The organism is Candidatus Kaelpia aquatica (assembly GCA_030765335.1).
In the GTDB taxonomy this organism is placed as follows: domain Bacteria; phylum Omnitrophota; class Gorgyraeia; order Kaelpiales; family Kaelpiaceae; genus Kaelpia; species Kaelpia aquatica.
In genome coordinates this window covers 1-53,510 of sequence record JAVCCU010000022.1, presented here as the reverse complement: position 1 = coordinate 53,510, position 53,510 = coordinate 1, and the positions used below count along the sequence as shown (strand labels likewise).

Here is a 53,510-nt window from a genome sequence, read left to right as displayed (position 1 = left end):
TAAACAGTTCCGATATTAAAAAAGAATTTAAAATATTTAATTTCGGCTATCCAGGATATTCTTCTCTTCAAGGATTGCTTTTCCTAAAAAAATATATAGCACAACTTAAACCCGATTGCGTTATTGTCTGGTTTGGAGCTAACGACAGATGCTTTGCCCCTTTTTATAGTGATAAAGAATTTTATACCAGAAATAATAAAAATTTAAAGATAACCAAAATTCATAATTTTCTCTATAATAATCTAAAATTTTATCGTTTAGTGAGAAATATCAATTTAAATTACTTTAGAAAAATAGTGGATAAAAGTTTTAACAACCCTGCAGAAAGAAATTATACTAAAATAAGAGTATCTCGATCAGACTTTTTAAAAAATCTACAGGAAATAAAAGAAATGTGTTTAAAGAATAACAGCCGTGTAATTTTTATTGAATACTGTTGGTATATAAATGATAATCTAAACCGTTATGAAAGAAATAACCCAATTAAACCATATATTAAACTTTATGATGTCTATCAAGCTGGAGAAGATAAAATACACAATTACTTCTTAGACCAGGTTCATCCTTCAAAATTAGGACATCAACTAATCGCCCAAAAACTAAGCAAAGAAATAGAACAATTGATATTGCGAAAATAAAATACTTTAATTGACTTCTAAGGAAAAATCTACAATGGGCGCAGAATGAGTAATACGGCCAAGAGAGATTCTATCTATTCCTAAGCTTAATACTTTCTTTAGTTTATCAAAATCTATATTGCCTGAAATTTCAACCTCAAACAGCCTCTTCTTAAGCATCTTTAAAGCTGTCTCAATATCATCAGGCTTCCAATTATCTAACATTACAACATCAGGATTTACCTGCATTGCCTGTCTCCACTCCCCTAAAGTATGGACTTCAAGCACTAATGCTCTGTGAGGATATTTTTTCTTCAATCTCTTCACCATCTGAATAATATAATCATCTTTAAGATATTCTTTTTGAAAAATATTAATATGATTATCTTTAATCATCATAGAACCGGATAAATCAAAACGATGGTTATAACCTCCGCCTATTTTAACTGCATATTTCTCTAATCCTCTTAAGCCAGGAGTGGTCTTTCTGGTATCATAAATCTTTATCTTTCTTTGTTTAACAAGCTTAACAAATGTATTAGTAAATGTTGCGACGCCAGATAAGTGTGATAAAAAGTTAAGTGCAGCACGCTCAGCGGCTAAAATAGTTCCTGCCCTAGCTTCTAAATGTGTAATTTTATATCCTTTCTTAAAACACATACCGTCTTTAAACTCACTCGACCACTTTACCTCACCGCAAGCTTTAAATACCTCTTTAAATACATCAAACCCGCAAAGTATTCCATCTTGCTGAGTTAAAAGAGCAGCTTTTATTTTTAAATCTTTAACACCTAAACCAAAAGTAGTAAAGTCGTGCTTTACGCTGTCTTCTTGAAGCGCCTGCGCAATCAGAGTTTTAACATCAGGAGTAATCTTCATAAATTGTTCATTATTACAACAAGATCTTTAAGGTGGTCCTTTAAAGACTCTTCTTTCTGTTTCGTTTTTAAAACAACTTCCGGATTGGCCCTATTTAAAAAATCTTTATTTTCAAGTTTTTTCTGGACTTGATTTAATTCTATTTCTAACCCTTCCTCTCTCTTCTCTAACCTCTTCTTTTCTTTTTCCAAATCAATTACGCCCTCCAGCAGTACGTATATATTTAATCCGCCTGCTGTGCCAAATGCAGAATGAGCTGGGCGATCGATATCTTGATTAAAAATCTCTAAATTAGATACCTGCGCAAGAGGCGTAAGGTAATCACTGTGCTTTTTAAAATCGGCCAGCAATCTCTCTCTTCCTCCTGCAAGTACAAGAGTTGTCTTTTTAGACGGAGGAACATTCAGCTCCGAACGAATATTACGGATGCATTGAATGACTGCGATTATATCTTCCATTGCATCTTTGCTTTCCTTATCTTTAAATTGCTCAACCTCTTTAGACCAAGGCATAAGCATTAAACTATCTGCATTCTGAAACTCTAACCCCATCGCCTTATACGACTTGGTTAAATACGACTTTAATTTCTGCCAAATATCTTCGCTGATAAAAGGCATAAAAGGATGCAAGAGACGTAAGAAATTATCCAACACAAAAATTAGTACAACAGAAGCTCTGTTTTTAGCATCTCTGTTTTTAGCATAAAGATCTTTCTTCTCTAACTCAATATACCAATCGCAAAACTGATGCCAAAAAAACTCATACAACAAATTTGCCGCTTCATTAAAACTATACTCTTCTAAAGCCTTATCTATTTTTGATATTAAATCATTGAGGCTGTTAAGAATCCATTTATCAAAAAGAGAGTAATCTTCTATTTTAAAACCTTCATCTAAATCATCTAGATTTGATATTAAAAACCTTGCCGCATTCCAGATTTTATTGGTAAAATTGCGACCGAAAATAAATTTGTCTTTAGATAAAAATACATCCTGTCCAACTGAAGTAATCGAAATTAGGCTGAACCTCAAAGCGTCAGCCCCATATTCATCTATAATCTCTAAAGGATCAATTACATTACCTAAAGACTTGGACATCTTCCTACCCTTTTCATCTCTAACAGTACCGTGAATATAGACATCGGAAAATGGAGCCTGACCTACAAATTCAAGTCCCGCCATAACCATACGTGCAACCCAAAAAAACAGTATCTCTTGTGCTGTAACTAAAGTCGAGGTAGGATAGAAATAATCCAAATCACTTAAATCTCGACTTTTACCAGCCTGCTGTTCCCCTTCAGCAATATTTGGCCAGCCCATAGTAGAAAATGGCCAGAGCCAAGAAGAAAACCATGTATCTAAAACATCTTGATCTTGATAAATATCGCTACCGCTACATTCAGGGCAACTCTTAGGTTTATCCCGAGAAACAATTATACCTTTAATATTTTCGCTATCCTCAGAGCCTAAGCTGCTTAAAACCTCGGTCTGCTTATAGCAATCTCTGCAATAATATACAGGGATTCTATGTCCCCACCATATCTGACGGGATATACACCAGTCACGAATGCTCTCCATCCAATGAAGATAGACCTTCTCCCAACGAGGAGGAAAGAATTTAACCTCTTTATTTTTTACAACCTTGATGGCTTCTTTTGCCAAAGGCTTCATTTTAACAAACCACTGCCAAGATATATAGGGCTCTACCACAGTGTCACAACGATAACAGTGGCCTATTGAATTTATATAAGGCTCTATCTTTTCAACTAGATCCTGTTTTTCTAAATCTTCTATTATTTTCTCCCGAGCAGCAAATCTATCCATCCCCTTGTATTTGACTGCATTTTCATTCATTACACCGCCTTCATCCATAACAACAATGGGCTTAAGTCCATGCCTCATTGCGATCTCAAAATCATTTTCATCATGAGCAGGGGTAATTTTTACTGCCCCGGTACCGAACTCAGGATCTACAATATCATCCCAAACAAGCTCAAGCTCTCTATTTAAAATGGGCAGAACAACTCTCTTGCTCTTTAAGAATTCAAACCTTTCATCGCTTGGATGAACCGCTATAGCAACATCACCAAGCATTGTTTCAGGACGGGTTGTAGCAACTGTTACAAACTTGCCCTCTTCATCCAACACAGGATACTTTAAATAATAGAGAAATCCTTCCCGCTCTTGATGTTCCACCTCTTCATCGGAAAGTGCAGTCTTGCAACGCGGACACCAATTAATAATATAGCGACCGCGATAGACTAGACCTTTATCATAAAGCCTTATAAACGCTTCCAGTACAGCATCTGATAGGCCTTCATCCATCGTAAAGCGCTCTCTACTCCAATCGCAAGATGCTCCCAAACGCCTAAGCTGCTTTACTATGGTAGAACCATATTTTTGGCGCCATTTCCAAACACGATCCACAAAACCCTCTCTCCCTAAATCATCCCTGCTTAAATCTTCTTTTGCCAGTTGTTTCTCAACAACATTCTGAGTGGCTATTCCGGCATGATCAGTACCCGGGATCCAAAGAGAAGCATATCCCTGCATTCTTTTATATCTTATTAATATATCCTGAATGGTGCTATTGAGCGCATGCCCCATATGTAAGATACCAGTAACATTGGGAGGAGGAATTACAATCGAGTAGGGTTTTTTATTTCTATCAACTGAAGCCTTAAAGAAGCCACTGCTTTCCCAAAACTCATACCATTTCTGCTCTATCTCTTTAGAGTCATAGCGAGGCTCCATCAATTTATATCCTACCCCTCTTACGTTCTTTCATTAGCTTATACTCAACACTATCCAATAGAGCCTTCCAGCTAGCTTCAACAATATTCTCAGATACTCCTATTGTATTCCAGCTGCTCTCTCTATCTTGAGACTGTATTAAAACCCGGACTTTAGCAGCAGAACCGTCTTTTTCATCCAAAACTCTTACCTTAAAATCTGAGAGCCTCATCTCAGCCAATACAGGGTAGAACCGATTTAAAGCTTTCCTTAAGGCCGAATCCAATGCATTTACCGGGCCATCACCTTTTGCAACCGTATATTCTTTTTTACTATTAACCTTAAGCTTGATAGTCGCCTCTGAAACAATCTCATCTTTATTCTCTTGTTCAACTACGACTCGGAACCCCTCTAAAGTAAAGAACTTTTTGAATTTCTTAAGATGTTTATTCAAAAGCAGCTCAAAGGAGCCTTCAGCAGCTTCAAAATGATAACCTTCATGCTCCAAGCCCTGAAGGAGCTTATGCAGCTTTCCGGTAACATTCTTATCTTTTTGAAGCTCATATCCATACTCTTGAGCTTTTAAAACCAGCGAAGATTTACCTGATAATTCTGAGACCAAAAGCTCTCTTCTGTTGCCAACTAACTCCGGATCTACATGTTCATAAGTACTAGACTCTTTCATGACAGCATTGATATGGACCCCGCCTTTGTGAGCAAATGCACTAGAGCCAACATAGGGTTGATTTTCAAATTGCTTCATATTCGAGATATCAGATACAAAACGAGATATCTCTGTAAGGTGTTTAATTTTAGAATCTGGAATACAATTTAATTTTAATTTCAGTTTTATGTTTGGAATTAAAGAACAGATATCTGCATTGCCGCATCTCTCACCATAACCGTTTATAGTCCCCTGAACATTGGTAACACCCTCCTCAACTGCCACTATAGAGTTTGCTACTGCCATGCCAGAGTCATTATGTACATGAATACCTAAATCAATGTCTAGCTCACTCCTTACATCTATCACTATATCTCTAACCCAGCTTGGAATCATACCACCATTAGTGTCACAGAGAACCAAGCAGTCAGCTCCTGCTGATCTTGCTACTCTTAAACTCTCTAAAGCATAATCTCTATTAGCTCTATAGCCGTCAAAGAAATGCTCAGCATCAAAAAAAACAAAACAACCCTTCTTCTTTAAGAAAGACACAGAATCAAAAATCATATCCAAATTTTCATTTAAAGATACTTTAAAGACCTTGCTTACATGCAAGTCCCAGCTCTTACCAAAGATGGCTATATTTTTAACTTCTGACTTTAAAAGTGCCTTCAAATTATTATCAACGCTAGCTTTTATTTTAGCTCTTCTTGTAGAACCAAAAGCAACTAACTGGGAGTTCTTAATTTTTAACTTTTTAGCCTTTTTAAAATAATCTATATCCTTAGGGTTAGAGCCGGGCCAACCTCCCTCAATAAAATGAACACCTAAATCGTCTAACTTTTCAGTTATAGACAATTTGTCCTTTACAGCAAAAGAGACTCCTGGTGTCTGCGCACCATCCCGTAAAGTAGTATCGTATATCTTAACAACTCTTTTCTTCATCTTTAAATCACCTCTTTATATTATGCAATTTAAACACTCTATGTAATATTCTTACTGCCTCATCAGCATGCTTTACGTTTATAACACATGAAATCTTTATCTCCGAAGTAGATATCATCTCTATATTTATCTTATTATCTGCAAGAGCCTGAAACATCTCTGCGGCTATGCCGGCATGGGATCTCATACCCACCCCAATAACTGATATTTTTGCAATTTTATTATCTACTGTCACCCCTGTTGATTTGATCTCAGAAGCAACGAGCTTAGCAATATCCACTGTCTTGGTCAAGTCAGTCTTAGGCACAGTAAAAGAGAGGTCGGTATACCCTTTGCGGCTTATATTCTGTACAATCATATCAACGTTTATATTTTCACCAGATATCCTCGAAAATATTAAAGCAGCAATTCCAGGCTTATCTGGAACATCACATATAGTAACTTTTGCTTCTTTTTTATCTATCGCTACACCTGAAACATAGATATCTTCCATACCTTTTACCTCCCCCATGATCATTGTTCCTTCTCCCCTAGAAGAGCTGGAACGAACATGTATCTTAACGTTATTTTTTTTAGCAAATTCAATAGAGCGAGCCTGCATAACTTGAGCACCAAGCGATGCCATTTCAAGCATCTCATCATAGCATATCTTAGATATTTTTTTAGCCTCTTTAACTATTCTAGGATCTGCTGTGTAGACACCCTTAACGTCAGTATATATCTCGCATACGTCGGCATTAAGACTCTTAGTAAGAGCAACTGCAGTCAAATCGCTTCCTCCTCTGCCAAGAGTTGTGATATCCATATTAAGATTAACGCCTTGGAATCCCGCAACAACTACGATTTTGTCTTTCTTAAGCTCGCTTTTTATTCTATCAGCATTTATCTTTACAATCCTTGCTTTGGTAAACACACCATCGGTTATAATTCCAACCTGGAAACCAGTAAAAGATATAGCCTTAAAGCCCATATCATGTATGGCCATAGTAAGAAGAGCCGATGAAACCTGCTCTCCGGTTGAGATCAACATATCAAACTCCCTCTCTTGAGGGTGTTTTGTAATTTTAGCTGCAAGGCTTATCAGCTCATCTGTTGTATCACCTAAAGCAGAGACTACAGATACCACGCTAAACCCTCTCTTCTTATAGGCTACAATATTCCTAGCGACTCTTTTGATCTTTTCAACAGTAGCCACCGAAGAACCGCCGTATTTTTGCACAATAATCTCTTTTTTCTTACCCATATTTACACCGCTCTTTTTTTAAATATAAATCTCCCTTCCAATAAAACTAAACTTTCCAATAATACTAACATAATAGATATAATAGATAAAACAATATTTCTATCTCTTGCAAGCTAACTAAGCTTATAAAGCACAGCAAAGAGAGTTATTAGGAATACAGAGATAACCTAACATAGAAGCCGCAATTGAAACTGACAGCAATGTCAAACCGCTCATTTAAACAGGACCTCTCCTATTAACTTAGACCCTATATATTCAATAAGTGTTGCCTTGGAGTTTTTCTCATTAAAAGACTTTAACTTAATACCGCTCTTTATCCCCTTGCCGTAACAGATGAAAGCTACTGGTTCTTCAGTATGAGTGCGCAGATCAACAGGAGTAGCATGATCCGAAGATATCAAAATCCTGTAATCTCCACCCTTCTTAAGATAGTTATATATCGGACCAACAATATGACGGTCAAAAGACTCAATTGCCTTTATCTTCTCTCTTAAATCTCCGTTATGACCTGCCTCGTCTGTTGCTTCAAGGTGAACGCAGCAAAAATCATATCTCTTGAGATTCTCTATTGCATACTCTCCCTTGCCCGCATAATTTGTATCATAATACCCTGTCGCACCAGGAACCTTTACAACCTCTAGGCCCATCGATCTTGCCATGCCATTTACCAGATCAACCGCAGAAATAACAAAACCATTTACTCCATATTTTTTCTCAAAGCTCGGAAAACTAGGGCGCCTGCCCTGACCCCATAACCATATCATATTTGCAGGATTCTCGCCCAAATCCAGGCGAACTCTATTAACATCGTGAGAAGCTAAAAAATCCTGAGACTCCAGCATCATATCTCTTATAAGCTCCGAGTCTAATCCGCTAGGTAAAAATTTAGCAATCTCCTCTCCAATTATATCGTGAGGAGGTATCGTCTTAACCTCATCACCTATGCCTTCAGAGATTAAAAGATTTCTATAGCTTATACCGGTATAAAACTTGAATTTTTTACTACCGAATTTCTTATTTAAACCTTCTATCAAAACTTCTGTCTCTCTGTTGCTTATGTGAGAAGAAGAATAATCAATCATCTTCCCTTCTGCAACCGTTACAAAGTTAGATCTAAAAACAACTTGATTATCAGTGAGTTTCAACCCTAGATTTGCAGCCTCAAGCGGACCGCGGCCCGTATAGTATGATTTAGGATCATATCCAAGCATAGACATTATTGCTATATCACTGCCAGGTTTAAAACCACGCGGAACATTTCTAACCACACCGATTAAAGCCCCTCTCTGGGCCATATTATCAATATTGGGCGTATGTGCAACCTCTAAAGGCGTAGCTCCATCAAGCTCTTTTACAGGCCTATCATTCATCCCATCAGCAATAAGAAGTGCGTATTTCATGATTCTCTCCTAAATTTAAAACTATTCAAATCTACCATATTTAAAGATTGAAGTCAATTTTACCCCCAAATAGATTAAATTTAAATTAAATACTGCTTTAGTTACTTCCCAATGCAAACTCTATAGTTATGCTGAAGGTTATAATATTATTCTTAAGCTCCGGAGGAAAAGGAGGAAAAGGAGCAGCATGTTTTACGCTATCTAAAGCAGCGGCTCTCAAGGTCTTTTGGTTAGTTGACCTAATATCATCAATGGCCAATTTTTTAAGTAGACCCTTTGAATCAATTCCAAAGAGCACTGTGACAGCACCTCTACCCTTATTAGGCTTATAATAGAAGGCTTTCTTTTTAATCTCTTCTCTTATGGAACTATAGTATTCAATAAGAACAGCCGGGACCTCGCGGCCATCCATCTTCCCTGAAAGGCTTACGACTTCATCCTCTTCAATTAAATAAGAAGCTTGCTCATGCTCCTCCTCTGGGACAACATCATCTTTAAAGTCTTCGGAAGACTCCCGCTCTAAGTCCTCAGCTTTAGTATTTTCATCTTTTTTTGGAACTTCAACCTTTTGAATTTCAACTTTCTCTCTATTGGATATCTCATAAGAGACTACCACAGGCTCTGCCCCTAATGTTCTATTCTCATTGGGCTTGATAGAAAATATACCTCTCCAAGGAATTAGGAACGCAAAATGAAGCATAAACGAAATAAAGAAAGACCTTTTGATAATATTATCTCTGATCATCTATATACAGGCTCAGAGTTTAACTCACTCCAGCTTTTAGAGGTAAAGGATATGTGGTACTCTAAAAACTTAGCAATAATGTTTTCCAAATCCATCCTGACTTTGGGAGTAAATAGAAATCTTTTTATATTTACATAAGGCTCGTCTTTTAAAAAATTAATAGACTTAATAACTCCAGAGCTTATAGGAATTAAACCTCTTCTCACGCTGCCACACTTCGAACAGTATAAAACCCCTTCAGAGATTGAGAAATAACCCTTATATTCTATCTTTTTAGCACAACTGATACACTCGTTTATTTGAGGGCTAAAACCAGAGAATTTCAGTAATTTTATCAAAAAAGTATAAAAAACAATATCTGTCCTATTTACAGATATCTCGCTTAACAGAAAATCTATCAAACCATATATATCCTTGTTATCTTCATAAGGCTGCATAATATGGTTCAACAGCTCTATGGCTGAACATAGAGTGGAAAATTTGTTGTAATCTCTAATGCTATCCCAGTAGGAGTCTAGGAGGTAAAACTGAACAAAGAGGGCAAATTTTGATTTACGAGGATAGAAAACCACTTCGTAATTGGAAAATAGATCCAAAATACCATCATAGCGACCATAATCCTCTATCTTTCTTACGCCTTTTACTATTCCCTCGATTTTACCAAAATCATAGCTATATAGAGTAAGAAGCAGGCTTGTGTCGCGATATACTCTTCTATTGATTATAAAGGCTTTTGTCTTTTCAATCATCGGAGGATACAATTGCAGTTCCTGCCGAAATAACTACTCTCATGCCCTCTTCAACAGTCATATCAAGATATTTAATCTTTTCCTTGGGATAGTAAATTAACATACCACTTGTAGGATTGGGGGTTGTAGGTATGAAGATGGCAATGAGCTCAGATCCAACTGCTTCATTTAAAATCTTCTCTGCTTTAGCGGTCATAAATCCTATACAGAACCTTCCGTCAGAGGGATACTCGACAAAGACTACTTTTTTAAACACATTCCTACCTTCACCCATAACAGCATCGCTTATCTGTTTAATAGATTTATAAATCTTACCTACTATAGGGAATTTAAGAAAAAGATTTTCAAAAAAATTCAAAAATCTTCTGAAGAATAAAAAACTAACCAAAAATCCAAGAAAAGAGAGCAATAATACCAAGACTAGCACCAAGACCACCTTGACGATTATATCTATACCAGGGTAACTGAAATAATTTTGAACATAATTAAGAAACGGATCTAATAAAAGGCTATCGACAATTTCAAATAACCAAGTTAAAAACCAGAAGGTTACTATTAATGGCAAGACTGTAGCAATACCAGTCAAAAAATATTTTCTTACTCTTTTAGGCATCATTAGCCGCTAAATATCTGGAATATGGTTAGTGTCACTAAAAACCCTACCAAACCTCCAAGTGTTATCTCCCACAATGAGTGAATACCCTCTTTAACCCTACTGGATGCAATTATCACTGCCATGACAAATATCAATATTGAGAGTAATGCATTTGCCTCAAGCAATGTTACGATAGTCCAGATAGAGAAAGACATAGCAGCATGACCTGATGGAATACCGCCCCGAAGCGGAGTGCCTTTCTGGAAGAAAGTTTTACTTATTATGACTATAGCGCCTACTATAGCGAGAGTTAAAAATGTAATATACCAACTAGCCCCTCTTAGCCTATCAAAACCTCTAGGCATAGAAGTTTCCAAGTAAGGACTAATCAAGAGATAGATTACAAAAAACGATACTAGGCCCATAAACAGGACCGTACCTGCAAGCATATCTTTAATCTTACCCAACTTCTTATCATAATTCGGATGCACAAAATCAAGCACCATCTCAATGCAAGAATTAATCATTTCAGCAAAAAGTATAAGCCCAAGAGCCATGGCAAGAAAGAGCAGCTCCACTCTGCCTAATCCAAGAAAAACACCTCCTGCAAAAACAAGACTACTTATAAGAAGATGTAAGCGTACAGTTCTATGATCCTTGAAAACACCTATCAATCCTTCAACCGCATTATTTAGCCGCGCAGTAAAAGTTCTTTTTTTCATAGTATCTTCCCTAAAATATCGCTCTGCTTTTTAAACATTAAATCTTTTTGACCTTTCCTTATATCATTATATCCCAAAATATGCAATACCCCGTGAATTAAATAAGTTAAGAACTCCTCTTCGGGAGAGTTGTTATAGCAAGGAGCATTCTTAACAGCCATCTCTGAAGATATTACAATCTCTGCTTGAGGATCTCCGTTAGGATAAAAAAAGGCCAGCACGTCGGTAGTCTTATCTCTGTCTTTATAATTCTTGTTTAATATTCTCATATCTCTATCTGAGACTACCGCAATACTCCAAGAGAAACCCTTAGCTTCAGGCAAAACCTCTATTATTTTTTCAAAATAAGAAGCAATCTTATTCTTCTTTAAGGGTGCATCTATACTATGTACAACAATGTCAAAGTTCTTTTTTGCCATTAGGATATTCAATTCTCCCATGATGTACGCTAACACTTAGTCTAGTAAAAACATCCTCAATCTTATGCAGATCTTTAAAGGACAACTCACACTCATCAAGCTCACCCATAATAAATTTATTATTGATCACCTCTTTTACTAGGCCTTTTATGCGAGCAGAAGTCGGATCCTGGAGGCTTCTCGTCGCTGCTTCAGCAGTATCGGCTAAAGAGACTATTGCAACCTCTTTTGTTTGAGGCTTAGGACCCGGGTACCTAAACTGCTCTTCTTTTATATCCTGAGGAGATTTACCCTCCAAAGCCTTATGATAAAAATAATATACTAAAGAAGTCCCATGATGCTGTTCAATAAAATCCACTATTGCCGGAGGCAGCTTATATGACTGTGCAAGTTCTATACCTTTTTTAACATGGTTTATAATTATCAAACTACTCATAGAGGGAGAAAGCTTTTCATGTTTAGACTTATCTTTCTTCTCTAAAGATACATTCTCGGAGAAATATTCAGGTTTTTCCAACTTTCCAATATCATGAAAATAGGAACCGACTCTGGCTAAAAGAGGATTAGCTCCAACTGATTCCGCAGCCTGTTCAGCAAAGCTGCTCACAACAAGAGCATGATGGTATGTCCCAGGAGATTTTACTAAAAGTTCTTTTAATAATGGGTGATTTAAATCTGAGTACTCTAGAAGGCTTATGTTGGTTATGATTTTAAAGATGTGCTCCAAGATAGGCAATAATCCCAATGTAAAGAAAGCCGCCAAGATTCCGCTTGATACGGCCATCAAGCCTTCTCTCAAAAGAATATTATTATCCATACCAAAGGCTAGCCCCAGTCCAAATAGAGCAACAAACTGAGCACCCGAGACAACTATCCCAGCTTTAAGGAGCTGATGACGGTTACGGATATCCTTCATGGCCATAGTGCCGGCAAGGGAACCAATTAGAAAACATACCGCAGGTACTATATTATCCCCTATTATGATGCCGCTTATAATAGCGACAAAGATTGAGACTTTTACTGCAACAGGAAAAGAGACCAGAACAGCTATTAACATAGGCCCCATTGCAACAGGGATGATATAACTAGGCAACGGAGAGAGCACCACTCCTTTAGAGATAGCTACTGTAATCAAAATGACCAAGGAAACTAAAATTAATTGAGAAACATTTTGATAAAACTTGGGATTAAAGTACTTATAAGAGATGGTGATTAGAGAAAGAAAGAGCAGGGAGAATATAAAGACTCCTAAGGCTACGGGAAATTTTTTATCTTCGGACTTACTGCTAATCTCTCTGAGCTTAATCAGATCCTCTTTATTTATATGTCTGCCTTTTGAAAGAATGCTCTCATTCTTTTTAATATATTTACGTATATATACATCTTCTACGCTCTTCTCTGCTCTTTTTCTAAACACCTCTGTCTCTTCTTCAGAGAATACTATATTGGGCTCCAAGTTCCAAAATATTAGACCTATTACCAATTCTTTATTCTTAAACTTGAATACCCTATTAAACTCTGAAGAAAGAATATCTCTGGCCTTACTTAAAGTAACTATTTGCAAACTATCTCTGGGGAGCTGAGCATAATCACTTCCGGACTTTACATAGAGGTGCTTAGCTTCTGACAAAATAAATCTTGAAAAATCAGAGTCAGAAATAATATAGCTATTCTTGTAGAACTCTTCCAACTGTTCAGATATATCTTTTAAAACCAAATCTAGGTTATACTCTTTTAGAGCACGGAGATCTTTAAAATCTAGACCCTGAGGCATAAGAGGTATCAGCTCTTCAGGTAAGTATAAATTTTCTCCTTCGATAAAAACAGACGGCGTATAATCAAATATTTTTTTAATCTTATCTAAGACGACCAGAGACACGCCTTCATCAAGAGAATAGGCCTCTCCTAAATTTAACCTAGCCCTCTCTTTTGCTGCTTCTGTTTTATTCTTATCTATACCGACGCTGTAATTAAAGCTAAAGGGAGCAAATACATTTCTTAAGGCTATATCGCCCTCCCTTAGATTAAGCTGGGACACCTCTCCGCCCAGATGGTATATTACGGTGATTAAAAATGCAGTGCTAAGTATTATTAAAGGCCGAACAAAAAATTTTAAATTCAAGGAGTCTCTGGTTCCTTTTCGTTTACGAAGTCTCAGTATCTTCTTTCTCTCTCTTACTTTCATAAGCCTTTAATATCTAAGCCTAATTCTCTTAATCAATTTAACATTACCATCAAAACGACTGCCAAGAGTTTGGATAATCTTATCTTCAAGCTCTAAAAACTTCTCTTTCATTTTATATACTGGGCTCTACTCTCGTCCAAAACAGGTAGCTTCAATATCATTCCAGGTTTAAGGTATTTGCGGCCTTTTAAAACATCCTGATTATTATCAGATATAAGGTTCCATTTTGTTGCATCGCCATAGACTCTCTTTGCAATAATCCAAAGGCTGTCCCCTTCGACTACTGCATAATCCATATATTCGACTCTAGCAGGCTCCACAGGCTTCCAAGAACATGGATCAAGAGAACCTGCATCATCTTCACCCTCATATACCTCTTCTGGCTTTACAATAGGAAGGGGTTTCTTTTTCGGAGCAACATAAATACAAGGTATCTCGGTATCTCTCTTTTGAAAATACCCTTGATTACCCCATATGGTCTGATCGTAAGAAGATGCTGTTTCTTTCTGAAACAGATCTGGAATCTCTATCTCTACGTCGAAAATCTTTTTCTTTTTAATCTCTCTATCTCCATGCGTCGATAAAGGAGAACCCTCCATATAACCCTGATTACCTATCACCTCTTGATCAGGCATTATAATCTCTCTTGTTCCTACACTTATACAACCTAAAGAGAAACATAAAGCTGCCATTAAGATTAAAGATGGTATTTTTCTAGTCATCTCTCTCCTCCTTCAATGTTCTTATTTTTAATTCCAGCAACTGGTCAACATCAACATGCGAAGGGGCATCGGTTAAAAGGCAGATACCACGCTGAGTCTTAGGAAAAGCTATTACATCTCTGATGCTATTCTCCCCTAACATTAAAGCAAGCATTCTATCTAGCCCTAAAGCAAAACCTCCATGAGGTGGTGCCCCGGAATCCAAGGCTTTTAATAGAAAACCAAACTTACGCTCTGCATCTTCATCGTCTATGCCTATGGCTTTGAAAATCTTCTCCTGTAATTCTCTCTGATGTATTCTAATGCTGCCGCTGCCTAACTCAACACCATTGAGAACTAGGTCATACGACCTGGCCCTAACTTTGCCCATATCTTTACCTATAAGATCTATGTCTTCTGGATGAGGCGCAGTAAAAGGATGGTGCTCCATATCCCAGCTATCTTCTTCGACACTAAAATTGAATAATGGAAAATCTTTTAACCAGAGGAAGCAAAAATCATCTCCTTCTGTTCTTAAATCCGGCTTGTCTGAATTATGCTTTTCCATAGCTTCTCTATGAGATAGGCGCAGGAAGGGGGTCTTTAGTTCATAATTTAACACTTTCTTAAAAATGTAACTTAACAACCCCTCTATAAGATTAAAGATATCCTCTTCATCAATAAAGCTCATCTCTAAATCCAGCTGTGTAAACTCAGGCTGCCTATCAGCCCTTAAGTCTTCATCTCTAAAACATCTTGCTATCTGATAATACTTATCAAGGCCTGCAATCATTAAAATCTGCTTAAAAAGCTGAGGAGATTGAGGTAATGCATAGAAGCTCCCCGAACGCAAGCGAGCAGGAACCAGAAAATCTCTAGCCCCTTCAGGCGTAGACTTTGTAAGTATTGGCGTTTCTATATCTAAAAATCCTTCCTGATGAAAAAAGTCCCTGGTATATTTGGTAACCTTGTCTTTGAAGATAAAGTTTTTCTTTAACTCCTCTCTTCTTAAGTCTAAATACCTATACTTAAGGCGCAGATCCTCAGATACTTCTGTCTCCGATTCTATGTCAAAAGGAAGATCTTTGCATTTATTGAGCAGCCTAACATCTGACGCCAACAACTCAACTTCTCCAGTTGGAATATTTTTATTTATCGTACCTTGGGGCCTCTCATTAACAGTACCCTCAATATAGACAACATCCTCTTTAGTCAACTCTTTAACAACATTCGCGCTATCTTTTAAAATACTGGGAACACATACAATCTGGATAAGACCCTCCCGATCACGTAAATCAAGGAAAGTAACTTTACCGTGTTCTCTTATTCTATAAACCCACCCGGCCAAAACAACCTTTTTGTCTTTATCTTCTTTTCGAAGCTCTCCGCAATAATGAGTCCTTAGCAATTTAAACCTCCTTTAACGACATCTAAAATATCTGTCTTTTTTATTTTCTGCTGCTGATGTGCTTCCATATTTTTTAAAGAATAGAACCCTTGCTTATCTTCTTCTTCTCCTAATATTAAAACAAACTTAGAGTTTTTCTCATTAGCCAACCGCATCTGCGATTTTAATGACTTACCCTCATAATCCATATCTGCTGAGATACCATTATCCCTGAACTCAACAAGCTTAAGCAAGGCTTGATCTATTAAACTTCTATCTTGTAAAATAATAAAAACATCCAAATTATTAAAGTAACCGGCCTTCTCATCAAGCGTCATTATCAGCCTCTCTACCCCTAAAGCAAAACCAACAGCTCCAGTGGAAGAACCGCCCATATCTTCTACCAAATTGTCATACCGCCCCCCTGCAGCTATGGTGTTTTGAGCACCTAAGCCTGGATGAGATATCTCAAATACGGTGCGGGTATAATAGTCTAAGCCTCTGACCAGATACTTATTCTCTACATATTTAAGGCCTAAGAGGTTAAGCATGCCTTTTAAATCCTGATAATGCCTTATGCAATCTTCACATACAGCATTCTTAATATCAATATTTAACCTTGATATTTTTTCTCTACAAGCGGGGTTTTTACAATCTAGAACCCGGAAAATATTCCTATTGTACCTCTCTTGACAGCTGGAGCAGAGATCTTGAAGGCCGCCTTTAATCTCTTTCCTTAAATAGTCGGATATCTTTTTTTTATCCTCTCTACAGCCTAAAGTATTAAGCTCTATAATATAATCCTTAATGCCCAGAAGATCAAAAAACTTCTGAGCTAACAACATAACCTCTAGATCCATCTCAGGATATAGAGAACCTATAGCTTCAACGCCTAGCTGATGAAATTGCCTCTTTCGTCCTTTCTGAGGCCTCTCAGCCCTGAACATTGCCCCTGAATAATAAAATTTTGCCACTCCAGGCTTTTGGTAAAGGCTATTTTCAAGATAGGCTCTGACAATAGAAGCGGTAGCCTCTGGTCTTAGAGATATAAGTCTTTTAGAATTATCCTGAAATTGATAAATCTCTTTCTCTACAATATCGGTGGCTTCACCGATGCTGCGCTTAAATAATTCTGTGTACTCAATTAAAGGCGTTCTTATATCCTTATAACCGTAGAGCTTGAAAATATCCTCGGCAATAGCTTCAATCCTATGCCAGATCTCAACCTCTGGATCATATATATCTTCTGTGCCTCGCAACCTTCTATAATTCATATTTTACCCATTTTTAGTATAATACGATAGGTACAAGGATGCATTGAAAAAAAACAAAAAAAGTATTATTTTAAAACCCGCCTCTTTCAAAAAATAGAGAGAAGCGGGTTTATAATTTTGGTTTAGCTAACTTTTTTTACATTAGCAGCCTGAGGACCCTTAGGAGTTTCGACTATCTCAAACTCCACATCGTCGCCTTCTCCAAGCGTCCTATAGCCTTCGGTTTGAACTGCAGAAAAATGGACAAAGATATCCGCCCCTTCTTCTGGTGTTATAAAACCGAAGCCCTTCTGGTTCGAAAACCATTTGACCTTACCTCTGCTACTCATGCTTCACCTTCCTCTTCCTTCTCTCCATACAGCCAGGTTGATATGGTAAGAAGTAAACATTCTTCCCGATCAAATCGGTTCTATTTTAATCTTTCTTTCAATTCCAAGCCTGGCTTGAAAACCACAACACGCCTTTGGGGTACAGGAACTATCTCTCCTGTTCGCGGATTACGTCCCTGCCTAGGCTTCCTTGTCTTTACTTTAAAAACTCCAAAATTCCTCAATTCGATATTATTTCCACCCACAAGAGCAGAGGTCATTGTATCCAATATCAGCTGAACTGTATTTTTAACTTCAGTCTGTTTATAGCCTGTCTTCTCTACAATTTTACTGACAATATCTTTTTTAGTCATTGCATCCTCCTTTTTTATTTCTTATCAGAATTACGTTAGCATAAGAGCAAATTCATGTCAAGATAATTACTATAACTAAAATAGCTGCAAGAAGATAGCTAAAAAATGTCTCAAATTTTATACAATCATAATTTTACAATCTCAACATCACCGTAAAAGGCTATCTTTCCAGCTGCAACTATGATTAACCCTTTAATACCACTAATATCTTGAACATATTTTAAAGCAAAGTCTATATCAGAAGAAAATTTGATCATATTTGAAATAGAAGTGGCTAATGCATCAGCAATAGCAGTTGAATCAGATACCACAGTAACAGCATCGGCTTTACCAAAATTCAAAGAGTGCCCTACTGTAGCTGAAGAAGTGCAGACTCCAAGAGGCATAATATTTTGATCTAATTTTAAGCCTATTTCACCCGACATAGAAGAACTACCTGCATAGAGAGCAACCACACTGCTGCGGCAAGTATCTATGAAGATATCACCTCCATTTTCAACTATTATGTTCTCGCTTAGCTCGCGCAGCTCTCTTCCAACAATCTCTGCCATCGCACCGGCAACAGCCGCCATGGGCCCAACCCCGGCTATAGAAGCTGCCCTAGTCATCTCTTTTATAATTAAAGGTGCCTGAGGTTCGACTTCAATCGGCTCAAGCGAGGTGAGAAATGAACTATCTTTTTTTATATAATCCTTCAACAAGGCTCTCTGCCTTTTAACACAATCGAGAGCTTGATCTTTAATGTCACTATCTGCCGATATAAACAGATCCGTCTCTTCAATTTGGGCCTGAAAACTTATTCCTCCATAATTCTTGACCCAATCCCTATAAAACCTCTCTTGCATTAAAAATTAATTTCCATAGCTCTGGTAGGACAGACCTTGACACAGATCTCGCATCCAATACATTTATCTTTTTCAAAGATTATCTCCTGCGTTACTTTGTCGGTGTATAAAGCGCTTGTTGGGCAATAGACTACGCAGAGCCCGCAATGAGTACACTTAGGCTCATTTCTAACAACATCCTTGCTTAAAGGCTGAACTGTAACTTCGCTGCTCCTTAGGAGTTTAATTGCTTTATTAAGATCTTTAGCCGCCCCCGTAAGTTCTAAGACTAAGATCCCTTCTTCATCAGGTGTAACTGAAGCCCTAAGGATATTGAAATCTAGATTATGTTTTTTAACAGCATCACAGACAAGAGGACGGTCAACCAATTTTTTAGGAAAGTGCAGTACTATTTTTTTAGAACTCATATCTACCTCCAGAAATTAAAAGCTATCTATCTTTTAAAAGCTCAACTATCTTACAACCAAACCCCTCGCTGGAAGAAGGAGAACTTGCAGTTATAATATTAACATCAACCTCGATACCGGAACCACTATAAATTGCGCCTTTAGCTATAATCTGATCTTTAAACAAAGCTGACACAGTAGCGCCTCTACCCTCCAAAACTCCGGCATTGGCCAGAGTAACAGGAGCTATGCATATCGCAGCTAAAACAATCTCCTCTTTCATGGCATCCCTAGCTATAGAGAGTGCTCTATTGTCATGCCAATACTCTTTCGCTCCCACACCGCCTATAAATATTACAGCTTTATAATCTGCCACCTTGATATCATCTAAAGACATGGTGGCTTCGATATTATGCCCCAACATGCCAAAGCAATATCCTGGAGAACTAGAGGCTATATCTACTCCATAACCTGAGTGCTCAATAATCTCTTTAGAGACAAACAGCTCTTCATCCCGAAAATCTTTCTTAGGTACCACCATCAAAACCTTATCTTGACAATAGGCTCTCAATGTAAATAGTGACCCTAAAATAAAGGATAGGAGCACAAGCTTTTTCAAGCAACCCCCTTTTCAAGTAATTTATTTTTTGATTTTTCAACTATATCTTTTTCAGAATCATAACTCATACAGTCTAAAACATCATCTATTCCAACCCATCTTACCTCTTCAACTTCGGAATCATGATCCCCTAAATCACCATCTTTGTATGCCATAAGAAAAAAATATACTTTCTTATTTATCTTAACTTTATCCTCAGTATCATAAAACCAGTAATTGATATTACCTAAATCGCTCTCTATAATACCATTCATTCCTGTCTCTTCTCTGACCTCCCTCAGTGCAGTCTCTCTATGGCTTTCACCCTCTTCAACCTTGCCTTTGGGAATACACCAGACAGTTAGGCCATTTTTTCTTAACCTTTTAACTAAAGCAATCTGAAAACTATCTTCTACTCTTCTATATAGAATCCCGCCGCAAGACAATTCTCTCTTAACCATTTTTAAAAAGAGTTTTTAATAAATTGAGCCGCAAAAGCCGTAAAAAATATAACCGAGAAACTCTCCTCCGGCCAACGTAAAGAAAAATGTATTAAAGGTACACTCAATAGAGAGTAATTTATAACATTATCGGAAAGTGCAAAATGAACCCCCAGGTATTTAGCTAAAGGATAGATCGCTAAAGTTAAAATCAGCATCATATCTAAAGGCCTACTTAAGAGTCGAATCCTAGAAAACCTCTCCAGAAAAGATAATAGTGCAATATAAAGCAAACTTAATATGAGAGAGAAGCAGGCAATATCTTTTTGGAAAAAGTTGACTACAACAAATATAGCTCCCAGCATATAGAGAACGTTCAGCTGTTTCTCTCTAGTAATATTCTTAACTCTAGAATAGAGCTTGGATTTTATGAGGAGATTCAATATTCCAGAGTTAGACTCAGAGACTCTTAGAATTAGAAAATAAGAGAACAGCGCTGCTGCTACAGCTAAAGAGATTCTTTTCTCAAATAAAATATACGTCAGCGGGATTACCAAAAATACAAATTTAAAGAATATAACCATAATGCCTCCTATATTTACCTAGCTATTATACCAGAACATCTTGACTAATATAAGATAATATGCAATAATTAATACAGGAAATAATTAATGACATGAACTATTTATTAAATTAAATAAATAAAAAATGAATATTGAATATTTTGCCGAAGAAGTTGCAAGAATACTGCCTCATATAATAAGAGGTGCAGCTAAAAACCAAAATGACGCCTTAAAGAATGGGACTATTACCATGCCCCAGTACTTAGCACTCAACATATTATCTCTGCAAGGACCTCTGAAGATGAAAGATATTGCAGCTGAACTCAACATATCCCTGCCTGCTACAACGGGCCTAGTGGAGAGGCTCTGCTCTATAAAAACAGCAGAACGGAGATATGATAAAAAAGATAGGCGCGTCATCTATATAAAAATTACAGAGAAGGGTAAGAAAATAGTAAAAAATGTACGCCTAGAGAGAGAGAAAGGGATAATAAAACTATTCTCTAAATTAACAGAAAAAGAGAGAGAAGATTACCTAAATATTTTAAAGAAAATAAAAGCCGATCTATATCAAAATGAAAAACAATAAACATCAAATTTTATATAAAGCACTAGTTTTATCTTTAGCTATTATTATCATCATATTTAACAACAATAAAGCCTTATCTCTAAATGAAATAACCGCAGAAAAGATAGACCTTAAAGCTGAAGATATTGAACCTGCCGCAGTACTGCCCCTGTCAATTGAATCCGTAACAGATCTTGCACTTAAAAATTCACTAGAGATACAGATTGCAAAATATGATACCTACAGAAGCAGGACAAAACTTGAAAAAGAAGAGTCTATATTTGATACATTTTTAACTTTAGAAGCCAGCCACCGCGACAATAAACAGCAATTGTCCTCAACGACAGATAACTCTCGCACGCGCAGTAAATCATTTTCAATGGGCCTAGAGAAAACTCTGCCAACAGGATCAACTATAGAGCTTAAAGCAGAAGATGGGAGAACCTCTTCAAGTCTCTCAACAGTCACAATAAGCCCAAATTATGAAACATCTGGAACTCTGGCTTTAACCCAGCCTCTAGGTAAAAATTTCTTCGGACTTCAAGATCGAGGTGAAATCAAAATAACAAAGATAGACATAGAGAATGCTAAATACTCCTCTTTGGATTCCATAGAGAGCATTATATATAATGTCCAGACCGAATACTGGAACTTAGCTTTAAGAGATAGGATATTGAATATAAGAAATGATATGCTCAATAAATCCAAAGAATTATATGCAAAATATGAAGATAAATATTCACGAGGCTTAGCAGAAGAAGTAGATATATTTGCAGTTAAAGCAAGTCTTCAAAGCAGAAAGAATGAGCTCCTTATTGCAGAGCTAGAGAGAGAACTGGCTAAAAACAATCTGCTATTTCTATTAAACGAAGAAGACTCCTCTATTAACATAAAGACATTAGATGGTTTAAAAACAGAACTTCTAAGTAAAGATATAGATACGGAACTAGAGAGAGCAATAGAGGCTAGGCGTGACTATAAAATCATTAAAAACAAACTTAAATCTAAAGATATAGATATAAGCATGAAGAAAAACTCTCTATGGCCAGAGATAGACCTAGAAGCAAGCTTTACCAAAAATGGCATCAGAAGCAGTGAGAGCGATGCCTGGAGTGATCTATCAAGAGAGAATGATTCTCAAACCTATGTAGGAATAAGCTTCAATATTCCTCTAGAAAATAGAGCAGCCCGTTCAGAGCTCAAGGAGGCGCACCTTTATAAAGAACAGCTCTTGCTCTCTTTAAAAAAAGTTGAACGACTGATACTTAAAGAAGTATACAACAAGGTCAAAAGCGTAAACAGCTTAAAAAGTCAGGCTGAACTTTATAACTCAATAGTAGAGCTGCAAAGAAATAAACTCCACGAAGAGATGAAAAGATTTAACTACGGAAGATCCAGCTCAGATACAGTTATAAGGTATGAAGAAGACCTATTAAATGCAGAACTAAACCTTGCAGCCACCCTTTATAATTACCATATCAGCTTGATAGATTTGGCTATTAAAAAAAATACACTGCTTGATAAATACTGGAATTCTACACTATGAAAATAAGTGAATTTTCCGTAAAGCACTCGCTGTTAATAAACCTTATATCTGTATTTATCCTTATTGCAGGATTCTATACTCTCTTTATATCAAAAATAAAAAAAGAGGCTTTCCCTGAGGTCTCCTTTGATACCGTTATAATAACAACAGCTTATCCAGGAGCAGCCCCTAATGAAGTAGAGAAATTAGTAACTACGCCTATTGAGAAAGAACTTAAAGGCGTAGATGGTATAGAAGAATTTAGCTCCTCTTCAACAGATAATCTATCTTCAATATTGGTAGAGATAAGTAGTGATGCTAAAGATAAGGATAAAGTAATAGATGATATTCAAAAAGCTGTAGATAGAGTGAGGGGTCTGCCTAATGAGGTTAAAGAAGACCCTCGGGTAACAGAGATAACATCAGGTGAAATCCCAGTTATTAAAATTGCATTGAGCGGAGATATGAGCGAATGGGACTTACAGAAAGATGCCGAGAATCTGGAAGATATTCTCGAAGATATAGAAGGTGTATCTTCAATATCTAAAAGCGGCTGGCGTAATAAAGAGATTTGGGTCGAGGTTGACCCTGATAAGATAAAAGAGTATCAGATCTCACTTGAAGAGATAATGGCAGCTCTTGGTAAAAGAAATATAAGCATACCTGCAGGAAAAATCAGATCTCATGAGGAATTTAGTATTAGAACTACAGGAGAGTTCTATACAGTAGATGAGATAGAAAATGTTGTAATAAGAGCAAACGATACAGGAAACTGGCTCTATGTAAAGAACGTTGCTAAGGTAAAATTCTCTTTTGAAGAAGAAGATTCAATAAATAAAAGCTTTGGTACACGTTCTATAGCATTAACGGTTATTAAAAAGAGTAGCGGCGATGCAATAAGAATAGTAACGGCTGTTAAAAAAGCTGTTAAAGAATACTCAGTATACGCTAATCCGAAACTCCATACCTCCTATATCGACGATATGTCCTTCTATGTTAAAAGACGTCTTGGAGTGTTAAGACAAAACGGTATCATTGGAATATTCTTAGTCTTGGTAGTGCTTCTATTTTTCCTGGATTTAAAAATAGCCCTTATTACTGCTATGGGCATACCCATAGCCTTTAGTATGACCCTGGCAATAATGGGTTTTGCCGGAATAAGCGTAAACATGATAACTATGTTTGGTCTTATTATAGTATTAGGTATGCTTGTAGATGACGGGATAATTATAGCCGAAAACTGCTCCCGCTACATAGAAGAAGGACACCCACCCCAAAAAGCAGCCATTTTAGGAACAGAGGAAGTCATTAAGCCGGTAACTACAACTATTATAACTACAGTAGCGGCCTTTATGCCTCTTATGTTCATGGAAGGTATAATTGGAAAATTTATCCGTGAAATACCTATTGTTGTAACAATTGCTCTAGCTGCATCTTTATTTGAAGCATTGGTCATCCTGCCTTCCCATATTGCAGATTTTGTAAAGTTAAAAGTAGGTGAACAATTTAAATCCAAAAAAGAGCGGCCATGGTTTAAGGCCCTGATTAATTTTTATACTAAAACCATAAATAAAGCTCTAAATAAACGCTACCTTATACTAGCAATAATATCTATAATCCTAATCTTAACATTTGTAGTCGCTAAATTTATGCCCTTTATATTATTTGGAAGCCAGGGTATCGATCAATTCTATATAAAGACAGAAGCTCCAATAAGTACCAATCTTTATAAGACAGAGAGATTGATAAATAAAGTAGAAAAAATAGTATCTGAGCTCCCGCCTAATGAGCTTGATGCCTATACAACTGAAATTGGCTCATCCGGGTCATCGCACCACGCATTCGATCCCAGCGGAAAGACTGGAAGCCATATTGCTCAAATCACTATATATCTCAGCCCTGCTGCAGATAGAAAAAGAGGGGTTGATGATATTATCAATAGCTTAAGATCTTTATTAAAAGAGGTAGAAGGTTTTGATAAAATATATTTTGAAAAAGAGGCAGAAGGGCCTCCAACAGGTAAGGCTATAGCAATCCAAATAAGGGGCGATGGGTTTGAGATACTAAATGAGATATCCCAAAAAGCATATTCAATATTAGAGGATATACCAGGTGTAACCGACATAACATCAGATTACGAAATAGGACAGAGCGAAATAAGAGTAGTTGTCGATGAAGAGGCTGCAGCCAGCACCTACTTATCGATTGATGAGATTGCTTCGAATATCCGTACAACATTTAGAGGAGGAATTGCAACCTCAATAAAGTCGACAAAAGCAGAAGAAGAGATAGATGTTTTGGTAATGTTTCCGCAAAACTATCGCAACAGCAGAACTACTTTTAATAAAATACTAATTCCCAATAAATTCAACAATCTTATACCCCTTAATAAGGTAGCTAGGATAGAAGATAAAACAGCTGTCTCTACGATACGTCACTTAGACGGTAGGAGAGTAATAACAGTCAGAGCCGATGTAGACAATAAGAATATAACCTCCATCCAGGCTAACCAGCTTCTTGCTCAAAAGATGAAAGATATACCTAATCAATATCCAGGATATACAGTTAAATTCGGCGGTGAACAGAGAGAGAACGTAAAATCGATCCAAGGATTCATAAGAGCTTTTATAATTTCATTCTTCTGTATATTTATAATATTGGCTGCTAACTTTAATTCGCTCATTCAGCCTTTTATTGTTATGACGGCTATTCCCTTCGGCTTGATAGGCGTTATCTGGGCATTTCTGCTCCACGGCCTTCCATTAAGTTTCTTTATGCTTATGGGTGTTGTCGGTCTAAGCGGTATAGTTGTAAATGATTCAATAGTCCTGGTTGAATTTATAAATAACCTGCGCCAGAAAGGAATGGATAGGCGCAAATCAATCATAGAGGCTGGCCGATTACGCCTTAGACCTGTTCTACTTACAACAATAACTACTTCATTAGGCCTAACTCCTACAGCCTATGGCATCTGGGGAGGCGATCCATTCTTAAAACCTATGGCTTTAACTATTGTCTGGGGCTTAATCTGCGCAACAGTCTTAACCTTAATTGTTATTCCATGCATCTATGCTGCTATTGACGATATTACCATGAAGATAACCCACCATGAGACTACGAGAAAGAAAAACGAAAACAACTCTTAAAATCTTACTTAAAAGTACCATCTGTTATATTTTTTCCTAAAATTTGTTTTCCTACCTTACATATGGTATATTTATTATATAAATTTCAATTTCACAAAAGGATAAAAATGAATAATACTATCTTAAAAATATCTTTACTAACAGCTTTGATCTCATCATATGCTTATGGTTTTAACCCAATATCAGGCAGATTTGATCCAATCATGCAATCCATAGGTCCCCTCCCTTCATCAAACAAAATCGCAACAAATCTTAATGCAACAGTTGATAACGGAGTATACATCCCAGATATGATTCTTAATCAACGCCTAAGATCCGTTCTAGAAAAAGAGACTGGAGAAGCAATAACTATCCAGGATATGCAAGCTTTGACAAACCTTGAATTATCCTGCTGCGGAATTAAAGATATAACAGGATTAGAATATGCAATTAATTTAACGCATCTTAACTTAGGTAATAATCAAATAACGGATATAACATCTCTCGCCAATCTCACTCAATTGACCGAACTTGATATACAATACAACCAGATAAGAGATATAAGCGCTGTGTGCTACCTCACCAACCTCACACTACTCAGAGCATCATATAACTTGATAACCGATATCAGGACATTCGCTCATCCAAACATGTCAAATCTAAAGAAACTCTACCTAAACGGCAACATGATTACAGATATAACTGCTCTAGGGGCAAAACACCCTTTAACTAATAACCCTGTTTTAATAAATTTGACCCATCTTGATATCTCAGATAATAAGAATCCCCGACAGTGGAAAACCCCATCTGACCATACAAGTATCTGCGGAAAGAGAGAAGAAGGCGAAGCAAGAATATCTAACCTCACCCCGATAGTAGGTCTTACCAATTTAGCATACTTTGCAGCTTCTCAAAACGATATTGAAGATATCTCAGCATTAGGTAATCTCCATAATTTAAAAAAACTTGAGCTCTTTGACAATTTTATAGAGGATATTGGAGTATTATATAACCTAAACAACCTAGTAGATATAAATCTCTGCGCTAATAAAATTTTTAATATAAGGGTCTTCGAAAATCCTAATTTAGCTCAAATCACAAACTTAAACCTTGCTCAAAACCGAATAAGAGATATCTCTTCACTCTCAGAGCTTACCGATATAGTCTGGCTATTTCTCCATCACAATTTTATAGATGATATCTCAGCCTTAGTCAAGAACCCAGGGCTTTATAACGAATTTCCTGATGACACAATAATCGATACTATTGATATAAGTTTCAATAAATTAGATCTAACCCGCGGTTCAGACGATATGCAAAATATTCATGCTCTTGAGCGGAGATGCGTTAAGATTGACTATCTTCCTCAGGATTGCGATGATTGCAATAGCAGGTAATTAAACGGTTGAGGGCAAAGCATTGCTGAATACGCTTACCTTGTCAGTTTCTGTCTGTTTAACTTTCTTAAATTCAGAAATTTAATACAGGTAATTGTTAACAGCCTCTTCAACGCAATCTCTCAAACTAAAATTTTCAACACGCCCAACTATACTTAGAAAAAAATAAAAAGACCGCCTCAAAGGCGGCCTTGATTTAACGCTATATCTACTCTATCTCTTCTTTCTTCTCCTTTATCATACACTTCTTCTTATCCATCATCTTCTTGCATTTTTTCATCATCTTTTTCATCTCAGAAAAATCAATTTCAATTTTTACTTCTTTCTTGAGATTAAGATTTCTATCATACTTAAGCAGCTTATTCCCTATCATAACAACAACCCCACCGTCTTCGGTTGCAACCATGGATTTACCCATCATCATCTTCATTGCCATAGAGCTCACATCACTGCCGCTGCTTTTCATCATCTCTTTTCCCATCACTCCGCCTTGCTTCTCTCCAGCATAAACAGATGACATAAATACAGCACCGGAAAACAGAACAACAGCAATAGCTATTCCCTTCTTCATAATTACCTCCTTATTACTAACTAATTAGCCTTTTAATATACTCTTTCTACTAAACAGAATCAAATATTTAATTATCCTAAAGAAACTTATAAAAAAACTTTTTCTGGAAAATTTCTCTTATCTCTTTTTGAGTCTCTAAGGAATCTTCTTTAACCTTAACAACATGCATTCTTCCATTGGAACTTTCGACTAATCTATTATAACCGTCTCGAACTTTACTATGAAACTTCAAGCCCTTTTTTTCAATTCTATCTTTAAATCCTGCTCTTTTTAAACCTTCCCCTATCTCTATGTCTAAAAGAAAGGTGATGTCCGGCATGAGGTTAGAGGTCGCAAAAGAATTCATTTTATCAATAAGATCTAAGGGGATATCCTCACCATATCCTTGGTAGGCAAAAGTAGAATCCAGATATCTGTCCAAAATAACTATAACGCCTTCCTCTAAAGCAGGTCTTATTTTTTCTCTAACCATCTGTGCTCTGGCAGATAGAAAAAGTAGCAGTTCAGTCTGAGGATAAAAATTTTTATAATCAAGGGATAATAATACTTCGCGTATTTTCTCACCGATAGAAGTTGAACCTGGTTCCCTTAAAAAAAGTACCTTTTTGCCGTTTTCCTGACACCAATTTATAAAAAGCCCTGCCTGGGTAGACTTACCACTTCCCTCAATACCTTCAAATGTAACGAATGTCCCCTTCATCCTTTAATCCCTTCAAGTTTGATACCCTGAATAAAGAACTTCTGAGCAAAGATAAAGATTATAACGATAGGAATAATTGCCATAGTAGAGGCCGCCATAAGAAGCGTCCAATTAACAAGATAATACTGGGATTCAAAATAAGATAGACCAATAGGAACAGTGAACATATCAATTGAGTTGGTTACAAGGAGCGGCCAAAGCAAGCTCTGCCAGTTACCGATAAAGGTAAACACGGTAAGAGTTGCCAAGGCTGGCTTTGAAAGAGGCAGTATTATTCTTAAAAATATCCCCAGATAACCACAGCCATCAATTTTAGCAGCATCTTCTAAATCTTTAGGTAAAGTCATAAAAAACTGCCTCAACATAAAAGTACCATAGGCTGTAAACATAGCAGGTATGATTAGCGCTTTATAGCTATCTATCCAACCAAAGTACCGCATTAAAATAAATACTGGTATTATTACAACAGCACCCGGTATCATCATGGTTGCAAGGTAGGCAAAAAATATCTTATCTCTACCTATAAAATTAAGTCGTGAGAAAGCATAGCCGGCAAGAGAGCTTGTAGTAACAACGCCTAAAGTTACACACAAAGCAACAAATAGAGAATTAAAATAGAACCTTAAAAATGGTATTACTTTAAAAACGTCGGCGTAATTCTGCCAGAGAAAGTTATCCGGTATCCAGCTTCTCCAATCTAGAGGGTCTCCTGTATAAACCTCGACAGAATCTTTAAACGATGTAGATATCATCCAGGCAAAAGGTAAAATCATGGTAATGCTAAAAATAGAAAGAAAGAGATACCAAAAGATATTTTTGGTAATTTTTCCATTAAATCTCTTTCTCGTCTTAATCTCGTTCTTCATCTAAGCCCTCAGTAGTGCACCAAGCTCCCGCCTTTCTTCCAATATATCCTAGAGAAAAGGAATATTAAAATAAACAGCACCCAGGCAACAGCGGCAGCATATCCAGCCTTCTGAAATTCATAAAGATTTGTAAATATATAATACATTATAGTGGTAGATGACCCGGCTGGACCTCCTCCTGTTAAGATGTATATTATAGCAAAAGAACCCTGCAAGCCTCCAATTATACTCATAATTGTTATAAAGAAAGTGGTTGGAGATATCATGGGGACCGTAATATAGCGAAATTTATGCCAGGAGCTAGCCCCATCTATATTTGCTGCCTCATAGAGGTCCTTTGGAATACCCTGCAATGCTGCCAAATATAGGATCATGTTATAACCGCCCACCGTCATCCAGAGGTTAACAAGCATGATTGCCGGCTTTGCCCAATTAGCATCAGATAACCAATTAGGCCCTTCTAGCTCTAAGCCCAATAGAGTTGAGAACTTAACTATCAAACTATTTATAAGACCAAAATCGGGATTAAGCAATACTTTCCAGAGAACTGCTATTGCAGCAATAGGACATATAACGGGAAGAAAGAATATAACTCGATATAATACAACGCCTTTTAATTTTTGATTAACAGCTATAGCTAATATCAGAGAGCCTAGAATGCCTATGGGTATTATAAGCATCAGAAACACAGTATTATAAAGATACTGCCAAAAATGGGGATCATTAGCTATTAAACGGCCGTCTTTTAAATGAAAACCTAAGAGCTTAATAAAATTATCAAAACCAACAAACTTAAGATTAGAGAACAGAGACTCTCCGCTGCCGATAAGCTCCCATTTAAAAAAGCTCAAGACAAGAGAGAATATAACAGGCAATAAAATGAAGACTAAAAACCCAATCATGTTTGGAGTTAAAAATAGAAAAGCTGTCAGCGATTCTTTATTTCTAGATTTCAAACTTAAACCTTTCTCCAGCTGGATCTGCTTGCGCCGTCTTCTAGGACTATCCCTATGTCTTCTAAATAACCTCTTATCTTGTCTGCTAATTGATATAACTTGCTATCTCTCAATTCATCTCTAATTTTTATCAAAAGATCGACTGCCTGCTTATAGCCATCTAAACCTGAATCTAGATCCTCAAAAAGACCAAATATTTTAGATAACTTTAAGACAAAATTCTTTATCCTGATCAAAAGAATAGCTTTAGACGAAAACTCTAGCTCCTTATCATCATACACCTTATTACCAAGACTTAGCATCTCATTAAGAACTCCAAATGCTAAAGCAGTATTGAAATCATCATCCATAGCATCTTTAAATTTAGAAACCAGGCCATCGATCTGGCTATCAAATGCAAAACACTCTTTTTCAGATTTTACTTCAGATTTTAAATGTTCTATATTCCTTATCACTCTTAACTTTGAAAAAAAAGAATCAAAACTGCTCTTTACAGACTTCAATCCATCCAATCTCTGCCAGGAAAAATCAATAGGACTACTGTAGTTTGTGGACAGAAAAAACATCTTAATAACATCAGGATGATACTTGCCTAAAACATCTTCTATTGTTATAAAGTTGCCGAGAGATTTAGCCATCTTCTGCGCATCAATTGTAAGCATACCATTATGCAGCCAGTAGTTTGCAAACCTTTCCCCTGTCGCCGCTTCAGCCTGAGCAATCTCATTCTCATGGTGCGGAAATATCAAATCTCTTCCGCCAGCGTGAATATCAGAGGTATCTCCTAAGTAACATGTACTCATAGCTGAACACTCTATATGCCAACCAGGCCTCCCTTCCCCCCAAGGACTTTCCCAGAAAGGCTCGCCCTCTTTAACTTTTTTCCAGAGAGCAAAATCAAGCGGATCTCTCTTCTTATCGCCAGGCTCAACTCTTACACCTGATATAATATCTTCAACAGAGCGATGAGAAAGATTGCCATAATTCTTGAACTTCTTAATGTTAAAATAAACATCTCCGTCTGACATATAGGCATAATCTCTATCAATAAGCTTTTGAATCATCTCCTGCATTTGGGCTATATGATCTGTAGCCCAAGGCTCTATATCGGGAGGCAATATCCCAAACTTAGTCATCCAAAGATCATAGGCCTTATAATATTTATCAGCAATCTCACGAGTTGATTCTTTTAGACCTTTGCTTGATAAACTTCTGGCCTTATCTATAATCTTATCATCTATGTCGGTAACGTTTCTTAAAAACAATACTTCATATCCTGAAAATAGAAAATATCTTCTTATAACATCAAAGTCATAAGCACTTCTTAAATGTCCTAAATGGGGCTGGTCATAGACAGTAGGACCACAGAGATAGATGCTGACCCTATTCTCTTTTATAGATTGGAACTTTTCCTTCTTCTTACTAAGGGAGTTTAAAACTTTAATCGCCATTTAGCTCTTCTTCTTTCTTTTTACGCCACTGCTTTAAGACATCCTCTATTTCATTTATCTCACTCTGAATGCGATCTATAGACTGAGCTAAAGGATCAGGTAGATCTGTATGGTCTAAAGATATTTTGGGCATTTTTATACCCTCTCTCTTCACCATTCTTCCCGGAACTCCAACGACAGTAGAATCATCGGGTACATCTTTTATAACAACAGCATTGGAGCCTATTTGAACATTGTCTCCTATTCTTATATTGCCCAATACTTTGGCTCCAGAACCTATAACAACATTATCTCCTATAGTAGGATGGCGCTTACCACGCTCTTTGCCAGTCCCCCCTAATGTAACACCTTGATAGAGAGTTACATTCTTACCTATCATAGAGGTCTCACCTATTACAACACCCATTCCATGGTCTATAAATAGCCCATCGTCTATCTCAGCTCCAGGATGAATCTCAATACCAGTTAATAGCCTTGCTAGCTGAGATATCAACCTGGGAATAAAAGGCACTTTAAATCCATAAAGATAATGAGAGAGTCTATGGACAATTAAAGCATGTAGTCCAGGATATAATATTATTATGGCTATACTGCTCCTGGCTGCAGGATCACGATCCATAGCTGCCTCTATCTCAGGTTTAAACAGAATAGAGATAGTATATCCCATTATTATTGCAACGATTAAAATAATTAGAAACATTGTAATTTATTATCTCTGAACCTCATAAAATGTCAATATATAAAGCTATAACTAGAGAACAAGTTGAACGCTAAATTATCATATTAAATTGTATAAAAACAGAAACCTAAAAACTAGAAACATAATGATCAAATAAAAATAGAGTGGAAATTAAACTTGAGATGAATCGGCATATAAAGCTCATGCTTTCATCAATAGTACAACTACAAAACAGACAGCTGTATTAGTTGAAAAAGCTTCCTCGGTATGCTTAGCCTTGACAGAGACTAAATCGTTGTCTAGCTCTAATATTTCAGCTATATTTTCTCTTATCCTATCTTTGTAAGGGCTAAGATGCGGTCTTTCTATAACAACAGTTATATCAATATTACTCAAATTATAATTCTTTGAGAGCATCAACTCTTTAACTTGTTTTAAAAAATCAGCACTGTCTCTACCTTTATTAGAACTATCTGTATCAGGAAACAACTCCCCTATATCCTTATGGGATAAAGCACCAAGAATAGCATCAGACAAGGCATGCATAATGAGATCTCCATCTGAAAATCCTTTGAGTTTAAAATCAGACTCTATCTCTACTCCACCGAGCTTGATCTTATCACCTTTTTCAAGACCGTGAGAATCAAATCCAAAACCAATCTTTATCTGCATTATTCTAAAATCCTCTTTGCAAATTCTAAATCCTGAGGGTATGTAATCTTAAAATTAAACAGATCCCCTTCTATCATCCTAACTTTGTTACCGCTAAGTTCTAATAGAAAGGAGTCATCAAACACCTCGTCTCCTATATTTCTATTTTTAAATTCCAATAGTGCTAATTTGATTAATTGAAAATCAAAGACTTGTGGTGTCTGAACAGTATACATATTCCTTCTATCCAATGTTCTGACCGCAAAACCATCTTTAGATATTTTTAATGCTGAGCTGACTGCTAATGCAGGCATGACGGCAGAATGTTTCTGCACCTCCTTTAAAAGAGCCTCCATCAGTCTAACGCTAATAAATGGACGCGCCGCATCATGTATAAACACATAGTCTGCATATTTGATGGCGTCAAGAGCATTGGACATAGATTCCACTCTCTTAGAGCCGCCCAAAACAAGACTATCAACATCAAGACCATGCTCAAATAAAGCAGATTTAAAATCTTCTTTAAACCCTTCAGGCACAACAAGGATAGACTGATTAAAAAAACCCGCCTCCTTGCATCTAATCAGAGAATGTATAAACAGAGGAAGATTATCAAGCTTAACAAGTGACTTGGGAACTTCAGCATCTAATCTTTCGCCACTTCCAGCTGCCAGAAGAACAAATGCAATCTGCATATTAATGCTTAGCTTTCTTAGCAAATATTATTCTTCCGGCTGAGGTCTGCAGTACTGTTGTTACAACTATGCTTACAATATTACCCATTAAGTGCTTTGCATCTTCAACCACAACCATTGTGCCATCATCCAGATAACCAATCGCCTGCTTATTATCTTTGCCTTCCTTAACAACTTTTATCTTCATATTTTCACCCGGCAATACTACAGGCTTAAGGGCATTTGCAAGGTCATTAATATTTAAAACTACGACCCCTTGCAGCTGAGCTACTTTATTTAAATTATAATCGGTTGTAAAAATAGAAGCCCCATAAAATTTAGATAATTGGACTAATTTAGCATCCACCTCTCTTATATCAGGAAAATCATGCTCATCTATAACAAGATCCACCTTAGCCTTTCTCATCCTACTTAAAATATCCAAACCACGCCTACCTCTCTTTCTCTTAAGATGGTCATGGGAGTCGGCTATATGCTGCAGCTCTTTAAGTACAAACTTGGGAACTAAGAACCTGGCCGACAAAAATTTAGTCGCGCAAAGATCTGCAATCCGGCCATCAATAATTGCAGATGTATCCACAACTATCAGTTCGTTCTTAGAGCCTGAAGCTGAGAATAGTTTTGTCTCACTAAATTTGAAAGCTGCAGCAAAGCAGAGGTAAAAAATTAAGACAAAAGAGAGAGCGACAACTATCTCAGGAGCTATGCCAAGCTTATAGAAAGAGAACAGCTTTACTGAGATAAGAGAGAACACAGAACTAACCAACAGAGCAAGCAGAAAAGATGTCAGATATATCGTATTAATCTTAGAGCTAATATACTCTATCAAGATAAATGCTACTCCTAACGATATAAAAGTAAAGAACGGGACACTATTCAAGCTGGCATTCTTAAAATAAAAAAGAACGAAACTTAAAACTACAACTAACACAAAAAAAATCAATCTTATTAATTTCATATTTTACTCCAAAATTTTTAGTGCTTCTTTAATGTTAACGGTTTCAAATATTTTAATATTAAACTTGTCTTTTTCCAACAAGTTTCCTTTGGGAATCAAACATTTCTTAAATCCTAACTTTATTGCCTCTTTTACTCTTTTCTCTGCAAAACCAACTTTTCTTACCTCTCCAGCCAAACCAACTTCACCAAAAACAATTAAATCATTGTCCAGAGCCTTATTTTTAAAAGCCGAAGCTAGAGCCAAAAGCACACCTAAATCTACAGCAGGTTCTCCTATCTTCAGCCCCCCTACAACATTTATGAAGATATCTTGATTATAGAGACCAAAACCGGCTCTTCTCTCTAAAACAGCAGTGAGCAGAGTCACCCTGTTGTGGTCTAAACCTATAGTACGTCTCAACGGAAAACCCTGGTAAGACTTAGCAACAAGAGCCTGAATCTGAACTAAAAGCGAGCGTGTTCCTTCAAGAGTAGAGACAATGACGCTGCCGGGAGTCTGAATCTCTTCCTCCAATAGAAATACTGACGATGGATTCTTCACTTCTTTCAATCCGTCCTCTGTCATTTCAAATAGACCTATCTCATTGGTAGAGCCAAATCGATTTTTTATAGCCCTTAATATTCTGTGAGACAGGAAGCTCTCTCCCTCAAAATAAAGAACTGTATCTACGATATGCTCTAGAACCATAGGGCCAGCTAGAGAGCCCTCTTTTGTAACATGCCCTACAAGAAAAGTGGAAATATTTCTATCTTTTGCAATCCTCGTCAACTTTTGAGCAGACTCTTTAACTTGGCTTATAGTTCCAGCAGAAGAAGAGAGATCAGGATGAGAGACAACCTGTATCGAGTCTATTATCAGAAAATCTGGATTTAACGACTCAACTTGAGATATTATAACCTCTAAATTAGTCTCGGATAGAAAAAACAGACTAGACTCTTCTTTAACATTCAGCCTCTTCGCTCTAATCCTAATCTGAGCCAAAGACTCTTCGCCTGAAACATAGAGGACGCTTTTTTTAGACCCTGCAATATTAAAAGCTACCTGAAGCATGATGGTAGACTTGCCAATACCAGGTCTCCCGCCTAAAAGCACAACAGATCCCGGAACGATTCCACCGCCTAAGACAAGATCAAATTCATTATCCCCTGTTGAGACTCTACTCTGGTCTTCAAATTCTATTTCAGACAATACTTGAGCAGACTTACCGCTAGATATAACTCTGCTCTCCTGCTCTTTGAGCTCTTCAATCATAGAATCCCAACTCTCACACTCCGGACAACGCCCTAAAAATCCCTTAGATTGATAGCTGCAATTCTGACAAATAAATATAGTACTCTTTTTCATATTAAAAACCGCCCTCAACGTAAATAACCTTGGTTGCCATCGTCTAAAGATGTATCTTCAGAATTCTTTGTCTTCCTCAGCAATTTCCAAGGATTCCTCTTGATGTCTCTTACAATTTCAAGTATCTCATAATAAAGTACATCCTCAGAAAGAATCTTACCGAAAGTACCCTCTCCATTATTTATCTTGCTCATAACCTCATTGGTCTCAATTGCCAGCTTATTCAAATTATAGCTTAAAGCCTTCATATTTACGATTATATCTTCTAAGTCTTGCTTATTCTCTTCTTTGAGAAAAATCTCTCTCACAGAATCTATAGTCTGATCTAATTTCTGAGCAATTTGATATGCCAAGTCTGAAAGCCTTGCCATCGGAACAGTATCATAGCCAACTATAATATCACCGTCTCTTATCAAATCTCGGCCTTTATCACCAGGTAATATCTCAACATATTTCTCACCCAACAATCCCAGTGTAGAGATCAATACGCTGGCATTCTGCCTAATCAAAACATCCTCTTCTATCAATAGGTCAACCTCAACAAGAGGGGCCTCGTTATCTGGATTATAGATTATCTTAACATTTTTAACTTCACCAACCTTTACACCTGCAAGTCTAGCTGGAGCTCCGCTCTCTATACCGTTTGCAAACTTAAAAAGAACTCTTACTTCATAACTTCTCTGAAAAAAGTTAAGATTGCTTATAGTAAAAACAAGAACGCTAAACATAACAATGCCGCAGGCAATGAAGAGGCCCAATCTCCATTCACTCTTTCTCCAATATTCCATAGTTTTATCCTCCCAACAAAATTAAACTTAATTTAACCGCTTTAATATCTACTCTTTCAATTTTTAAGTTACAATCCTCAATGCTATATATCATATCTCTATAGGGCCCTGAATATCGCCATTGATAAACTGTTGGACAATAGGGTTAGAGCTGGCCTTTATTTCATCTGGACTGCCTGTCTCAATAATCCTTCCTTTATAAAGCATACCGATTCTATCTGCTATAGAATAAGCACTGCTCATATCATGGGTAACCACAATAGAGGTTGCATTGACTTCCCGTTTTAACTTTTTAATCAAATAATTTATCGAAGATGCAACAATCGGATCCAATCCTGTAGTCGGCTCATCGTAGAGCATTATCTTGGGATTTAAGACTACAGCCCTAGCTATAGCAACCCTCTTCTTCATCCCTCCGCTTAAATCAGCCGGCATCTTATCCTCTATACCCTGCAGGCCTACAAGCTTAAGGCAGTCGGCCACCCTTTCACGAATTAAATATTGATCTAAATCAGTATGCTGAGCTAACTCAAAGCTGACATTGTCATATACATTCAAAGAATCAAAGAGAGCCGAATTCTGAAACACAAAACCGAACTTCATCCTTAATTCTCTAAGCTCTTTTTCATTTAGTTTTAGTATATCCTCATTCTCTACTAATATATCACCTTTATCAGGTTCAATAAGGTTTATTAACAGCTTTAAAAACACACTCTTGCCGCATCCGCTCTGACCAATTATGACAAAAACCTCACCCTCATTTATTGTAATATCTAAACCTTTTAAAACCTCTAAGTCTTCAAAATTTTTCCAAAGATTGACTGCTTTTATCATTATAAAATAAAATAGGAGAATGCTGTTATCAAGCAATCCGCTGTAATGATTAAGATGAAAGTATTGACCACTGTACGTGTAGTTGCCCTGCCAACACCCTCTGCTCCGCCTCTTGCCATAAAACCTTCTTGCGCAGATATCAAGGCAATTATAACTGCAAAGACTATAGGCTTTGAAAAACCACTATAGATATCCTTCATAACTAAAGATTCAAAAGTCAGCTTTAAATACTGAGTCGCGCCTATGCCAAGTCTAGTTACTCCTATTAAGAACCCTCCAAATATGCCTATTATATCAGCATATACAGTCAAGATTGGAAGCATAATAAGAAGCGCTAAAAACCTGGGGATCACAAGATACTGAACAGGGTCAATAGCCATTGACTCCATAGCATCCACCTGCTCGGTAACCTTCATTGTACCCAACTCGGCAGAGATAGAAGCCCCGACGCGGCCAGCGACAACAAGACCGGTTATAACAGGTCCTAGCTCCCGTACAACTGAAAGCGCAACTAAGGAGGCGATGTATATCTCTGCTGAAAGCCTCTGCATCTGATAAGCGCTTTGTAATGCAATAACTATACCTATAAATATAGATGTCAAAGAGACTATAGGAAAACTCTCTAATCCTATTTTAATCATCTGCTTGTAAAGGAGATCAAACCGAGGTGTTCTGGTAAAAAGAAGGTTGATGATATGCCCTGCGAGCATAGTCAACCTACCGATATAACAGAAAAAACTATTTATTCTCTCCTTCATAATTATTAAAACTTAATGTTTTTCTCTACTCCCATTATCTCTTCGTTATCCTTCAAGCGCAATTTTAAATTAGGTATACCTATAATCTCCAACGATACTTCATTCTTATTGTAGTTTTCATCTGCTGAAAATTCCACATTATAATCCAATCTCACATTCTCTTTTAGCTTTGCACCTAAAGACATCTTTCTATCTCCAAACCTATCCTCAAAAGATATATCCCCAAAAGGATAAGAGGTTGAAATAGGAACTAAAAAAACATCTTCCCACATAGCAGTAGTTGGAAATTCAGCTATGTCAACATTGCCTTCAAAAGCTAGGCGCATACCGTCAATGACCAGCTCTGAATTGACAAACTCTAGTATATTTGAATTCCCCATCAGATGAACCCTGCCGCTCTCAAATACAACATCTATAATCCTGCCCTCTCCAAGCTCTAATGCAACATCTGTAAATCTTGTATCATCATAGAAAAAATAATTAAATTCTCCATTTATCTTGGGAACGCTTAGATAGCGGGCATAGAGCGGCATAACCACAGTCATCATCTCATGCAAATTGAAATCATTAAACTCCCCCTGAATACTATGATTTAAATTATAATCGCAGTAACCACTAAGACTTATTCCGCCTTCATAGCCAAACCTCTCAAGGACTACCCCTCTATCTGTCAGTGCTGCTTTAAAAGAGATCTCTGAAAAAGGCATCTTGTTTAAAACAGTACCTACAGAGTCAAAGACCAAGGAATTCTCATCTATAAGATAGTCTATATAGGAGTTTGTTATTAACTCATACTCTCCAAACTGGGCCTTTAAAACCTTAACATAGAAGCGAAGTCTATCCTCTTCGCTCTTAAAATCAAGAAAGCCAGATGCGTCTAAAGAACCGCCTTGAATAGCCCAATTAAAACTCAAACCCTTATTAAGATTTAACTCTATAGGTCCAGGGATAGAGAGAGGGCCTAAAGAGACATCTATCAGGGAGAGAACTCCATGCTCGCTTAAAGCTTTAGCTCCTAAACGATAGAAATCTCCTCTAAAAAATACTCCTCCTCTTAGAATTTTTCTTTTTAAATCATACTCACCCACTAAAACTGTTTTCATAAATTCAGAAGTAAAATTAAAAAAACAGAGTTCTCTTTCAAGCGAAGCATAGCCTCTAGCATTTAAATTTAACCCCTGATAAGTAAATCTTAAATCCCAATGAACACCATTCTTACCGGATGATATAGAACCATGATCTATATTTATAGTCTTACCTTGAGATAAAAAATCGATATCATCTAACCTAACTTTTAAAGAGACACCGTTAGAAGCACTGCTGCCGATAGGGATAGCTATTAAACTTTTAAGTAAATTTAGATCTAATAACACCCCTTTTATTTTAATTGAAATAAAACCGTTATTTTTCTTGATTGCAAATCTAGGGATTACAAAATTTTTATCTCCTCTAGATATAGACAGATTCTTTAATACAACCCCGTCTTCAAGAGAAAAAATAAATTGTCTTGCATGAATCTTAACATCTGACGGAATAGACGACCCTGTCATTAGATTCTTTATTACCATATTAAGAACTGTATTGGAAAGAGCAAAGCTTAAAGAAAAAAGTATTGAAAAGACTGCCAGAAAAATAAGAAATATCTTATATCTTTTTTTTAAATACGATATATACATTTAAAATAGAAGCTAATATTGGAGAAGATTATTAATAAACTTAACCTTTCTTTTTAAACTCCAACTCTTCTTTGCGTGATGCTTTTTTAACATGGATAACATCGGGAGATTTAAATTTTCCAGCAATAATATCCTCAGCAAGAGGATCTTCTATATATCTTTGTATAGTCCTCTTTAAGGGGCGGGCACCAAAAACAGGGTCAAACCCTTTATCTATCAAGAAATCTTTTGCATCTTTAGCTAACTCCATATCAAGTCCCTGCTCCTGTATTCTCTCTATTACCTCTCTTAGTTCAATCTCTACTATTTCAGTAAGATGCTTTTTATTCAAAGAATGGAAGACTGTCGTATCATCAACCCGATTCAAAAACTCGGGCTTAAACGTCTTCTTGACTTCATCCATCAACTTATCTTTCATAGAGTTATGATCAACTTCGCTAGACTCTGCTCCGGATTTGAATCCTATCGCCCCCTGCACCCTCAAAAGCGATGCGCCGACATTGGAAGTCATTATCAACACAACATTTCTAAAATCAACACGCCGCCCAAAGCTATCTGTAAGCCTGCCGTCCTCCATAACCTGGAGTAATACGTTAAAGATATCCGGATGAGCTTTCTCTATCTCATCCAACAATACAACCGAATAAGGCCGCCGTCTAACTTTCTCTGTTAACTGTCCGCCTTCTTCATAACCTACATAACCTGGAGGAGCACCTACAAGGCGAGAGACATTAAACTTCTCCATATACTCTGACATATCAAGCTGTATTAACGCATCTTCATTTCCAAACAAAAACTCCGCCAACACTTTTGCAAGAAGCGTCTTACCTACGCCTGTAGGTCCTAAAAATATAAAAGTACCTATCGGGCGCTTGGGATCTTTTAATCCTGCACGCGATCTCCTTATAGCACGTGCTATCGCATGAATAGCTTCATCCTGACCTACAACACCCTTTCTAAGCTCCTCTTCTATCTTTAATAGCTTATCGCTTTCAGTCTCCTCTAATTTCATCAATGGCACACCTGTCCATTTAGATACAATTACTGCAATATCTTCTGCAGTAACAACCGGCTGCTCCTCGCTCTTAGTCTTCTCCCAATTTTTTTTATTTGATTCCAAATCTTTTTTGGTCTCTCTCTCTTGATCTCTCATCTTTGCCGCACGCTCAAAGTCTTGACCCTTAATAGCAGCCTCTTTCTCTTTCTTAATATCCTCTATTTTTCCCTCAAGATCTTTAAGTTCAGGGGGCATGGTTAAAACGGAGAGACGAGCCTTAGATCCCGCCTCATCAATTAAATCTATTGCCTTATCGGGCAAAAATCTACCAGTAATATACCTATCGGACAACTTAGCTGCAGCAGTTATAGTCTCATCTGTAAACTTAACCTTATGATGCGCCTCATATTTATCTCTCAACCCTTTAAGTATTTCGATCGTCTCATCAACAGTAGGAGGATCGACCATAATAGTCTGGAAACGCCTCTCTAGGGCAGCATCTTTTTCGATATGCTTTCTATACTCATCTAGAGTAGTTGCGCCAACGCACTGAATCTCTCCTCTAGATAAGGCAGGCTTAAGTATATTAGATGCATCTATTGCACCTTCTGCGCCGCCTGCACCTACAAGGGTATGCAGTTCGTCTACAAAAAGAATAACATTTTCTGTCTTCTTAATCTCATTCATCACAGCCTTTATTCTCTCTTCAAACTGCCCTCTATATTTAGTTCCTGCAACCATAAGAGCTAAGTCTAGAGCAACAATCCTTTTGTTTCTAAGAAGATCCGGAATATCGCCAGAGACTATCTTCTGCGCTAGCCCCTCAACAATAGCAGTTTTGCCAACTCCGGCTTCACCAAGTAAGACCGGACTGTTCTTTGTTCTCCTACATAATACTTGCATCACTCTCTCAATCTCATTGCTTCTGCCTACGACTGGATCAAGTTTATCCTCTCTGGCCAAAGTAGCTAAATCCCTTCCAAATGTATCCAAAGCAGGAGTCTTGCTTTTTACTGCAGGGCCTCCCGGACCAGCACCGCTTAAATTTTGACCTGATGGAGTACCCAAGAGATCCATTACAGACTCTCTTATCTTGTTAGCATTTAAACCGAGATTGAAAAGCACTTGCGATGCCACCCCCTCGCCTTCTCTTACCAGACCTAATAGAAGATGCTCTGTACCGATATAATTATGGCCGAGAGAGTTTGCCTCATCCATAGCCAGTTCAATCGCTTTCTTAGCTGCAGGGGTAAAAGGTACGTCCCCTGAGATAACGGCATTTGGCCCAGGCTGTACAAATTTCTCAACCTCTGTCTTAATCTGACCAAGCTCAAGAGTAAGGCTCTTTAAAACAATAGCTGCAACACCTTCGCCTTCTCTTACTAAGCCCAAAAGAATATGCTCTGTACCAATAAAATCATGGTTAAATCTTCTAGCTTCTTCTTTAGCAATTATTATTACCTTCCTGGCACGTTCGGTAAACCTATTAAACATTTTCATAATACCTCCTATGCTATTCTTTCTCTTATAAGTCTTGCACGTTTTATATCTCTCTCTTTTGAACTCAAAACCTTACCTTCAAATTTCTGCAGATGGGCCGGCTGTATATACAACAGGAGCTCATTAATCTGCTTTAAATCTATATCTATGACACCTAAATCCGCTCCCAATCTCAAATTAGAAAGAAGTTCTATTGCCTCTTTACTGTTTATAAGACGTGAATTCTGCAGCATACCGTAGGAACGGAACACCTGATCTTCTAAAGAGAGCTTGTCTTTTTTTTGAAACTTCTCTCTGGCTGCTCTTTCATAACTTATAACCTGAATTATAACTTTTTGGAGATTCTCAATAATCTCCTCTTCAGCTCTTCCTAAAGTAACCTGATTAGAGATTTGAAAAAAATTTCCGCTAGCCTCAGTGCCCTCTCCATAAAAACCGCGAGTAGTAAAGCTTAGTTTCGCTATCGTGTTGATAACATTTGAAATCTGCTTACTCATAACAAGCAGAGGCAAATGCAGCATCACAGAAGCTCTAAGGCCGGTACCTGTATTAGTAGGGCAAGCTGTAAGATAACCAAGTTCGTAATTGAAGGCATAGTCAAGTCTCTTAGCAAGCTCACTATCTATCTTCCTGGCTATATTAACAGCATCAAGCAGAGAGAACCCTGACTCTAAGACTTGGAGGCGAACATGATCTTCCTCGTTAACCATAATAGAGACTATCTCCCTATCTCCTACAAGGTCGGCCTTATAGGCTCCTTTATCGGCCAGCTCTTTGCTTATTAAATGTCTCTCAAGAAGAAAATACCTATCTAGCTCACTCAACCCATCCATATCCAACCAGATACCGTTTTTAAAATCCGGAATATCTTCCAAAACCTCTTTGATTTTAGAATAACTCTGCTGGCGCTGCTCATCATTCCCCCAGTGATAAAAAGGTATGTTTTTTAAATTCCTGGCAAACCTCACTCTGCTTGAAATAACAATATCAGAGTCCTCGCCTGTACCTTTTAACCAAGCACTAGGCTGGTTCAATAGAGTATCGACATTACTATTTTTCATCTTTTTTTACTCTCTTCTTCTCTAACTTTTTTATCTGATCTCTTATTTCAGCCGCTCTCTCATACTCTTCTTTTTCAATTGCCGATTGCAGCTCTTTGCGTAACTGCTGCAGCTCATCTCTAACAACCTTAAACTCACCCGTCTTAGGTATATCTCCAACATATTTAGTAGAACCATGTATTCTTTTAAGCAAAGATGGAATATGTTTTTTAAAGGTTTCATAACATTCACTGCAACCAAACCGCCCTGATTTTTTAAAATCATTATAACCCATCCCGCAATTAGAGCACTTTAGAGTAGGCTCCTCTTTTACCTCTAAAGGAGTGCTCAAATCAGCAAGTCCAGATAAGAGGTCTGAAATCCCAAAGTGCTGCTCCATCTGCGTTCCTTTCTTCCTAGCACAATCCTCACAGAGATGCAGCTCTGTAACCTTACCATTTATTATCTCAGTTAAATGAACCGAGGCTTCTTTTTCGTTACAAATATCACAATTCATATTTACAATCTATCCTCCAATTAATAAGCCGAAATACCTTCACTCTTAGTAAGGTTTCTATAATCCTTAATCAGCTGTAGCGTAACCTCTCCTGGCCCACCAGACCCGATAGCCCTACCGTCAACCTTGACTACAGGGATGATCTCAGCAGCGGTACCTGTTAAAAAACACTCCTGAGCATTATAGATATCATGCCTTGAGAAAACTTCTTGCACAATACCAATGCCCATCTTTTTGGCTAACCCTGCAACTGCAGCCTGCGTTATGCCTTTTAAAGCACCTAAATGATCAGGCGGAGTATAGAGCTTGGAGTCAGAGAGTATAGATATATTATCACCGCTACACTCTACAACATAGCCTTCGTTATTTAGCATAATAGCCTCTTCATATCCGCAATTAATGGCCTCTATCTTGGCCATGATATTATTAAGGTAATTAAGAGATTTAATCTGGGGGTTGACAGCCTCGGTTATATTTCTCCTTGTAGGAACTGTAATAATATCAAGCCCTTTTTCATAAAACTCCTGCGGATAGAGCGCGATCTTATCTGCAATTATAACAGTGGTTGGGCTCTTGCATTTTCTTGGGTCTAAACCTAAATCCCCCTGACCGCGAGAGACAATAAGCCTAATGTAGGCATCCTTTAAATCGTTGGCTCTCAATGTTTCTAAAAGAGCTTCTTTTATCTCTTCTTTAGTCAAAGAGATACTAAGCATAATAGTATGAGCAGAGCTATAGAGCCTATCTAAATGTTCATCTAGTCTAAACACCAAGCCATTGTATGCCCTTATTCCTTCAAATACACCATCGCCGTAAAGATACCCATGATCAAAAACAGAGACCTTTGCATCTTCTTCTTCAACTAAATTACCGTTAAGATAAATTTTCATCTCATCCTCCTTAAGCCGCTACTTAATCTGATTATCTTTTTCTATAAAACCGTCTTTTATATAAAGCTCTCTCTTGGTCCATGAAGCTACATCGCGATCATGAGTTACAATTATAATAGTAGTATTTCTATTTCTGTTTACTAATTCAAGTAATTTTAGCACTTCTTCGCCCATTTGAGAATCCAAATTTCCAGTAGGCTCATCGCAGAGAAGAATCTTAGGCTCTACTATAAGAGCCCGAGCAATAGCAGTGCGCTGCTGTTCTCCCCCTGAAACTTGATTGGGATAGTGATCTGCTCTATTATCAATCTGCAAAAATTTTAAAATCTCCCGAACCTTACTTAATGCTTCAGGTCTCTTAATGTTTTTTATAAGTAGAGGCAGTGCAACATTCTCAAGAATACTTAATTCTGGAATTAAATAATAGAACTGAAACACAAAGCCGATATTGTTATTTCTGAATATAGCCTTTCTATTTTCATCAAAACTATAAATATCATCTCCCTCTAAATAGACTTCTCCTTTATCCGGTCTCTCCAAGACTCCTATAGTATGAAGGAGCGTTGATTTACCAGCACCAGAGGGGCCTCGTATAGCTAAAATTTCACCCTCCGCCACTTCAAAAGAGAGATCCTTTAGAACATCTATTGTCTTATTCCCAACCTTAAAAGATTTGTTTACATTTTTAAGTGTTATCATTATTCATACCTCAAGGCCACAACAGGATCAAACTTAGATGCCTTTATTGCAGGGTATAACGTAGCCACAAATGTTATAGCAAGAGCAGCAATTATAATAATTGCAAAATCTAATAGAGACGTAGAGACCGGCAAGCGGTCAATGTAATAAATGTCTGAAGGCAACTTTATAATAGGATAATTATCTAGGAGATATATTATTCCGCCCCCTAAGGCAGAACCCAAAATTATACCTGAGAGACCTATTAGCATACCTTGCATCATAAAGACCCCTCTTATGGTTGCATTCTTCATCCCTATCGCCTTCATAATGCCGATATCTTTCACTTTCTCTAATACAGACATAATAAGAATGCTGGCAATATTAAAAGAGGCTACGAGTATTATCAGGCAAAGTATTATAAACATTGCCGTCTTCTCTAGCTTTAGTGCGCTAAAGAGATTCCTATTCATATCCATCCAGCTTAAGACATCAAAATCAGACCCTAAACAAGATTTAATAGTAGCTTTAACTTTATCAGCCTTATAAGAATCTTCTATCTTAACCTCAATAGCAGTTGCACCTAAAAGATTGAAGATGCTCTCTGCTTTCTGAATATTTATATAGGCCATGGAAGAATCATACTCATACATCCCTGATTCAAATACCCCAACAACCTTAAAATCAAAGCTATCAAGATTAAAAGGCAGAAGAACTTTAATGGATGAGCCGATTCCCAAGCCCATCTTTTGAGCAATAATTTTACCTAAAATAATACCGTCTTCTGATATGCTCTCTAACCTATTTAAAAGATAGTTATCTATTCTGGTAGTCTTCTTTTCACTCTCTAAGTCTATACCTTTGATATATATATTTTCCAAATAACCCTCATTAATAAGGCTTCCGTTTCCTACTATAATAGAAGAACTACTTACTACATTCTCCAACCCCTGGATTTTGGCTATAATCTCATCTGGCTTAGAAATAAAGCTCTGAGACTTTATTAGGATGTCAGAGTTTGTTCCTAAGATTTTATCTTCTAATTCTTGATCAAAACCATTCATAACCGCTATAACAACCAGCAGCGCCATTACTCCAATAGCAACGCCTAGGACTGTTATAACAGAGACAAGCTTTAGGAATTTAGTCTCTCTTCGCAGAAGATATTTACTGGCCAGCCAGAATTCAAACCTCATAAAGTATTTTCTGGTTTTAGCAACGGAAAGAACAGAACTTCTCTGATAGAAGCTGCGTCGGTAAGTAACATGATAAGCCTATCTACACCTATCCCCAACCCTCCAGCGGGAGGCATTCCATATTCTAAGGCCTGAACAAAATCATAATCTACATGCTCTCTCTTCTCACCGCTCTGAGCCTGAAACCTCTCCATCTGTTCAATTGGATTATTGAGCTCGCTGTATGCATTAGCAATCTCCATACCAGCGACAAAAAGCTCAAATCTTTCGGTAAGATTAGCGCTGCCCTCTTTTGTCTTGGCCAAAGGGGATATCTCTTTTAAATAATCAACTACAAAAATAGGGCTATCATCGAGCTGCTCTTCTATATAATCCTCACATAGATTTAAAATCTGAGACCTAGAGAGTTTCTCTAATTTCTTATCGAGCTTCTTCTCCATTATCTCCTTAAGCTTATCTATGTCGAGGTCTTCTTCTCCTAATATCTCTGAAAAACTCAACCTCTTAAATGGGGCTTTAAAGCTAATCTTTTTACCCTGATACTCAAACTCTTCATCCCCTTTTATCTCGCGAGCAAGAAAAGAGAAGAGCTCCTCAGTAAGAGCCATTATATCATTATAATCTGCATAGGCCCAATATAGCTCCATCATGGTAAACTCAGGATTATGTTTAGTAGAGACGCCTTCATTCCTGAAACTTCTATTTATCTCATAGACTTTTTCAAACCCTCCAACAAGCAGTCTCTTCAAATAAAGCTCCGGAGCAATCCGAAGATTAAGATTTAGATCATAGGCTTCAAGATGAGTCTTAAAAGGCGCTCCGGCTGCACCACCGGCTACAGCATGGAGCATGGGAGTCTCAACTTCAATAAACCCTTTTTCATTTAGAAAGCTGCGTAAGAGATTCATTATCTTGCTCTTCAACAAAAACCTCTCTTTAGATTCATCATTCATAATCAAATCCAGATAACGCTTTCTATGTCTTATCTCTACATCTTTTAACCCATGCCACTTCTCAGGGAGCGACAAGAGTGATTTTGACAGCATTGTAACGCTTTTTGCCGAGACAGTACTTTCACCTGTCCGTGTTTTAAAAGTCTCTCCGCTTACTCCAATAATATCTCCAATATCAAAACACTCTTTAAAAGTAGTAAACTTATCTTCGCCCAAAATATCGTTATTAATATAGACCTGCATTCTGGAGGTTGCATCTTTAAGATCTAAGAATATGCTCTTACCGTGACCCCTTAGAGCCATAATACGACCTGCAATCTTAATCTCCTTATCATCCTCCCAACCTTCCAGGCAGGATGCTATAGAATCATAGGGCAAATAGCGGCTAGGATAGGCATTTATACCTTTAGCCTCCAACCTCTTTAGTTTATCAAGTTTATGTTCTCTTAATTCGTCTTTCATATCTTCTGAATTGTAAACTCTTATATAAAATAAGTCAACTTGGATTATCCTAAAAAATAATATAACTCTCTAAATAGCACAATTTTAACCTAAAATCTCTACAATCGCAGAGATAAAGAGACTATTTCTCCTAACTCTTTATTCACAAACTACTTATAAATACATAGACCCTTACGTTAAGCGAGTTTTGCAATTGGTTGTATACTAAAGAAAACAATACAATGGATCACCTATCATGTTTACTGTAATAAATACAGGATAAGCACATTATTTAAACTGTTTATTCACTTTTGGACAGGAGAATAACATCCCATATTTTTACCCATTATCGGACACTTCCGTATAGCATATTTCATAGACATTAAAACTAACACGCCGATTATCATTAACAATACTATTTGTCCAAACATTTTCCAATTCATAACTACCTCCTTTTTTATTTGTTATATTATAATAGCACAAGGAAAACCACTTGCAATTTATTAAACCGCAAGGGGGTAAATATAAAAATTCCCCGAGACCCCCCCAAAAAAAATCCGAACTTTTCGATGATTATTTATGTGGGGATGAATTATAAAAAAAGCGAGAGAAATACGATTGTTTTTTGAAGCTTATTAGGGCGCTGACTTTATTATTATGTCCACCTAGTACTTTTGCACATATTCGCCTCATAAACACTCTCTTTTCTATTTCTTCAGTATCATTTTAACAGCCTGCTCAAGCGCAGGGTTAAAACGCTCCGGTGCTTTAAGCATCAAAAAATGATCCAGTCCGTCCAACTCGATTAGTTCAAAGTCCTTTATATGCCGTCTGTTCGCTTCGACATCTGTTGGCCAAAGGTCGGCATTCACAGCTACAACCGGAAGATCCAATTCATCAAACAGCTTGGCCACATCACCTGTCAGATACCCGCCTAATGACCCGGTTATGGCACTGAGCGCAACCCTGGGATCAGCCAAAGACATATCAGAGATCACCCATTCATTGACCAGCGAGTTGTCAGAACGCAGCATACCTATAACGAAACCTCTGACACCCTTCTTGAAATCTTCTTTGAATGGCGTAGTCATCTCTTTGAACTGTTCTTCCCCTAGGAGATACTCCACATTCTGAAGGTCATCAACCGCGACCAATCCAATAGCCTTCTCTGGCATCAAGCGGGCCGCCTCTGCGATCACAAGGGCACCCATAGAATGACCGATCAAGACCACCTTCTCTGCCCCTATATTCTCGACAACAGCCTTCACATCCTGACCAAAAGCTTCCATGGTGTAATTCTCACGTTCACTCCCAGAGCGACCATGCCCAGCCAGATCGATCAGAACCATGCGATACTTCTCTTTGAAATACTCGACCTGCTCTTTCCAGTAGCTCGCGTCACAACTCCATCCGTGAACGAACACAAGTACCGGCCCCTCTTGCCCATGCTCGTAATAATTGATCGCCGTGCCCTCAGCAGAGGTCGCTATTTTGACCGTCTCAACGTTCTGATGAAGACCGGCCTGCGCAAGGACAGGCGAAAGCCCAAGCCCACCCATCAAAAGCATTATAAAAAGTGATAACCTAAAGATTCTGCGTTGCTCCATGTTCTCTCCATCGTTTATAAAGGCGGATCATAAACCGCCCTTTAAGAATAATAGTACTCAGTGGACTTGCCCCAAAATATTTCTCCATATTACATCAAAAAATATTTCGCCACAATATATAAAACATCATATTCCTGCATAAACAAAAAACCCCAACTACATTTCTGCAACTGGGGTTTTATAAGTAATCCAGCGAAAAGTTTGTATTTTCACTGAATTGCAAAAAAACTCCCCGCATTGGACGAGTTTCGCAACTTTTTGTTATACCCAGAACTAAACGATAACAATAAAACAGATATAATTTTGCCAAACATCATCCATGTGGTATAAATAGCATGAGGGGGCAAAAAAGTTTACTTATTATGAAATTCCTTGATAGATATTGGAAATTAACAGTATCTTTATTATTATTAGTGCATTTTAGCATTAATCTAACAAACAATTTCCACAGAAATATCCCTACAAGACGATATCGGTCCGAATTATCTCCTTTTGATGAAATTGCAAATAGACAAGGACAGGTTATCATGTTTACTACTGCAAAAAATCCAGATAAAGAATATAGAATTGTCATACAAAACGACTTCGTAGAACGAGGAATATTTTCTACAGAAGATCTGAAATCTAAACATATGATACATATAATGCCTAACTCTAATAACGATACTGATAACCGATATCCAGTTGCAATGACCACAGGAATTCATATGACTGAAGATGGAATTTTGAATATTGGATGGGAAATTACATTGGATTATTCAGGTATATATGAAGCGATTTCGCCATATCGAAAAGACCATATGGGTGAAAAATCATTACTCGCCGCAATGGTAGCATATTTTACAATAGGACCTAAAGACGAATTTAATGCTCAAGCAAAATTTCTATACGCTTATTTCACTTCGGTTTTAAATATTGAAAATGATTCTGCAATAAAAGAATTCTTTCAAAGTGCTCCTTCTAATTTGAGAGGTCAAGGAATAGGTACTGCAATGACTGAGTTTATTACAAGCTTTATACCGATCGGAGGAAAGATTCAATTTAAATTAGCAAATCAAGAATCTTTGGATGCATTAGCTCGTGGTGAAAATTTCGAAGATACTTTATATGGTAGTTTGTATAGAAATCTCGGCTTTGAAATATTTAAAAAATTAGCAACAGAAGAAGACTACCCAACTTATATTCTTGAGAGACGAAATTTAACATATCCAGCATCTAATTGGGTCACTCCAAAATCTCTAGGTATGCATATTTTGACAAATAGAAATCCTCTGTAAGTTACTGCTACAGATTGTTAAATATAAAAACTCCCCGCATTGGACGAGTTTCGCAACTTTTTGGTAATTAACCCATTATTTGACAACAATGATATTGTATGGGATAAATATAGAAAAGGGGTATTAAATGAAAATACATACGAGTAAAAAAATTAGCCTGATTATAGTATCTATCTTTTGTTCCATTTTATTCTTATCCAATACCTGTTTTGCCCGAAGAATTAAAACGGATTCTAAGTTCACCGAAAGGCAAGTAGCATGGGGGATAATTTTCTGTGGAGACATTCTTAGCAGGGCTGAATCCCCTTTAACAGGAGACGAAAAATTTATGCTTAAAGACTACTTTGAAGGCACTTTAGATCTTAGTCCAGTATCTGAACAATTAGCTGAAAACCGAAATATGGATACAGATATGGCACGCGCAATTATAGTTGCTGCCAAAATTACAGCAAAATACGAATTACATATGCTTGGAATAACGAGCATAACAGGATACCTCACTGGAATGAATCTTTCAAAAGCAAAATTAGGCATAACTATGGACGATACCACGATTAATTCTGATGAGGCAGAACGCATACTTCAAGAGGCTAAAACATTATTCAACGGATAGTGTTAATCAATTCTTACTAGATCAATCAAGCCTATCTTTTTAGAGATAAGAAATACTTTAAAACTAATTCTTCACTCATATAATTAAGAGATAATTTAGTTAACATCCCCAGCGAGAACTCGAACTATTTCTAGTTTAGAAGAACCTTAATTATTGTAAGTTTACAACCTTTTTTTATTATTCCAAACGGAATATAATAAAACAAAAATAGAAGCAATGGCAATAAGTGATACCAATCCATATTTAGAATAAATGGATAGCTCTTTATAGATTGGAACATCGACTACTAAAACATCTGCCCTAAACGGATCTAATTGACTTAATATTCGCCCCTTGTAATCTATTAAGCAAGTTATGCCTGTATTTGTTGAACGCACCAATGAGCGCCTATTCTCGATTGCACGGAAAACCGCAATCTGATTATTCAGATATACCTCTTGGCTATTCTTAAACCAACCCTCATCAGACTGATTAACTAAAAAAGAGGCACCGCTTAAAGTAGCTTTTCTTGCGATGTTAGGAAAAATATCTTCGTAGCATATTAAAACAGAAAAATAGTTGTTCTGGTACTTAAGAAGATTTGAGTCTACACCGGGTGAATAATATCCGACAGGATAAAACTCCTTTAAAAAAGATAATAATTTATCACATGGAAGATACTCACCAAAAGGCACTAAATGATTCTTAAAATAACTGCTTTTGACCTCTCCGTTTTTATTAAATAAAAGAGACGCGTTATAAAGCTTGCCGTCCTGACAATAAGGAATCCCTAAAATAATATCTCTGTTGAGCTCTTCGATGATACCTTCCATATCATCCATGACTCTCTTATCTCTATTCCAGCTATAGGGCAATACTGTCTCGGGAAATATTATAAGCTCTGCGCCTCTCTCTTTTGCAATTAGCCCAAGTAGTCTAACTCTTTCTAAATTATCTCTATATAGTTCTAGATCCCACTTTAAATTGGAATCCACATTTGTCTGAACCAGAGCAACGTTGTTAACACTATCTTCAGACAGCAGAGAATTCAAACGATACCTGCTATAACAAAACGAACAGACTATAATCAATAGGATTACTGCAAGGTTAACCACTTTACGCCTTCTATTATGCTCGATAAAAAAACAGAACAAAGCTGCGTTAATCAAAACAACTGCAAATGATACACCATAGATACCGAATAGATCTGCAATTTGAATAAAATTTAAGCGGCTCCAAAAAGCATAGCCCAAAAAACCCCAAGAAAAACCTGTAAAGAGAAAAGAACGCAAAAATTCAAGAGATACCCATAGACTCGCTATATAAAAAGGATTGGTAAATTTTCTATTTCCACTAATTAGAACCGTGAATAACCCAGAGTATAAAGAGAGATAAAGGATTGCCGATAAGAACCCAAGGAAGGCTACATGAGTAACCCAATAAGATAAAAAACTAAAGACTATAATGCCCCAGAAATATCCTAATAAAAATTTTCTCTTAAAAGAT

At 37.1% G+C, this 53,510-nt stretch carries 50 protein-coding genes and 1 pseudogene; 7 read left to right on the top strand and 44 right to left on the bottom strand.

Annotation, left to right across the window (positions count from 1 at the left end):
* A partial coding sequence (locus tag P9X27_03945) for an SGNH/GDSL hydrolase family protein (GenBank protein MDP8253535.1) occupies positions 1-638 on the top strand: 638 nt, incomplete at its 5' end.
* Between the two features lie 6 nt (positions 639-644).
* Here the strand turns inward: P9X27_03945 and nadC are convergent.
* The 21 genes from nadC to P9X27_03840 all read right to left on the bottom strand — a co-directional run bounded on the left by nadC (position 645) and on the right by P9X27_03840 (position 20,792).
* On the bottom strand, positions 645-1,496 hold the full coding sequence (gene nadC / locus P9X27_03940; protein ID MDP8253534.1) for a carboxylating nicotinate-nucleotide diphosphorylase: 852 nt from the start codon (positions 1,494-1,496) through the stop codon (positions 645-647).
* Complete coding sequence (locus P9X27_03935; GenBank protein MDP8253533.1) at positions 1,493-4,249, bottom strand: valine--tRNA ligase; 2,757 nt, start codon at positions 4,247-4,249, stop codon at positions 1,493-1,495. The genes nadC and P9X27_03935 overlap by 4 nt, the downstream gene beginning before the upstream one ends.
* A 4-nt stretch (positions 4,250-4,253) precedes the next feature.
* Positions 4,254-5,837 carry a citramalate synthase gene (gene cimA, locus P9X27_03930; protein MDP8253532.1) on the bottom strand — a complete coding sequence of 528 codons (1,584 nt, stop codon included), beginning with the start codon at positions 5,835-5,837 and terminating at the stop codon, positions 4,254-4,256.
* A gap of 7 nt (positions 5,838-5,844) precedes the next feature.
* Positions 5,845-7,080 (bottom strand): aspartate kinase, encoded by a 1,236-nt coding sequence (locus P9X27_03925; GenBank protein MDP8253531.1) that lies wholly within the window; start codon positions 7,078-7,080, stop codon positions 5,845-5,847.
* 212 nt (positions 7,081-7,292) lie between these two features.
* Positions 7,293-8,480, bottom strand: coding sequence for a cofactor-independent phosphoglycerate mutase (locus tag P9X27_03920; GenBank protein MDP8253530.1), 1,188 nt, complete (start codon positions 8,478-8,480; stop codon positions 7,293-7,295).
* A 97-nt stretch (positions 8,481-8,577) separates the two neighbouring features.
* Positions 8,578-9,225: a TonB family protein gene (locus tag P9X27_03915; GenBank protein ID MDP8253529.1), complete on the bottom strand. Its 648-nt coding sequence runs from the start codon at positions 9,223-9,225 to the stop codon at positions 8,578-8,580.
* Positions 9,222-9,974 carry a DNA repair protein RecO gene (recO, locus tag P9X27_03910; protein ID MDP8253528.1) on the bottom strand — a complete coding sequence of 251 codons (753 nt, stop codon included), beginning with the start codon at positions 9,972-9,974 and terminating at the stop codon, positions 9,222-9,224. Before recO ends, P9X27_03915 begins: the two co-directional genes overlap by 4 nt.
* Complete coding sequence (locus P9X27_03905) at positions 9,967-10,587, bottom strand: DUF502 domain-containing protein (protein ID MDP8253527.1); 621 nt, start codon at positions 10,585-10,587, stop codon at positions 9,967-9,969. The genes recO and P9X27_03905 overlap by 8 nt, the downstream gene beginning before the upstream one ends.
* A gap of 2 nt (positions 10,588-10,589) precedes the next feature.
* On the bottom strand, positions 10,590-11,291 hold the full coding sequence (locus P9X27_03900; protein MDP8253526.1) for a diacylglycerol kinase: 702 nt from the start codon (positions 11,289-11,291) through the stop codon (positions 10,590-10,592).
* A complete protein-coding gene (gene ybeY, locus P9X27_03895; protein ID MDP8253525.1) occupies positions 11,288-11,710 on the bottom strand; it encodes an rRNA maturation RNase YbeY in 423 nt (140 codons plus the stop codon). The genes P9X27_03900 and ybeY overlap by 4 nt, the downstream gene beginning before the upstream one ends.
* Complete coding sequence (locus P9X27_03890; GenBank protein ID MDP8253524.1) at positions 11,691-13,895, bottom strand: HDIG domain-containing protein; 2,205 nt, start codon at positions 13,893-13,895, stop codon at positions 11,691-11,693. The genes ybeY and P9X27_03890 overlap by 20 nt, the downstream gene beginning before the upstream one ends.
* Positions 13,896-14,002: 107 nt before the next feature.
* Positions 14,003-14,617 carry a LysM peptidoglycan-binding domain-containing protein gene (locus tag P9X27_03885; protein ID MDP8253523.1) on the bottom strand — a complete coding sequence of 205 codons (615 nt, stop codon included), beginning with the start codon at positions 14,615-14,617 and terminating at the stop codon, positions 14,003-14,005.
* Positions 14,610-16,004, bottom strand: coding sequence for an aspartate--tRNA ligase (gene aspS / locus P9X27_03880; GenBank protein ID MDP8253522.1), 1,395 nt, complete (start codon positions 16,002-16,004; stop codon positions 14,610-14,612). Before aspS ends, P9X27_03885 begins: the two co-directional genes overlap by 8 nt.
* Positions 15,998-17,257: a histidine--tRNA ligase gene (gene hisS / locus P9X27_03875; protein MDP8253521.1), complete on the bottom strand. Its 1,260-nt coding sequence runs from the start codon at positions 17,255-17,257 to the stop codon at positions 15,998-16,000. The genes aspS and hisS overlap by 7 nt, the downstream gene beginning before the upstream one ends.
* A 122-nt stretch (positions 17,258-17,379) precedes the next feature.
* Positions 17,380-17,586 (bottom strand): cold shock domain-containing protein, encoded by a 207-nt coding sequence (locus tag P9X27_03870; GenBank protein MDP8253520.1) that lies wholly within the window; start codon positions 17,584-17,586, stop codon positions 17,380-17,382.
* 80 nt (positions 17,587-17,666) lie between these two features.
* The gene (locus P9X27_03865) at positions 17,667-17,957 is read right to left on the bottom strand and encodes an HU family DNA-binding protein (GenBank protein MDP8253519.1); all 291 of its coding nucleotides are present in this window, start codon (positions 17,955-17,957) and stop codon (positions 17,667-17,669) included.
* Between the two features lie 107 nt (positions 17,958-18,064).
* The gene (locus P9X27_03860; GenBank protein MDP8253518.1) at positions 18,065-18,784 is read right to left on the bottom strand and encodes a UPF0280 family protein; all 720 of its coding nucleotides are present in this window, start codon (positions 18,782-18,784) and stop codon (positions 18,065-18,067) included.
* Complete coding sequence (locus P9X27_03855; protein MDP8253517.1) at positions 18,784-19,191, bottom strand: 4Fe-4S binding protein; 408 nt, start codon at positions 19,189-19,191, stop codon at positions 18,784-18,786. Before P9X27_03855 ends, P9X27_03860 begins: the two co-directional genes overlap by 1 nt.
* 22 nt (positions 19,192-19,213) lie before the next feature.
* Positions 19,214-19,711, bottom strand: a complete 498-nt coding sequence (locus P9X27_03850; protein MDP8253516.1) for a DJ-1/PfpI family protein — start codon at positions 19,709-19,711, stop codon at positions 19,214-19,216.
* A 74-nt stretch (positions 19,712-19,785) separates the two neighbouring features.
* Complete coding sequence (locus P9X27_03845; protein MDP8253515.1) at positions 19,786-20,229, bottom strand: NUDIX hydrolase; 444 nt, start codon at positions 20,227-20,229, stop codon at positions 19,786-19,788.
* Positions 20,230-20,231: 2 nt separating this feature from the next.
* Complete coding sequence (locus tag P9X27_03840; GenBank protein MDP8253514.1) at positions 20,232-20,792, bottom strand: hypothetical protein; 561 nt, start codon at positions 20,790-20,792, stop codon at positions 20,232-20,234.
* 124 nt (positions 20,793-20,916) lie between these two features.
* Between P9X27_03840 and P9X27_03835 the strand changes: the two genes are divergently transcribed.
* The 4 genes from P9X27_03835 to P9X27_03820 all read left to right on the top strand — a co-directional run bounded on the left by P9X27_03835 (position 20,917) and on the right by P9X27_03820 (position 27,386).
* On the top strand, positions 20,917-21,360 hold the full coding sequence (locus P9X27_03835; protein MDP8253513.1) for a MarR family transcriptional regulator: 444 nt from the start codon (positions 20,917-20,919) through the stop codon (positions 21,358-21,360).
* A complete protein-coding gene (locus tag P9X27_03830) occupies positions 21,347-22,885 on the top strand; it encodes a TolC family protein (GenBank protein MDP8253512.1) in 1,539 nt (512 codons plus the stop codon). The genes P9X27_03835 and P9X27_03830 overlap by 14 nt, the downstream gene beginning before the upstream one ends.
* Complete coding sequence (locus P9X27_03825; GenBank protein ID MDP8253511.1) at positions 22,882-26,010, top strand: efflux RND transporter permease subunit; 3,129 nt, start codon at positions 22,882-22,884, stop codon at positions 26,008-26,010. Before P9X27_03830 ends, P9X27_03825 begins: the two co-directional genes overlap by 4 nt.
* 107 nt (positions 26,011-26,117) lie before the next feature.
* Entirely contained in the window at positions 26,118-27,386 is a 1,269-nt protein-coding gene (locus tag P9X27_03820) for a leucine-rich repeat domain-containing protein (GenBank protein MDP8253510.1), read from the top strand.
* Between the two features lie 208 nt (positions 27,387-27,594).
* Here P9X27_03820 and P9X27_03815 read toward each other — a convergent pair whose 3' ends face one another.
* From P9X27_03815 to P9X27_03710, 22 genes and pseudogenes are all read right to left on the bottom strand, one after another.
* The gene (locus P9X27_03815) at positions 27,595-27,957 is read right to left on the bottom strand and encodes a hypothetical protein (protein MDP8253509.1); all 363 of its coding nucleotides are present in this window, start codon (positions 27,955-27,957) and stop codon (positions 27,595-27,597) included.
* Positions 27,958-28,033: 76 nt separating this feature from the next.
* Entirely contained in the window at positions 28,034-28,657 is a 624-nt protein-coding gene (tmk, locus tag P9X27_03810) for a dTMP kinase (protein ID MDP8253508.1), read from the bottom strand.
* The gene (locus tag P9X27_03805; GenBank protein ID MDP8253507.1) at positions 28,654-29,523 is read right to left on the bottom strand and encodes a carbohydrate ABC transporter permease; all 870 of its coding nucleotides are present in this window, start codon (positions 29,521-29,523) and stop codon (positions 28,654-28,656) included. Before P9X27_03805 ends, tmk begins: the two co-directional genes overlap by 4 nt.
* Positions 29,524-29,531: 8 nt before the next feature.
* Entirely contained in the window at positions 29,532-30,479 is a 948-nt protein-coding gene (locus P9X27_03800; protein MDP8253506.1) for a sugar ABC transporter permease, read from the bottom strand.
* 2 nt (positions 30,480-30,481) lie between these two features.
* Positions 30,482-31,930, bottom strand: coding sequence for a cysteine--tRNA ligase (cysS, locus tag P9X27_03795; protein ID MDP8253505.1), 1,449 nt, complete (start codon positions 31,928-31,930; stop codon positions 30,482-30,484).
* Complete coding sequence (gene epsC / locus P9X27_03790; protein MDP8253504.1) at positions 31,920-32,630, bottom strand: serine O-acetyltransferase EpsC; 711 nt, start codon at positions 32,628-32,630, stop codon at positions 31,920-31,922. Before epsC ends, cysS begins: the two co-directional genes overlap by 11 nt.
* A 180-nt stretch (positions 32,631-32,810) precedes the next feature.
* Positions 32,811-33,281, bottom strand: coding sequence for a 2-C-methyl-D-erythritol 2,4-cyclodiphosphate synthase (gene ispF / locus P9X27_03785; GenBank protein ID MDP8253503.1), 471 nt, complete (start codon positions 33,279-33,281; stop codon positions 32,811-32,813).
* Entirely contained in the window at positions 33,281-33,955 is a 675-nt protein-coding gene (gene ispD / locus P9X27_03780) for a 2-C-methyl-D-erythritol 4-phosphate cytidylyltransferase (GenBank protein ID MDP8253502.1), read from the bottom strand. Before ispD ends, ispF begins: the two co-directional genes overlap by 1 nt.
* A 1-nt stretch (position 33,956) precedes the next feature.
* Positions 33,957-34,538: pseudogene (locus tag P9X27_03775) on the bottom strand (TRAM domain-containing protein).
* A gap of 378 nt (positions 34,539-34,916) precedes the next feature.
* Entirely contained in the window at positions 34,917-36,260 is a 1,344-nt protein-coding gene (gene radA, locus P9X27_03770; protein MDP8253501.1) for a DNA repair protein RadA, read from the bottom strand.
* 14 nt (positions 36,261-36,274) lie between these two features.
* Positions 36,275-37,048, bottom strand: coding sequence for an MlaD family protein (locus P9X27_03765; protein MDP8253500.1), 774 nt, complete (start codon positions 37,046-37,048; stop codon positions 36,275-36,277).
* Positions 37,049-37,138: 90 nt separating this feature from the next.
* Positions 37,139-37,882: an ABC transporter ATP-binding protein gene (locus tag P9X27_03760; protein ID MDP8253499.1), complete on the bottom strand. Its 744-nt coding sequence runs from the start codon at positions 37,880-37,882 to the stop codon at positions 37,139-37,141.
* The gene (locus P9X27_03755) at positions 37,882-38,640 is read right to left on the bottom strand and encodes an ABC transporter permease (GenBank protein MDP8253498.1); all 759 of its coding nucleotides are present in this window, start codon (positions 38,638-38,640) and stop codon (positions 37,882-37,884) included. The genes P9X27_03760 and P9X27_03755 overlap by 1 nt, the downstream gene beginning before the upstream one ends.
* 5 nt (positions 38,641-38,645) lie before the next feature.
* Positions 38,646-40,208 (bottom strand): hypothetical protein, encoded by a 1,563-nt coding sequence (locus P9X27_03750; GenBank protein MDP8253497.1) that lies wholly within the window; start codon positions 40,206-40,208, stop codon positions 38,646-38,648.
* 148 nt (positions 40,209-40,356) lie between these two features.
* Complete coding sequence (locus tag P9X27_03745) at positions 40,357-42,807, bottom strand: ATP-dependent Clp protease ATP-binding subunit (GenBank protein ID MDP8253496.1); 2,451 nt, start codon at positions 42,805-42,807, stop codon at positions 40,357-40,359.
* A gap of 14 nt (positions 42,808-42,821) precedes the next feature.
* A complete protein-coding gene (locus P9X27_03740; protein ID MDP8253495.1) occupies positions 42,822-43,874 on the bottom strand; it encodes a protein arginine kinase in 1,053 nt (350 codons plus the stop codon).
* The gene (locus P9X27_03735) at positions 43,864-44,370 is read right to left on the bottom strand and encodes a UvrB/UvrC motif-containing protein (GenBank protein MDP8253494.1); all 507 of its coding nucleotides are present in this window, start codon (positions 44,368-44,370) and stop codon (positions 43,864-43,866) included. Before P9X27_03735 ends, P9X27_03740 begins: the two co-directional genes overlap by 11 nt.
* Positions 44,371-44,390: 20 nt before the next feature.
* Positions 44,391-45,260 carry a branched-chain-amino-acid transaminase gene (gene ilvE / locus P9X27_03730; protein MDP8253493.1) on the bottom strand — a complete coding sequence of 290 codons (870 nt, stop codon included), beginning with the start codon at positions 45,258-45,260 and terminating at the stop codon, positions 44,391-44,393.
* Between the two features lie 18 nt (positions 45,261-45,278).
* The gene (locus tag P9X27_03725) at positions 45,279-45,959 is read right to left on the bottom strand and encodes an ABC transporter ATP-binding protein (protein MDP8253492.1); all 681 of its coding nucleotides are present in this window, start codon (positions 45,957-45,959) and stop codon (positions 45,279-45,281) included.
* A complete protein-coding gene (locus tag P9X27_03720) occupies positions 45,959-47,134 on the bottom strand; it encodes an ABC transporter permease (GenBank protein MDP8253491.1) in 1,176 nt (391 codons plus the stop codon). Before P9X27_03720 ends, P9X27_03725 begins: the two co-directional genes overlap by 1 nt.
* Positions 47,131-48,549 (bottom strand): lysine--tRNA ligase, encoded by a 1,419-nt coding sequence (gene lysS, locus P9X27_03715; protein ID MDP8253490.1) that lies wholly within the window; start codon positions 48,547-48,549, stop codon positions 47,131-47,133. Before lysS ends, P9X27_03720 begins: the two co-directional genes overlap by 4 nt.
* Before the next feature lie 686 nt (positions 48,550-49,235).
* Positions 49,236-50,087 (bottom strand): alpha/beta hydrolase, encoded by an 852-nt coding sequence (locus P9X27_03710; GenBank protein ID MDP8253489.1) that lies wholly within the window; start codon positions 50,085-50,087, stop codon positions 49,236-49,238.
* A 410-nt stretch (positions 50,088-50,497) separates the two neighbouring features.
* On the opposite strand from P9X27_03710, the gene P9X27_03705 reads away from it, so the two are divergent.
* Positions 50,498-51,412, top strand: coding sequence for a hypothetical protein (locus P9X27_03705; protein MDP8253488.1), 915 nt, complete (start codon positions 50,498-50,500; stop codon positions 51,410-51,412).
* 127 nt (positions 51,413-51,539) lie between these two features.
* On the top strand, positions 51,540-52,025 hold the full coding sequence (locus P9X27_03700; GenBank protein ID MDP8253487.1) for a hypothetical protein: 486 nt from the start codon (positions 51,540-51,542) through the stop codon (positions 52,023-52,025).
* 161 nt (positions 52,026-52,186) lie between these two features.
* Here the strand turns inward: P9X27_03700 and lnt are convergent.
* Positions 52,187-53,510, bottom strand: a 1,324-nt coding sequence (gene lnt / locus P9X27_03695) for an apolipoprotein N-acyltransferase (protein MDP8253486.1), incomplete at its 5' end; no start/stop codon positions are given.

Bases quoted from the DNA above. Each gene is read 5' to 3' on its own strand.
- ilvE (MDP8253493.1), bottom strand. From the start codon at position 45,260: ATGAAAATTTATCTTAACGGTAATTTAGTTGAAGAAGAAGATGCAAAG.
- P9X27_03705 (MDP8253488.1), top strand. From the start codon at position 50,498: ATGAAATTCCTTGATAGATATTGGAAATTAACAGTATCTTTATTATTA.
- radA (MDP8253501.1), bottom strand. From the start codon at position 36,260: ATGAAAAAGAGTACTATATTTATTTGTCAGAATTGCAGCTATCAATCT.
- ispF (MDP8253503.1), bottom strand. From the start codon at position 33,281: ATGCAGATAAAGATTGGTTTTGGATTTGATTCTCACGGTCTTGAAAAA.
- P9X27_03830 (MDP8253512.1), top strand. From the start codon at position 21,347: ATGAAAAACAATAAACATCAAATTTTATATAAAGCACTAGTTTTATCT.
- P9X27_03935 (MDP8253533.1), bottom strand. From the start codon at position 4,249: ATGGAGCCTCGCTATGACTCTAAAGAGATAGAGCAGAAATGGTATGAG.
- P9X27_03835 (MDP8253513.1), top strand. From the start codon at position 20,917: ATGAATATTGAATATTTTGCCGAAGAAGTTGCAAGAATACTGCCTCAT.
- ybeY (MDP8253525.1), bottom strand. From the start codon at position 11,710: ATGGCAAAAAAGAACTTTGACATTGTTGTACATAGTATAGATGCACCC.
- P9X27_03925 (MDP8253531.1), bottom strand. From the start codon at position 7,080: ATGGGTAAGAAAAAAGAGATTATTGTGCAAAAATACGGCGGTTCTTCG.
- epsC (MDP8253504.1), bottom strand. From the start codon at position 32,630: ATGTTTCTAATTATTTTAATCGTTGCAATAATAATGGGATATACTATC.
- cysS (MDP8253505.1), bottom strand. From the start codon at position 31,930: ATGGCGATTAAAGTTTTAAACTCCCTTAGTAAGAAGAAGGAAAAGTTC.
- P9X27_03915 (MDP8253529.1), bottom strand. From the start codon at position 9,225: ATGATCAGAGATAATATTATCAAAAGGTCTTTCTTTATTTCGTTTATG.
- P9X27_03755 (MDP8253498.1), bottom strand. From the start codon at position 38,640: ATGAAGGAGAGAATAAATAGTTTTTTCTGTTATATCGGTAGGTTGACT.
- P9X27_03720 (MDP8253491.1), bottom strand. From the start codon at position 47,134: ATGAGGTTTGAATTCTGGCTGGCCAGTAAATATCTTCTGCGAAGAGAG.
- tmk (MDP8253508.1), bottom strand. From the start codon at position 28,657: ATGAAGGGGACATTCGTTACATTTGAAGGTATTGAGGGAAGTGGTAAG.
- P9X27_03740 (MDP8253495.1), bottom strand. From the start codon at position 43,874: ATGAAAAATAGTAATGTCGATACTCTATTGAACCAGCCTAGTGCTTGG.
- P9X27_03870 (MDP8253520.1), bottom strand. From the start codon at position 17,586: ATGAGTAGCAGAGGTAAGGTCAAATGGTTTTCGAACCAGAAGGGCTTC.
- P9X27_03815 (MDP8253509.1), bottom strand. From the start codon at position 27,957: ATGAAGAAGGGAATAGCTATTGCTGTTGTTCTGTTTTCCGGTGCTGTA.
- P9X27_03840 (MDP8253514.1), bottom strand. From the start codon at position 20,792: ATGGTTATATTCTTTAAATTTGTATTTTTGGTAATCCCGCTGACGTAT.
- P9X27_03820 (MDP8253510.1), top strand. From the start codon at position 26,118: ATGAATAATACTATCTTAAAAATATCTTTACTAACAGCTTTGATCTCA.
- P9X27_03885 (MDP8253523.1), bottom strand. From the start codon at position 14,617: ATGACTAGAAAAATACCATCTTTAATCTTAATGGCAGCTTTATGTTTC.
- P9X27_03760 (MDP8253499.1), bottom strand. From the start codon at position 37,882: ATGATAAAAGCAGTCAATCTTTGGAAAAATTTTGAAGACTTAGAGGTT.
- P9X27_03890 (MDP8253524.1), bottom strand. From the start codon at position 13,895: ATGAAAGTAAGAGAGAGAAAGAAGATACTGAGACTTCGTAAACGAAAA.
- nadC (MDP8253534.1), bottom strand. From the start codon at position 1,496: ATGAAGATTACTCCTGATGTTAAAACTCTGATTGCGCAGGCGCTTCAA.
- P9X27_03900 (MDP8253526.1), bottom strand. From the start codon at position 11,291: ATGAAAAAAAGAACTTTTACTGCGCGGCTAAATAATGCGGTTGAAGGA.
- P9X27_03710 (MDP8253489.1), bottom strand. From the start codon at position 50,087: ATGGGTGGGCTTGGGCTTTCGCCTGTCCTTGCGCAGGCCGGTCTTCAT.
- P9X27_03845 (MDP8253515.1), bottom strand. From the start codon at position 20,229: ATGGTTAAGAGAGAATTGTCTTGCGGCGGGATTCTATATAGAAGAGTA.
- P9X27_03725 (MDP8253492.1), bottom strand. From the start codon at position 45,959: ATGATAACACTTAAAAATGTAAACAAATCTTTTAAGGTTGGGAATAAG.
- P9X27_03850 (MDP8253516.1), bottom strand. From the start codon at position 19,711: ATGGTGGTACCTAAGAAAGATTTTCGGGATGAAGAGCTGTTTGTCTCT.
- recO (MDP8253528.1), bottom strand. From the start codon at position 9,974: ATGATTGAAAAGACAAAAGCCTTTATAATCAATAGAAGAGTATATCGC.
- P9X27_03920 (MDP8253530.1), bottom strand. From the start codon at position 8,480: ATGAAATACGCACTTCTTATTGCTGATGGGATGAATGATAGGCCTGTA.
- P9X27_03700 (MDP8253487.1), top strand. From the start codon at position 51,540: ATGAAAATACATACGAGTAAAAAAATTAGCCTGATTATAGTATCTATC.
- P9X27_03905 (MDP8253527.1), bottom strand. From the start codon at position 10,587: ATGCCTAAAAGAGTAAGAAAATATTTTTTGACTGGTATTGCTACAGTC.
- P9X27_03750 (MDP8253497.1), bottom strand. From the start codon at position 40,208: ATGGTAATAAAGAATCTAATGACAGGGTCGTCTATTCCGTCAGATGTT.
- ispD (MDP8253502.1), bottom strand. From the start codon at position 33,955: ATGCAGATTGCATTTGTTCTTCTGGCAGCTGGAAGTGGCGAAAGATTA.
- P9X27_03765 (MDP8253500.1), bottom strand. From the start codon at position 37,048: ATGGAATATTGGAGAAAGAGTGAATGGAGATTGGGCCTCTTCATTGCC.
- P9X27_03735 (MDP8253494.1), bottom strand. From the start codon at position 44,370: ATGAATTGTGATATTTGTAACGAAAAAGAAGCCTCGGTTCATTTAACT.
- lysS (MDP8253490.1), bottom strand. From the start codon at position 48,549: ATGAAAGACGAATTAAGAGAACATAAACTTGATAAACTAAAGAGGTTG.
- P9X27_03745 (MDP8253496.1), bottom strand. From the start codon at position 42,807: ATGTTTAATAGGTTTACCGAACGTGCCAGGAAGGTAATAATAATTGCT.
- P9X27_03825 (MDP8253511.1), top strand. From the start codon at position 22,882: ATGAAAATAAGTGAATTTTCCGTAAAGCACTCGCTGTTAATAAACCTT.
- hisS (MDP8253521.1), bottom strand. From the start codon at position 17,257: ATGAATTATAGAAGGTTGCGAGGCACAGAAGATATATATGATCCAGAG.
- P9X27_03855 (MDP8253517.1), bottom strand. From the start codon at position 19,191: ATGAGTTCTAAAAAAATAGTACTGCACTTTCCTAAAAAATTGGTTGAC.
- cimA (MDP8253532.1), bottom strand. From the start codon at position 5,837: ATGAAGAAAAGAGTTGTTAAGATATACGATACTACTTTACGGGATGGT.
- P9X27_03860 (MDP8253518.1), bottom strand. From the start codon at position 18,784: ATGCAAGAGAGGTTTTATAGGGATTGGGTCAAGAATTATGGAGGAATA.
- P9X27_03805 (MDP8253507.1), bottom strand. From the start codon at position 29,523: ATGAAGAACGAGATTAAGACGAGAAAGAGATTTAATGGAAAAATTACC.